The sequence below is a fragment of the Acinetobacter larvae genome (genome assembly GCF_001704115.1).
GTDB classification, from domain to species: Bacteria; Pseudomonadota; Gammaproteobacteria; order Pseudomonadales; family Moraxellaceae; genus Acinetobacter; species Acinetobacter larvae.
The window spans coordinates 2,825,906-2,883,576 of record NZ_CP016895.1 but is presented as its reverse complement, the minus strand read 5'-3'; the positions used below and the strand labels follow the sequence as shown (position 1 = coordinate 2,883,576).

Annotated in this window: 43 protein-coding genes, 2 tRNA genes, 3 rRNA genes and 1 pseudogene (2 of these 49 running past the window's edge); 24 read left to right on the top strand and 25 right to left on the bottom strand. The window is 43.0% G+C overall.

The features are described from left to right. The 3 genes in view from tilS to BFG52_RS12830 are tightly spaced (at most 32 nt apart) and all read left to right on the top strand, a layout consistent with a single transcriptional unit that may run on beyond the window. Positions 1–731, top strand: partial view of a tRNA lysidine(34) synthetase TilS gene (tilS, locus tag BFG52_RS12840; protein WP_071890138.1) — the 3' portion only. The gene continues 622 nt to the left of window position 1, outside the view; only the last 731 of its 1,353 coding nucleotides appear in the window; its start codon lies beyond the left edge, outside the window; it ends in the stop codon at positions 729–731. 28 nt (positions 732–759) lie between these two features. Continuing rightward, entirely contained in the window at positions 760–1,599 is an 840-nt protein-coding gene (gene proC / locus BFG52_RS12835) for a pyrroline-5-carboxylate reductase (protein WP_067556943.1), read from the top strand. A gap of 32 nt (positions 1,600–1,631) precedes the next feature. After that, entirely contained in the window at positions 1,632–2,207 is a 576-nt protein-coding gene (locus tag BFG52_RS12830; RefSeq protein ID WP_067556941.1) for a YggT family protein, read from the top strand. Positions 2,208–2,460: 253 nt separating this feature from the next. Here BFG52_RS12830 and polA read toward each other — a convergent pair whose 3' ends face one another. Then, the gene (polA, locus tag BFG52_RS12825; RefSeq protein WP_067556939.1) at positions 2,461–5,241 is read right to left on the bottom strand and encodes a DNA polymerase I; all 2,781 of its coding nucleotides are present in this window, start codon (positions 5,239–5,241) and stop codon (positions 2,461–2,463) included. Positions 5,242–5,413: 172 nt separating this feature from the next. Between polA and BFG52_RS12820 the strand changes: the two genes are divergently transcribed. Continuing rightward, on the top strand, positions 5,414–8,131 hold the full coding sequence (locus tag BFG52_RS12820; protein ID WP_067556937.1) for a DUF2339 domain-containing protein: 2,718 nt from the start codon (positions 5,414–5,416) through the stop codon (positions 8,129–8,131). A 229-nt stretch (positions 8,132–8,360) separates the two neighbouring features. On the opposite strand, the gene BFG52_RS12815 is transcribed toward BFG52_RS12820, so the two are convergent. Next, positions 8,361–9,290: a mechanosensitive ion channel family protein gene (locus BFG52_RS12815; protein ID WP_407639254.1), complete on the bottom strand. Its 930-nt coding sequence runs from the start codon at positions 9,288–9,290 to the stop codon at positions 8,361–8,363. Between the two features lie 21 nt (positions 9,291–9,311). Continuing rightward, positions 9,312–10,133 (bottom strand): hypothetical protein, encoded by an 822-nt coding sequence (locus tag BFG52_RS12810; RefSeq protein ID WP_067556931.1) that lies wholly within the window; start codon positions 10,131–10,133, stop codon positions 9,312–9,314. Positions 10,134–10,234: 101 nt separating this feature from the next. Here BFG52_RS12810 and gspE point away from each other — a divergent pair, with 101 nt between their 5' ends. Further along, positions 10,235–11,725 (top strand): type II secretion system ATPase GspE, encoded by a 1,491-nt coding sequence (gene gspE / locus BFG52_RS12805; RefSeq protein ID WP_067556928.1) that lies wholly within the window; start codon positions 10,235–10,237, stop codon positions 11,723–11,725. Between the two features lie 85 nt (positions 11,726–11,810). On the opposite strand, the gene BFG52_RS12800 is transcribed toward gspE, so the two are convergent. From BFG52_RS12800 to BFG52_RS12780, 5 genes are all read right to left on the bottom strand, one after another. Continuing rightward, the gene (locus BFG52_RS12800) at positions 11,811–12,428 is read right to left on the bottom strand and encodes a hypothetical protein (protein WP_067556926.1); all 618 of its coding nucleotides are present in this window, start codon (positions 12,426–12,428) and stop codon (positions 11,811–11,813) included. A 111-nt stretch (positions 12,429–12,539) separates the two neighbouring features. Next, positions 12,540–13,364 (bottom strand): carbon-nitrogen hydrolase family protein, encoded by an 825-nt coding sequence (locus tag BFG52_RS12795; RefSeq protein WP_067556923.1) that lies wholly within the window; start codon positions 13,362–13,364, stop codon positions 12,540–12,542. 21 nt (positions 13,365–13,385) lie between these two features. Then, positions 13,386–13,907, bottom strand: coding sequence for an anti-anti-sigma factor GigB (gene gigB, locus BFG52_RS12790; protein ID WP_067556920.1), 522 nt, complete (start codon positions 13,905–13,907; stop codon positions 13,386–13,388). Between the two features lie 113 nt (positions 13,908–14,020). Next, complete coding sequence (gene gigA, locus BFG52_RS12785) at positions 14,021–14,989, bottom strand: RsbU family protein phosphatase GigA (RefSeq protein WP_067556917.1); 969 nt, start codon at positions 14,987–14,989, stop codon at positions 14,021–14,023. A gap of 393 nt (positions 14,990–15,382) precedes the next feature. Then, positions 15,383–16,339, bottom strand: coding sequence for an MlaA family lipoprotein (locus tag BFG52_RS12780; protein ID WP_067556914.1), 957 nt, complete (start codon positions 16,337–16,339; stop codon positions 15,383–15,385). A 668-nt stretch (positions 16,340–17,007) separates the two neighbouring features. Between BFG52_RS12780 and BFG52_RS12775 the strand changes: the two genes are divergently transcribed. The 5 genes from BFG52_RS12775 (at position 17,008) to rrf (ending at position 22,377) form a co-directional block, all read left to right on the top strand. Then, a 16S ribosomal RNA gene (locus BFG52_RS12775) occupies positions 17,008–18,544 on the top strand. Between the two features lie 57 nt (positions 18,545–18,601). Further along, a tRNA-Ile gene (locus BFG52_RS12770) sits at positions 18,602–18,678 on the top strand. Positions 18,679–18,753: 75 nt separating this feature from the next. Continuing rightward, positions 18,754–18,829, top strand: a tRNA-Ala gene (locus tag BFG52_RS12765). Between the two features lie 355 nt (positions 18,830–19,184). Further along, positions 19,185–22,076: ribosomal RNA gene (locus BFG52_RS12760) — 23S ribosomal RNA — on the top strand. 186 nt (positions 22,077–22,262) lie between these two features. Next, positions 22,263–22,377: ribosomal RNA gene (gene rrf / locus BFG52_RS12755) — 5S ribosomal RNA — on the top strand. Together the 16S, 23S and 5S rRNA genes with 2 tRNA genes alongside form the textbook arrangement of a ribosomal RNA operon. A gap of 73 nt (positions 22,378–22,450) precedes the next feature. Here rrf and BFG52_RS12750 read toward each other — a convergent pair. Further along, positions 22,451–23,851 (bottom strand): dihydrolipoyl dehydrogenase, encoded by a 1,401-nt coding sequence (locus BFG52_RS12750; RefSeq protein ID WP_067556911.1) that lies wholly within the window; start codon positions 23,849–23,851, stop codon positions 22,451–22,453. Positions 23,852–24,109: 258 nt separating this feature from the next. Continuing rightward, on the bottom strand, positions 24,110–24,448 hold the full coding sequence (locus tag BFG52_RS12745) for a TIGR01244 family sulfur transferase (protein ID WP_067556908.1): 339 nt from the start codon (positions 24,446–24,448) through the stop codon (positions 24,110–24,112). A 402-nt stretch (positions 24,449–24,850) separates the two neighbouring features. Here BFG52_RS12745 and trxC point away from each other — a divergent pair, with 402 nt between their 5' ends. Both trxC and BFG52_RS12735 read left to right on the top strand, forming a co-directional pair. Continuing rightward, entirely contained in the window at positions 24,851–25,285 is a 435-nt protein-coding gene (trxC, locus tag BFG52_RS12740; RefSeq protein WP_067556905.1) for a thioredoxin TrxC, read from the top strand. Position 25,286: 1 nt separating this feature from the next. Then, complete coding sequence (locus BFG52_RS12735) at positions 25,287–25,712, top strand: acyl-CoA thioesterase (protein ID WP_067556902.1); 426 nt, start codon at positions 25,287–25,289, stop codon at positions 25,710–25,712. A gap of 117 nt (positions 25,713–25,829) precedes the next feature. Here BFG52_RS12735 and BFG52_RS12730 read toward each other — a convergent pair whose 3' ends face one another. Then, positions 25,830–26,330: a DUF4442 domain-containing protein gene (locus BFG52_RS12730; RefSeq protein WP_067556899.1), complete on the bottom strand. Its 501-nt coding sequence runs from the start codon at positions 26,328–26,330 to the stop codon at positions 25,830–25,832. Between the two features lie 79 nt (positions 26,331–26,409). Further along, on the bottom strand, positions 26,410–26,898 hold the full coding sequence (locus BFG52_RS12725) for a YajQ family cyclic di-GMP-binding protein (protein ID WP_067556897.1): 489 nt from the start codon (positions 26,896–26,898) through the stop codon (positions 26,410–26,412). A 92-nt stretch (positions 26,899–26,990) separates the two neighbouring features. Between BFG52_RS12725 and BFG52_RS12720 the strand changes: the two genes are divergently transcribed. Next, entirely contained in the window at positions 26,991–27,296 is a 306-nt protein-coding gene (locus tag BFG52_RS12720) for a rhodanese-like domain-containing protein (protein ID WP_067556894.1), read from the top strand. A gap of 1,035 nt (positions 27,297–28,331) precedes the next feature. Continuing rightward, positions 28,332–29,756, top strand: a complete 1,425-nt coding sequence (locus BFG52_RS12715; RefSeq protein ID WP_067556889.1) for an amino acid permease — start codon at positions 28,332–28,334, stop codon at positions 29,754–29,756. Between the two features lie 151 nt (positions 29,757–29,907). On the opposite strand, the gene pdxR is transcribed toward BFG52_RS12715, so the two are convergent. From pdxR to BFG52_RS12680, 7 genes are all read right to left on the bottom strand, one after another. Continuing rightward, positions 29,908–31,410 (bottom strand): MocR-like pyridoxine biosynthesis transcription factor PdxR, encoded by a 1,503-nt coding sequence (gene pdxR / locus BFG52_RS12710; protein ID WP_067556886.1) that lies wholly within the window; start codon positions 31,408–31,410, stop codon positions 29,908–29,910. A 207-nt stretch (positions 31,411–31,617) separates the two neighbouring features. Beyond that, a complete protein-coding gene (locus tag BFG52_RS12705; protein WP_067556883.1) occupies positions 31,618–33,039 on the bottom strand; it encodes an NAD(P)/FAD-dependent oxidoreductase in 1,422 nt (473 codons plus the stop codon). A 12-nt stretch (positions 33,040–33,051) separates the two neighbouring features. Then, on the bottom strand, positions 33,052–34,389 hold the full coding sequence (locus BFG52_RS12700) for an APC family permease (RefSeq protein WP_067556880.1): 1,338 nt from the start codon (positions 34,387–34,389) through the stop codon (positions 33,052–33,054). Between the two features lie 173 nt (positions 34,390–34,562). Beyond that, positions 34,563–35,273 (bottom strand): cache domain-containing protein, encoded by a 711-nt coding sequence (locus tag BFG52_RS12695; RefSeq protein WP_067556877.1) that lies wholly within the window; start codon positions 35,271–35,273, stop codon positions 34,563–34,565. Positions 35,274–35,366: 93 nt separating this feature from the next. Next, positions 35,367–36,089, bottom strand: a complete 723-nt coding sequence (locus tag BFG52_RS12690; RefSeq protein WP_067559545.1) for a FadR/GntR family transcriptional regulator — start codon at positions 36,087–36,089, stop codon at positions 35,367–35,369. A 121-nt stretch (positions 36,090–36,210) separates the two neighbouring features. Continuing rightward, positions 36,211–36,981: a nuclear transport factor 2 family protein gene (locus BFG52_RS12685; protein WP_067556874.1), complete on the bottom strand. Its 771-nt coding sequence runs from the start codon at positions 36,979–36,981 to the stop codon at positions 36,211–36,213. A gap of 28 nt (positions 36,982–37,009) precedes the next feature. Then, complete coding sequence (locus tag BFG52_RS12680; protein WP_067556871.1) at positions 37,010–38,440, bottom strand: gamma-aminobutyraldehyde dehydrogenase; 1,431 nt, start codon at positions 38,438–38,440, stop codon at positions 37,010–37,012. A gap of 430 nt (positions 38,441–38,870) precedes the next feature. Here BFG52_RS12680 and gabT point away from each other — a divergent pair, with 430 nt between their 5' ends. Then, positions 38,871–40,157: a 4-aminobutyrate--2-oxoglutarate transaminase gene (gene gabT / locus BFG52_RS12675; protein WP_067556866.1), complete on the top strand. Its 1,287-nt coding sequence runs from the start codon at positions 38,871–38,873 to the stop codon at positions 40,155–40,157. After that, on the top strand, positions 40,150–41,598 hold the full coding sequence (locus BFG52_RS12670) for an NAD-dependent succinate-semialdehyde dehydrogenase (RefSeq protein WP_067556864.1): 1,449 nt from the start codon (positions 40,150–40,152) through the stop codon (positions 41,596–41,598). The genes gabT and BFG52_RS12670 overlap by 8 nt, the downstream gene beginning before the upstream one ends. Positions 41,599–41,785: 187 nt before the next feature. Here the strand turns inward: BFG52_RS12670 and BFG52_RS12665 are convergent, their stop codons facing one another. Both BFG52_RS12665 and BFG52_RS12660 read right to left on the bottom strand, forming a co-directional pair. After that, the gene (locus BFG52_RS12665) at positions 41,786–42,409 is read right to left on the bottom strand and encodes a glutathione S-transferase family protein (protein WP_067556861.1); all 624 of its coding nucleotides are present in this window, start codon (positions 42,407–42,409) and stop codon (positions 41,786–41,788) included. Positions 42,410–42,529: 120 nt separating this feature from the next. Continuing rightward, a complete protein-coding gene (locus BFG52_RS12660; RefSeq protein ID WP_157758113.1) occupies positions 42,530–43,498 on the bottom strand; it encodes a porin in 969 nt (322 codons plus the stop codon). Positions 43,499–43,879: 381 nt separating this feature from the next. Here BFG52_RS12660 and BFG52_RS12655 point away from each other — a divergent pair, with 381 nt between their 5' ends. From BFG52_RS12655 to BFG52_RS12645, 3 genes are all read left to right on the top strand, one after another. Next, on the top strand, positions 43,880–44,893 hold the full coding sequence (locus BFG52_RS12655; protein WP_067556854.1) for an ABC transporter substrate-binding protein: 1,014 nt from the start codon (positions 43,880–43,882) through the stop codon (positions 44,891–44,893). A gap of 355 nt (positions 44,894–45,248) precedes the next feature. Next, positions 45,249–46,316, top strand: a complete 1,068-nt coding sequence (locus BFG52_RS12650) for an LLM class flavin-dependent oxidoreductase (RefSeq protein ID WP_067556851.1) — start codon at positions 45,249–45,251, stop codon at positions 46,314–46,316. Positions 46,317–46,493: 177 nt separating this feature from the next. Continuing rightward, complete coding sequence (locus tag BFG52_RS12645) at positions 46,494–47,300, top strand: thioesterase family protein (RefSeq protein WP_067556848.1); 807 nt, start codon at positions 46,494–46,496, stop codon at positions 47,298–47,300. A 210-nt stretch (positions 47,301–47,510) separates the two neighbouring features. On the opposite strand, the gene BFG52_RS17330 is transcribed toward BFG52_RS12645, so the two are convergent. Continuing rightward, a complete protein-coding gene (locus BFG52_RS17330; protein WP_067556846.1) occupies positions 47,511–48,998 on the bottom strand; it encodes a lytic polysaccharide monooxygenase in 1,488 nt (495 codons plus the stop codon). 677 nt (positions 48,999–49,675) lie between these two features. Between BFG52_RS17330 and BFG52_RS12635 the strand changes: the two genes are divergently transcribed. From BFG52_RS12635 to BFG52_RS17515, 5 genes and pseudogenes are all read left to right on the top strand, one after another. Next, positions 49,676–50,653, top strand: a complete 978-nt coding sequence (locus BFG52_RS12635) for a DUF1852 domain-containing protein (protein ID WP_067559543.1) — start codon at positions 49,676–49,678, stop codon at positions 50,651–50,653. Between the two features lie 35 nt (positions 50,654–50,688). Continuing rightward, positions 50,689–51,717, top strand: coding sequence for a methionine synthase (locus BFG52_RS12630; RefSeq protein WP_067556843.1), 1,029 nt, complete (start codon positions 50,689–50,691; stop codon positions 51,715–51,717). A gap of 198 nt (positions 51,718–51,915) precedes the next feature. Further along, positions 51,916–52,407 (top strand): flavin reductase family protein, encoded by a 492-nt coding sequence (locus tag BFG52_RS12625; protein WP_067556840.1) that lies wholly within the window; start codon positions 51,916–51,918, stop codon positions 52,405–52,407. Between the two features lie 264 nt (positions 52,408–52,671). Beyond that, complete coding sequence (locus BFG52_RS12620; RefSeq protein ID WP_067556838.1) at positions 52,672–53,202, top strand: hypothetical protein; 531 nt, start codon at positions 52,672–52,674, stop codon at positions 53,200–53,202. Positions 53,203–53,303: 101 nt separating this feature from the next. Then, positions 53,304–53,390: pseudogene (locus BFG52_RS17515) on the top strand (transposase); the annotation flags it as partial. A 221-nt stretch (positions 53,391–53,611) separates the two neighbouring features. Here the strand turns inward: BFG52_RS17515 and BFG52_RS12615 are convergent. The 3 genes from BFG52_RS12615 to BFG52_RS12610 form a co-directional block, all read right to left on the bottom strand. Continuing rightward, the gene (locus BFG52_RS12615; RefSeq protein ID WP_067556835.1) at positions 53,612–54,898 is read right to left on the bottom strand and encodes a ribonucleotide-diphosphate reductase subunit beta; all 1,287 of its coding nucleotides are present in this window, start codon (positions 54,896–54,898) and stop codon (positions 53,612–53,614) included. Between the two features lie 115 nt (positions 54,899–55,013). Then, positions 55,014–55,160: a preprotein translocase subunit YajC gene (locus BFG52_RS16675; RefSeq protein ID WP_071890163.1), complete on the bottom strand. Its 147-nt coding sequence runs from the start codon at positions 55,158–55,160 to the stop codon at positions 55,014–55,016. A 68-nt stretch (positions 55,161–55,228) separates the two neighbouring features. Continuing rightward, positions 55,229–57,671 carry the 3' portion of a ribonucleoside-diphosphate reductase subunit alpha gene (locus BFG52_RS12610; RefSeq protein ID WP_067556833.1) on the bottom strand. Its footprint extends 365 nt past the window's final position, so only the last 2,443 of its 2,808 coding nucleotides appear in the window; its start codon lies off the right edge, out of view; it ends in the stop codon at positions 55,229–55,231.

Below are 57,671 nucleotides of genomic sequence, written 5' to 3'. Positions count from 1 at the left end.
CAGTGCTGACGCAACGTTTTCCGCACATGCAAAATGCGCTCAGTCGCAGTAGTTATTTGATGCAAGACGCACAACAAATTCTGTTCGAGGTCTGTCAGCAAGATTTGACGCATTGTGGCAATGCCGAGTTGTTAAACTTAGATCGACTTGCTCAGCTGTCAGCAGCGCGGCAGCGGCAGTTATTGTCAACATGGATGCGTGGTGATGCTGTATATCGTCCGGCATTGGCGATGGTGCAACGCTTACAGACTGAAGTCATTGCCGCACGACCGGATGCCGAGGCGGCTTTGCATTGTCAGGGGTTTTATTATGTGCGTTTTCAAGCGCATTTATATCGACTAAGTGCGCGCAAGTATCTGGCGCAACGTGCAAAAAAACCGCTGACCGCACAGACCATACTTTGTCAGCTGGGTCAGGAACTACTGTTAGAAAGTGGATCATTTAAAATTGCTCATGCGCAGCAAGGCTTGAGCGCAAGCTTATTGGGTGAAACATTAACACTGCAGTATCGTCAAGGTGGAGAGAAGATTCATCTCTATGGGCGTGTCGGTCGTTGGCCGTTGAAGAAAGCACTGCAACAAGCAAATATTTTTCCGTGGATGCGTCACACTATACAAATTTTGTGGCGAGATAATGTTATGCTTGGGGTCTTTACACCCAACGGATTTTGGTTGGCGCAATCGGACTATTGTGTGGAGAACGGTTGGCTACCCAGTTTGATGTCAAAGTGAATAACAAATTCAAGGTTGAGTAACATTTATGAGTGCGGCTTTAGATTGTAATATTTGTTTTATCGGTGGCGGTAATATGGCGCAGGCACTGATTGGTGGTTTATTAAGCCGAGGTTTGCCTGCAAGTAAAATTACAGTTGCAGATCCTGTTGAAAAAATAAGAAAAATATTAGAACAGCAAGATGTAAATACCACGGATGATAATCTACAGGCGATTCAGGATGCTGATGTTGTGGTGTTGGCAGTAAAGCCACAAGTATTAGCCCAAGTTTTAAAACCATTTAAAGGCTTGTGTGACGGTAAGTTATTTATTTCCATTGTCGCTGGTGCAGAAATTGCAACCATTGCGGCACTCATTGGCAGTGAGCGCATTGTCCGTGTCATGCCCAATACCCCAGCTTTGGTACAAACGGGTGCACATGGTTTGTATGCTACCGAAGATATTGTTGCCGAAGATCGTCAATTGGCGAGTCAGGTGCTTGCAGCAACGGGTTTAACCGTTTGGGTCAATGAAGAAGCGCAATTAGATGCAGTGACCGCGGTTTCTGGTTCTGGTCCAGCTTACTTTTTCTATATGATGGAAAGCATGATTCGTGCAGGCAAAAACCTTGGTCTGGATGAAAAAGTTGCCACCACCTTGACGTTGCAAACCGCATTGGGAGCAGCACAAATGGCGATTACCAGTGCCAGTAGTCCGGCTGAGTTACGAAAAAATGTAACCTCTCCCAATGGCACAACACAGGCTGCCATTGATGTTTTTGATCGTGAGCAAATTTCACAAAGCATTCAAGCTGCGTTGGCGGCTGCACAAAAACGTAGCCATGCCCTCGCACAAGAATTAAGTGATCAAGCCAAGCAACTGGGTTAATTCATCGTTATTTAGAGTAGGAATAGTTAAGTATGGGTGCGAATCCTGCTGTGATTGTTATTTTTGAAATCATTATGAACGTAGCAATTTTGCTCGTCTTTTTTCGGTTTTTAATGCAGCTTGCCGCGGTAAGCCCATATAATCCTGTGGTGCTTTCGACCAATAAAGCGACCCGTATTGTCGATATGTTTGGCAGAATATTACCAACCTTAGCCAAAGGTCGGTTTAATCTCGCTGCATTGATTCTTTTATTGGTGCTGTGTTTGCTGAAAAAATTCGGCATGATGCATTTGAATGGTATTCCCCCGACCAGTGCGGTCTTCTTATTGCTGTCGACTTTTATTGAAAGTATGCAAGCCTTGATTAGCATTTTAAAATTGCTCATTTTTGCCAGCATTATTCTCAGTTGGGTGGTGGTATTTACCCAGTCTCGCTCACCTTATATCGAGGTAGTACAAGAGCTCGCAGAACCATTATTGGCACCATTTCGCCGTATCCTGCCCAATATGGGCATGATTGATTTATCACCCATCGTGGCGTTCTTTGCTTTGTTTTTGGCGGAACGAATTATGAATGAAGTGGCATTAACCTTATTAAGTGGCTTATAAGGTTAAGACGCTTAGATAGATTGAAAAACATTTGAGCTGTGCAGATGTGAGAAGAATTATTTTCTAATTCTACATAGCCCAAAACACATCGCATTGTGTCTAGATACCGAAACAAATAAAGGAACGTTTATCGTTCCTTTATTTGTTTGTATTTGTTTGCAAACTATGCTGTTAACAAACATTCGCGCAGCTCCAAAACAGCGCGGTTTTTATGCACATTGCTACATATTACAATGTTGTTTTGCGTGCAATGTTAATGCGCTTCATCCCAGTTCTGTCCTTGACCGACTTCAACCACGAGCGGAACAGAAATTTCAATCACATTTTCCATGATCTCGGTAATTTGCTGTGCCAATCGCGGGGCAATCTCGCGATCAGCTTCGAGGACTAATTCATCATGGACCTGTAAGAGTAATTTAGCTTGCTCTGCTGGCAAGTGTTTTTGCACCGAGATCATGGCCAATTTAATAATCTCTGCGGCACTGCCTTGTAATGGTGCATTAATCGCTGCACGTTCCGCAGCTTTACGGACCATGACATTACGCGCATCGATATCTGGCGTATACAGACGACGTCCTAAAATGGTTTGGACATATCCTTGTTCTAAGGCCAGTTGTCGTGTGCGTTGCATATATTCATAAATACCCGGATAACGATTGAAGTATTTCTTGATATAGTTTTGCGATTCTTCACGACTAAAGCCAAGCTGACGAATTAGACCAAATTCAGACATACCATAGAGTAAGCCAAAGTTCACGGCTTTGGCTTGACGGCGTTGATCTGCAGTGACTTGATCTAAACTGATATTGAGGACTTCTGCCGCGGTACGACGGTGTACATCCTGACCATGATGGAATGCATCGAGTAAGGCTTCATCTTGCGAGAAATGTGCCATTAAACGTAATTCGATTTGTGAATAGTCTGCTGCCAAAAGAACTCGACCTTCTGGTGCAACAAAAGCACGGCGAATTTGTCGACCGATATCTTGGCGTATTGGAATATTTTGTAAGTTTGGATCGGTTGATGACAAGCGTCCAGTTGCCGTCAGGGCTTGATGGTAACTGGTATGTACGCGATGCGTGTCTGCATTGGCTTGTTTTTGCAGACCATCGGTATAGGTGCTTTTGAGTTTGGATAAACCCCGATATTCCAAGATTAAAGCCGCAATCGGGTGCTCTAACTTTTCTAAAATACTTTCGCTGGTACTGTATTGGCCAGTACTGGTTTTTTTCCCACCTTTGAGCCCAAGCTTATCAAATAAGATCTCGCCCACTTGTTTGGGGGAGCTGACATTGAAGGGTTGCTCAGCAAGATCAATAATTTGTTGTTCACAGTTTTGAATTGTTTGTGCAAACTCAACGCTGAGTTGATCGAGAAAAGTGACATCGAGCTGAATACCATTTTCTTCCATCTGGGTCAGTACGCTGGCAACCGGCATTTCAATCTGGTGAAAAATTTCTGTTAACGGCGGTGTTTCTGCCAGTTTGGCTGCCAACACTTCATATAAACGATAGGTGACATGGGCATCTTCGGCAGCATAATGTGCAGCGACCGCAATTTCGATTTGATTAAAAGTCTTTTGCTTGACACCTTTGCCTGCGATTTGTTCAAAACTTGTGGTCAAATGACTCAAATACAAACGGGCAACATCATCCATACCATGTCGCGTAGCTGATGCATTCAATACATAGGATGCGAGCATGGTATCGAAGTACCAGCCTCGTAGATGAATCCCATGATTGGCAAAAATATGAGCATCATATTTAAGATGATGACCGATTTTTTCTACTTGAGGGTCTTCAATGATGTCTTTGATTTCTGCCAGAATCCGTTCGCGATTGAGCTGTTGTGGCGCGCCCTCATAGTCATGTGCCAAGGCAATGTAATAGGCATCTTGGGCATCGAAGGCCACCGAAAAACCGACCATTTCGGCAATACGATAATCAATACTGGTGGTTTCGGTGTCTATGGCAAAGCGTTTGGCTTGTTTGAGTTTGGCATAAAACTGTTGCCAATCTTGCTCTGTTAATACCGTATGATATTGCGCCTGCCCAAGTTGGTCATCACTGCTACTTTGTGTGGCTTGATCAAGCACTGACGACGACTCAGATGTCGTGGGATCTGTCTGTGGTGCTGTCGATTGTAGACTGCTGGCTGCATGTTTATAGATGCTGTTATGCGGGTTATTGGGATGATCTAAAGACTGTAATTGGTTACGGAATTCTAATTCGGTATAGAGATGGCGTAATTCGCTGGTATTGGGATCGGTGAGTTTTAAGTCATCATAGCTAAATGTTAGATCGAGATCACAAACGATACTGGCTAGTTGATGGTCGATTTTTATATTGTCTTGATTGTCTTTGAGGCTTTGCCCAACTTTGCCTTTGATGTCGTCAACATGGGCTAAAATACCGCTTAAATCTTGGTATTGGTTGAGTAATTTGGCAGCAGTCTTGGCACCAACACCCGGTACCCCCATAATGCCATCTGAGCTATCGCCCATGAGGGTCAGATAGTCAATGATTTGATTGGGCCATACCCCAAATTTCTCAAAAACGCCATCGCGATCGAGTGGTTTGTCTTTAAAACTATCCTCAAGGGTGATTTTATCACTGACCAATTGCGCCATGTCTTTATCGCCGGTTGAGATGAGTACCTGATGACCGAGCTTTTCTGCACGACGCGCGAGTGTACCAATAATATCATCGGCTTCAGCGCCTGGTAGTTTGTGTAATGGAATACCGAGTGCTTCAATGAGTTGATGTAAATAAGGAATCTGCTCTGCCAATTCATCTGGCATGCTGGGGCGATCGCCTTTATAAATCGGTGATAAAGTGTGACGAAAAGTCGGTTCTGGCGTATCAAAAATAACAGCCATATGCGTAGGTTGAATGCGGCGCATCAGTTTTTGAATGGCTGAGATCGCACCGCGTATTGCATTGGTGTGTAAACCGGTTGACGTGGTGAGCGGCGGTAAAGCGTGATAGGCACGAAATAAAAAATATGACCCGTCAACCAAGACAAATGGTGGCATCGATAACATCCTAATTCAAACTAATTCAAATAACCCGCGTATTGTACGTGATTTTTAGTTTATGCGCAGAAGCGAATGCATGCTGGTTACGCTTTAAAACTGACAATGACTATTTAAATAGAGATGGCTTCGGTTATGATCAAAACCCTCTATTGTAATACTGTTGTGTTATATGCAAAAAAATCATGACATTCAATTTATATGGCTCATGGGGCTTAGCCTGATTACAGGTGGAGCATGGTTTTTTGAGCTACACGCAATCAGTTATTTATGTATTTTGGCACTGGTTTGTAGTGTGATGCATTATGTCTCTCAGTTACAGCAACAGAGTATATGGGCAGCGCAGCGTCTGCAACAAGGCATACAGCCGACAGCAAAATGGCCACTCTATTTGAGTATTATGACGGCATTATGTGCCGGCTTGCTGGATTGGTATTGGTTGCTGAGTTTGAGTTTAAGTATTTGGTTGTTCTTATTCTTTCGTTGGTTACGATTGATTGAACATACGCTAACACAGATTCAACAACGCCTTGCAGAACTGCCGCCTAGCGAACAAGATCCGATACAAGCGAGTCTTCAGCCCACGCAGCTGGTAGCGCAAACACCCGCACCACCCGAGACTTTAGGCTTTTGGGCGCAGTGCAAACAATGGTTGTGGCAGGGCAATCCCGTGTTAAAAGCCGCGATTGTGGTACTGGTGATCGGGATTATTTTATTACTCCGCTTTGCCAGTGAACATTGGCAATTAGATTTAGCCTGGCAGCTCATAGTTTTTTCTGCTGTGTGTTTGCTGGTTTTATTTGTTGGTTATAGATTAGGTCAGCAAAATCGTGGTTTTGCTTTGGGCTTACAGGGATTGGCCATTGCGGGTTTATGTTTGGCTTTATTCTTTGCCTATTATAATCAGCTGCTGCTGAGCTTATGGAGTTGCAGTTTATTATTTTGCTTGATTATGCTGCTAGCAATAGCCCTAAGCCTTAAACAACAAGCTTTAGAATTGGCTTTAATGGCAATGGTGGTGGCTTATCTTGCTCCCTTTAGTTTACCGTTACGAGATGGCATCACAACACAGCAGTTAGTGGCGTATTATGCGTTGGTTTTGGCAATTGTCGCGCTATTGACCAGTATTCGACCTTGGAAAATTCTTAATCAATTAGCCTTTATGATTAGCCTCACGATCGCTGTAGGCTATGCGTGGCAGCATCAAGATTTTAGTGCATCGACACTCAGTTTGCTGATCTTATTACACAGTGCAATTTATATCTGGCTCAGTTTCCGTTATAGCCAATTATTGATGCGAGAGGATTTTCAAGGCTTTCAATTGCGCCCAATTTTAGATGTGGCCATGTTGTTTGCTGCCCCGATTAGTGCATTTATTCTGATTTATCTGTTGTATTTTCAGCAAAGCTTTTGGCAGGTCAGCTGTAGCTTAGTATTTGCTGGGGTACATGCAGGGTTGGCATATTATTGTCGCTCACGCCAGCAGTTTGTTTTTATTGCCGATAGCTATTTGAGTCTGAGTTTAATTTTCTTGTTGTTTATTCCAGCAATACTGGCGCCAGAAGCATGGAGTATCAGTGTTTGGGGCTTGGCGGCTTTATTGGTTTGGATTTTGGCATTACAGCGTCAATCTATCGTGGCACGTTATGTTGCACTGGGTCTATTTTTTGCCGCAGCTCTGTCTTGTTTATATTATGACCAACAGCAACCCGAGTTAAATCTCTGGATTCAGCTGAGTCTTGCCGTTATTTATATCGTAGCGGTACTATGGGCGAACCATCGACCTGCTTTTAGACGCCAACTTGGCGAAGCACTGAGTGTGTTTTTGGCTTTAATGATGTTGGCTGCATTTCTAATTTTATTGCGGCTCATCCCCTTATTTTATGCCAGTGCAATGGATGAAATCTGGGCATTATTGCTATGTAGTGCATTATTTATGCTGTGTCAGCAATATATGCGTGCGTGTCAGGCACGTTGGACGTGGTATCCAGCCAAATGTTTGCTGTTACTTGTATTGAGTATTTACGCACTGATGGTCTTATTTGACTATCATTTCCCACATGCATTGCAGTGGCCAAACCTGAGTGCTGCTTTATTATTTTCTGCGAGTTGTTTATTTTTGGCATGGTCTGCATTACAACAGCAAGCTGAGCAAACAATTTTTGCGCGCGAATGTTGTATGGGCGTTGGTGTATTTTGCTTAAGTATGTTGGGTATTGCAATCTGGCCACAACATCTCATTCTTGCTAGTAGTGTTGGTCCTATGGCGTATTGGCTGTATAGCGTCGCTTTGCTGTTTAAGAATGGAAAAGGTCAGGCCTTAGACTGTTATGCCATGCTTTTATTTTTTCTGATTTGGTTGGTTTATGCACAGTTAAATTTCTCTTTTTCGGCATCACATTTTTATCTACCGCTCTGCAATAGTTTTGACTTGATGAGTATATTGATGCTGACGGCTTTATTATATTTACTCAATCATCAGCGACATCTTCGTTCCGATCACGGGTTGTTGGCAATGATAGCGGTATTTAGTTTGTTATGGACTTGCAGCTATATTTTACTACGTGCCTTGCATGTATATGCCGAGACACCGTATAACCAGACAGCATTATGGTTTGATGCCACGGTGCAATTAAGTTTAACGGTCTTATGGAGCAGTATTGCTTTTATTATGATGACGCTTGCCACAGCCAAGTCGATACGGGGGCTATGGTATTTGGGTGCCAGTATTTTGGTGATGATGAATTTTAAATTGGTGTTATTGGATTTAGCCAATATCGGCACCTTGATGCGCGTTTGTTCTTTCTTGATTGCAGGTGGTTTAATGTTATTGATTGCCTATTTGGCACCGATTCCAGATTCAGTCGCAAAGGATTCAAGCCCGCATTAAATTTTAGTGGGTTGGATTGAGGCAATATCTATTTGGATCGAGACAGTATTAAATCCTTAGCTAATAGTTGGATTTGATCTGCTGATATGCGCCGATAGCACCCATACCATTGATAAATAGTCTGACTATTTAGGTGCAATGGGTGCTATATAAAATGATTCATCTCATGCTTAATATAACAGAGGTTTAATCTAATACGCTGCATAAAATAGCTGTTGAATATGAAGAATTAACGCTCATATTTATCGCTGTGATCGTATTGGTGTTGACCTTTATTACTATATTGATCAATCTCATCTGCAGCAAGTGCGCTATGTGGCGTAATCGGGCGATCGACAAAGCCAATTTTCGGTACAGGAATCTCAATATGATGTTCCAAAAAGCCATTGCGAATCAGTTCATGCATTTCATCTTTGACTTGAATAAAATTTTCTTGTCTACACCAAAGCGCAAATAAGATCTCAATAGAAGACTCACCAAAGGCAGTGACACTGACCTGTGGTTTCGGGTCGGCAAGCACCAAGGGATAATTATCTGCGACTTTTAAGAGGACTTCTCGTACTTTAATAATGTCTTCATTAAAATTAATTGCTAAGGGAATGGGAATACGCCGAATTGGAAATTTAGACAGATTATGTACGGGGGCACGAATCAATTGTTCATTGGGTAGACGTACATAGACATTATCCCAAGTGAGCAATTTAACCGAGAGTAAATCGATTGAAATCACTTCTCCCTCAATGGTATGCCCACGGATCAAAGTGATTTGAATGGTATCGCCAATTTCAAAAGAACCTTCACCAATCAGAAAAAGACCGCTGATTAAGTTGGAGGCAGAGGTTTGTGAGGCAAAACCCAAGGCAACAGTTAAAATACCCGCCGCACCGAGAAAGACACTGAGTTTAAAGCCTGCTTCTTTTAGGCTGGTCACAACAAACAGCATAAAAATAAAATAGAAAATACCACGCCGCCAAACCAGTTGTTGGTGGGCATTAAAGCGTGTGCCAATGGTGCGGATAAAGGTATTAGAAATAATGCGCGCTAAAAAGAAACCAATAAAGGTTAAAATCAATGCCACTAATATTTCACTAATACGATCTGCTTTAAAACTGCCCAGCACACTGGTTAAGGTTTTGACCAGGTCTTGGGAAACATTCATTTCAGGCATTCTGTCTCCCTGTTAAAAAAATGAATCAAACATATTAAATAATGCACCACCTGGATTACGTGGTGGGTGTACATAAATCACTTCACCTGCCAAAGGGGGCGTGCGGTTTTCGATACGAATACGTGGCTGACGCTCAGAGGATTCGTGAAATACTTTGATTTGTGAGGTCCATAATCGCCCTGTGCTTTCACTATAAAATAAAGGCAACGCCGTCACCGGCACATTCATTTTGTCAAAACGTAATTGGTGAATACTGGTGTTTTGAAAATGAATTGGCGTTACTGCACGAAAGGCACGTGTTCTGAGTTGGTTGAGATCGGTACGACCGTCAATGGTGGTGGCATAACACATTTCACCATTACGCTTGTCGGGACCAAACCACGTATCCTTAGGTAAAATAACGGGTAAATCAAATAAAGGCTCTTTTTGCCCATGCACAAAGCCCGAAATCCACAGTGGCGTACTAATATAGAGTGTGCCACGTTGCCCAGCAGGAATATAAATCGGATCGGCGGGCTTAATCACCACAGAGCGATCAGCCAAACGCGGCATCAACTGAAACTCACGATGGGTTTCTTTGAACATATAGCGTTCAACATGTACCGGCTTGGGAAAAGCCAGATCATTTTCTTTGATTTGATGCCATTGTTGTTGATAGTCGTGTTGAATCGCTGGACGATGATATTCCAGACGCCATTCTTGTAAGCCGCGGGTGAGACGGAATAATAACGAGCCAAATTGCCAAGTCTTGGTTTGGTAGAGCTCAAATTCTTGCTCTCCCCACCAGCGGCGTGTGGGTCGTTCTATCTCAATATCTTCATCATGATTTGACAAGGTCGTTGTATTCCTCTGCTCAATATTATTTGAAACGATCTTCACGGTGTCATATGCTTAGAGTACACTCAAAACAATTTTATTTATCATAATAAGTTACGATGCAAATTTTGAAACAATTACAAATTCCCTATAGTTTTGCTAAGAGACACACCGTGATCCTGCGCTATGAGGGCGATCAAGTTTATATTGTGTATTGTGCGAATACCAGTGCGATTGCGATACAAGAGGCAAGGCGTTTCCTTGGTATTGCTGCGCCTTATCAATTATGCTCACAACAAGAATTTAATCAATTACTCAGCTCGAGCTACGCCGGTGAAACAGGAGAGTCACAACAAGTGGCTGCCGGTTTGGAAGATCATCCAGACTTATTAAGCTTGGCAGATCAAGTGCCGGAAACCGAAGACTTGATGGATCAACAAGACGATGCACCGATCGTCCGTTTGATTAATGCCTTGTTATCTGAAGCGATTCGTGTGAATGCCTCAGATATACATATCGAAAGTTTTGAAAAGAAACTCTCTGTGCGTTTACGGGTTGATGGTCAGTTGCGGGAAATTGTACAACCTCGCCGTGAGTTAGCTCCACTTCTGGTGTCTAGGATTAAAGTCATGGCAAAGCTAGACATTGCCGAAAAACGTATTCCTCAAGATGGTCGTATTTCTTTGCGTTTGGCAGGGCGTGAGGTTGATGTGCGGGTATCAACTTTGCCTTCATCACATGGTGAACGGGTGGTGATGCGTTTACTCGACAAACAAGCCGGTCGTCTGAATATGACGCATTTAGGTTTGGCACAGGCAGACTATGAACGATTAAAATTATTGGTCCATCGACCTCATGGCATTATTTTGGTGACAGGGCCAACCGGCTCAGGGAAAACCACCACACTCTATGCGGCATTGTCTGATCTGAATGATGGTTCTAAAAATATACTGACAGCAGAAGACCCTATCGAATACCAACTTGAGGGGATTGGTCAAACCCAAGTTAATCCCAAAGTCGATATGTCGTTTGCCCGCGCGCTCAAGGCGATGCTGCGACAAGATCCAGATGTGGTCATGGTCGGGGAGATTCGAGATTTAGAAACAGCTGAAATCGCGGTACAAGCATCATTAACTGGACACTTGGTTTTATCAACTTTACATACCAATACCGCAATTGGTGCGGTAACACGTCTACAAGATATGGGCATTGAACCCTTTTTGTTATCGAGTTCTTTGATTGGCGTGATTGCGCAGCGTTTGGTGCGGACGTTATGTCAGCATTGTCATACTTGGTATGAGGCCGATGCAACAGCAGTGGCAATGTTCCAAGCGATTCAACATGAGGGCAATTTAAAACTTCCGCAACCACAAGGTTGTGAACACTGTTCACATACTGGCTTTAGTGGACGTACCGCAATTTATGAAATTATTGCCATTGATGATGCTTTACGTCGTTTGATTCATTCGAAAGCAGCAGAGTATGAGTTGGAACAACATGTGCGTCAGCACAGTGCTTCTATACGAGATGACGGTTTGCGTAAAGTATTGGCCGGTAAGACCACCATTGAAGAAGTCTTACGTGTTACCAATAAATCTGCCGAGGTATAGTTTGTGCTGGTTTGGACGTGATTGCTTAGGCATGGTTGTGGGGACGATTGTCTCGGCATGGTCGGCGGGCTTTATCTCGATGTGATTAAAGCGGACCAATACTATTGCTGAATTCAATCCAATATTGACCATTCGCTTGTTTTTGAATTTGTTTAAACTGAACAAGCTGCGGCATATCTTCTGTCTCATTGAGTTGATAACCGATACCGACTTCAAATGCATGGCGTTGTTTCAGCTGTTGTTCTAAGATTTCGATGCCGGCAAGATAAAACTCACGCTCTTCTATTTGAAAATATTGTGCTAAATTTTTCAATTCAGCCACTAGGCAGGTTTGGCAGAGTTGCTGCTTTTGTTCGATTTTTTCAGCATTTAAATGCAGTTGAATGTTTAAAGTATAGAATTCACAGCCGCTGTTTTCGATACGAATGTTTTGTTGCTGTCCAAGCTCAGCACTCTCGATGGCATAAGCAATGGGCAAATCACCCTGCGTACTTTTGAGTTGAAAGCGGTGTTGTTGCACATTTGTTTTCAGGAGTACTGCTGTTGGGAGCGCGCGTACACAAGACTGCTCAAAATTCTGACTCGCGACTAAAAGTTGTTGCTCATGTTGTGCCGTTTTTGATTGGGCTATAGCAGATTGAATCAAACTGCTACAGGCAATCAGGCAGATGAAAGATGTGGTAATGATGAAAGGTTTAGCCATAGTAAGCTCATGGTTCAGATCATTTCGCGATAGAGCCAATGATCGGGTTGAGTGGGAAATGACCAGTACAAAGCGTGCTCAGGGCTAGTATTTTAAGATAAGGATGATGCTTTAAAAATGGATGAGACGACGGTGCTGCATTAGCGGCATATTATTGCGAATTTTCTGTTGTTCGAGCAAATCAAAATCGACCTGTATGAGTTGATTGCCTTCTTTTTCACAGATCTGTTGCAATTGCCCTAAGCTATTGGCTGCAGCAGAATGCCCCCAAGTTTGTCGTTTTGGACCATGCCAGCCTTGTTGTGCGGCGCCCAAGACTTGACATTGGCTGTCCATCGCGCGGGCTTGAATGAGTAACTGCCAATGCAACTGTCCGGTGCTATAGGTAAATGCGGCTGGTGCTGTGAGAATATTGGCACCTAAATGACGCAGTTGTAAGGCGAGCTCTGGAAAACGTAGGTCATAACACACCATCAGTCCGATTTGACCAAACGGTGTATTTACAACAACGGGGCTATCACCAGCTTCAAAGAATTTAGATTCTTGGTAGCCACCGACAGCATCACCAACTTGCACGTCAAACAAATGAATTTTGTCATAACGTGCCTCCGTGGCTTCAGGGCTAATACAAAGACTGACCGTTCTGACACGACCATCTCGAATCACACTGCCATCAGGACGAAAAGGGCAGGGAATGGTGCCAGCAATTATCCAGCTGTTATAGCGATGTGCTAACTGCTGTAAACGCTGTTGAATACTTTCAAATTGCGCAGCAATTTCCAGTTGTTTCCCGCCAGCAAAGCAAATAAAGTTTTCTGGAAACACAATCAGCTGAGAACCCTGCGCCTGACTTTGTTGTAACAATGCTTCAATGTCTTGAAAGTTTTTTTCAAGATCATCTTGAGCGTTCATTTGAGCAACAGAAAATAAAGTCATCGCAGGCATCCTAGATTGTGCTTATACGTTTTGTTGGTTAGATACAGCATCCATTGTATCTTGTTGTTTTTCTAATTTTTTAACTAAAGGTTCAAACATGTTTTGGTTGTTCTCATTTAAACGCATCAGCGTTTTATGGGCATCCAAAACAGTATTTAACATCGCTTGATGGGTAATGTGCTCATCAAGTAGGGTTTTGGTGCAGATATTGGGATCACCACAATAGTTGAGGATCACAAAAACTTGTCCGAGCCCCATACTGTTGGCAAGTGTCGAGATATCTGGATTGGTAGATAGCATGACAGCTTGAATTTGATGTGCTTGTTTGAGCTTGAGCCCCAGTTTGGCAAGTACACCTAATACCGTACTATCTATAAATGTGGTTTGGGTTAAATCAACAATAGCGCCAACGACGTTATCTTGTTGTTCAATCCTTGCCAAAAGTTTGTCTAAACTAATACAAGACTGCGCACGCACTTCCCCAATAAGCTTGAAAATATGCGTTCCATCTAATCTTGCATATTCAACATGACCTGTTGACATATAAATGCCATTTGCAAAGAAGGATAGGAAAATTATCACATAGCGCAAGTCTATACTCAAGTCTTTGCGTAGCGATGTCGCAAGATATCTTGCTTAAGTAATTGAATTTAAATCTAATTCATTCTTCTTAAACTGAGTATTGCCACGTCATCTGCAACGTGTTCAGGTACTTTAAATGAATGATTTTGCAAATGTTGCACCAATTGTGTGAACTGTTCGTTTAAGCCACCTTCAAAAGGTTCAAGTGCACCATCTGAACAAATAATGAAACGTGCATGTTTGGGAAGTGTACAGTGGAACTCTTCAACCTCTAAGTCTCCAGTGAGACCCAAAGGGAAGCTACTGGTATTGAGTACTTTGGGAGCCGTATGTGGCTCAAAGATAATTGCGGGCGGATAGTGACCGGCGCTGGACCAGCGTAATTCGTGGCTTTTAAAATCTAAAATCCCCGCAATCATGGTGATGTGCTTTTCGATATTTTCTTGTACCAGCATGCCATTGAGTTTTTTGATGAGTTCACGCGGTGTTTTTGAGCGACCATGAAAGGCTGCCATCCACGAGGTCAGTAATGAACTGGTCACACCATGACCTGAGACATCGGCAAGATAAAACAACAGCTCATGATCGTTGAGTTTCCAATAGTCATACCAGTCTCCAGATAAATAGGCGGAAGGCTGAAAAAAAGTTTCAATCTGGTAGTTTGGTAGTTCAATCGGATTGGGGAGGAGTCTTTGTTGTAAATCAGCTGCGGACGGTAAGTCACGGCTATCTTGGTTGCGCTTATATTGCGCATCGATTTTTTGTAAGGATTTTTCAGGATGCGCTGGGAGTTTGTTCCAGATCCATCCTGCTAGCGCGCCCAATTCCCATGATTGTGATAAAGCAGCACCTTCGTTTTCATGTGCCAGTACGATGGTTGGTAACGGCCATTGATAGAGTAAAAAATCTTCAACATCCGCAATGGCAATGATCGTTGGATCATATAGATGTAGATCTTCTATGTCGATGATTTGCAAATTGGGCAAGGTTGCGAGGACTTGCTCTAAATTTGTAATCTTCCTTGTCGGTTTAATAAAGTACATAGAAGTATCAAATTATCCTTGGCGTGGTGAGTTTGGTCGTCACGATGACATTCATAATATGCGTCAAAACAATATACTATGCTATGAAAAGTGTAGGATGATAGCGCTATCATATGCAAGTTGTTACTATTTTTGTGGCATTTATGCTGGTATTTTCAATTAAAATACTAGCCGAACTTTGTGGGATTTAAAACCACTAATTTTATTTTAATCAATGCTTTGTGCTTATTTTTTATCAATAAATTATTGTGAAATTTTAAGGTCTTTCTCAAATCGATGTGCAAAAAACATCAATATATGCGATGTGATTTTGGTGTTTTTACATAAAATTAAAGCATGTTCTGCCGAGTTTTGACATGAAAACTCGGCAGACAGAGGGACTCGCATAACCACTTATGGCGTGGTTTCATCATCAAATTCATCATCGATAAAGCTGATGCCATCGGTATCATCACCTTTCTTCTCGGCAATGCTAAAGTTAATGCGTTGTAAATAGATATCACGCATTGCTGCATAGCGATCACCTTGTAATACACTTTCGATATCAAGGAATTGAGAGCGCGAATCAACACCGGCTAAGACTGCATTAGACCAAGCCAAACCGGTTTGGTGATGGTTCAACATCGCAATATTGGTTGGTTTGGCATAGCCATCGCTTAGTGCGTCTAAGGAATGACGCAAAGTGCTTGGTCCCAAAACTGGAAGCATTAAATAAGGTCCAGTTGGAACACCATAATATCCTAAGGTTGTGCCTAGACTATCTTCTTCTGCTGTTAAGCCTAAACGACGTGCTGGGTCGGCAAAGCCTAAAGACGTTAGGGTGTTAATTGTAAAGCGACCTAAGGTTTTTAAGGCACGTTTGCCGCGACCTTGGGCGGTTTGGTTGACTGCATTCCACGGTTCACCCATGTTTTTACGAAAAGAACGATATGCGCCGCGGACATCTTCAGGTACTTTTTCGGCATATTGTACTGCCAATGGTCGGGCAACATTACGGTCTAACATGTCATTAAATTTAAAAATTTCTCTATTGAGACTTTGTAGGGGATCTTTCACTTGATCCTCTTGTGCAGCATTGGCATTTACTTTTAAGTCTTGGAATTTAATGTGCGTTAATTCTTTTAATGCTGCAAAACGTTTTTTCTCAGGATCTGAGCTATCTTGATCATTGTTATCTTCAGTATTTGCAGAGATCGTTTGCAATGCGACAGACTCGGTTGTGCTTTGGGTATTGCTGGAAGTGGCTACAGTCGTCGGCGGTTGCTCAACTGTATCTGTCACTTGTGCAAAGGCGCTTGTCGTTAAGCCTATACTGAGTGCGCTTGCCCATAAAAGATGATAATGATGCATATAAGTTTCTCAACCTATTGAACTTCTAGTCTATGATAAGGTCTTTTATAGTTAGCGCAACAGATTGCTTATTGGAAAAAGCATAATGCAAAATGAAATGGCTATATATAAAAGCTATGCTGTCTGTAAAATACCTGTGCAGGACGTAAACACTACAATAGATATATCTGATTTTATGTATTGAAAGCTATTCTAACAAGATGTATTTAGAATAGCGTTGTACATATTTTAACTTAATTTTTTAAAAACCAATCGACTGCTCAAGGAATACTCGTTTGTCGTGAAAAAAGGGTTGCGCCAGAAAATAAATAGCCTATAATGCACATCCATCGGCGGTGATGTTGATTAAAAGCTTTTTAAAATCAGATGCTTAGCAAATCCAGAGTGATAAGTTAAGTTGAGTGAATTAGAAAGTAATTCAATAAACATTAAATTTTGCTTGACTTATCTGAGATAAGGCGTAGAATAGCCGACCTAGCTTACTCCTGACGAAGTAGTAAGAAGATCATTAAGAGATTATGAAGAACAACTTGTGTGGATTTTTACTGGTTGATTGATCGAAAATATTATCATTGATTGATTGGTAGGAATTACTCGAAGTTTATTTGAGCAAATTTTTTGTCAGTAATTGATGAGCCAGAATTGTGACCTTAAGTCACTAATGATTTTAACTGAAGAGTTTGATCATGGCTCAGATTGAACGCTGGCGGCAGGCTTAACACATGCAAGTCGAGCGGGGGAAGGTGCTTCGGTACTGGACCTAGCGGCGGACGGGTGAGTAAAGCTTAGGAATCTGCCCATTAATGGGGGATAACGTTTCGAAAGGAGCGCTAATACCGCATACGCCCTACGGGGGAAAGCAGGGGATCGTAAGACCTTGCGTTAATGGATGAGCCTAAGTCGGATTAGCTAGTTGGTGGGGTAAAGGCCTACCAAGGCGACGATCTGTAGCGGGTCTGAGAGGATGATCCGCCACACTGGGACTGAGACACGGCCCAGACTCCTACGGGAGGCAGCAGTGGGGAATATTGGACAATGGGGGGAACCCTGATCCAGCCATGCCGCGTGTGTGAAGAAGGCCTTATGGTTGTAAAGCACTTTAAGCGAGGAGGAGAGTACCTTAGATAATACCTAAGTGTATTGGACGTTACTCGCAGAATAAGCACCGGCTAACTCTGTGCCAGCAGCCGCGGTAATACAGAGGGTGCGAGCGTTAATCGGATTTACTGGGCGTAAAGCGTGCGTAGGCGGCCATTTAAGTCAAATGTGAAATCCCCGAGCTTAACTTGGGAATTGCATTCGATACTGGGTGGCTAGAGTATGGGAGAGGAAGGTAGAATTCCAGGTGTAGCGGTGAAATGCGTAGAGATCTGGAGGAATACCGATGGCGAAGGCAGCCTTCTGGCCTAATACTGACGCTGAGGTACGAAAGCATGGGGAGCAAACAGGATTAGATACCCTGGTAGTCCATGCTGTAAACGATGTCTACTAGCCGTTGGGGCCTTTGAGGCTTTAGTGGCGCAGCTAACGCGATAAGTAGACCGCCTGGGGAGTACGGTCGCAAGACTAAAACTCAAATGAATTGACGGGGGCCCGCACAAGCGGTGGAGCATGTGGTTTAATTCGATGCAACGCGAAGAACCTTACCTGGCCTTGACATAGTGAGAACGATCTAGAGATAGATTGGTGCCTTCGGGAATTCACATACAGGTGCTGCATGGCTGTCGTCAGCTCGTGTCGTGAGATGTTGGGTTAAGTCCCGCAACGAGCGCAACCCTTTTCCTTACTTGCCAGCATTTCGGATGGGAACTTTAAGGATACTGCCAGTGACAAACTGGAGGAAGGCGGGGACGACGTCAAGTCATCATGGCCCTTACGGCCAGGGCTACACACGTGCTACAATGGTCGGTACAAAGGGTTGCTACCTAGCGATAGGATGCTAATCTCAAAAAGCCGATCGTAGTCCGGATTGGAGTCTGCAACTCGACTCCATGAAGTCGGAATCGCTAGTAATCGCGGATCAGAATGCCGCGGTGAATACGTTCCCGGGCCTTGTACACACCGCCCGTCACACCATGGGAGTTTGTTGCACCAGAAGTAGGTAGGATAACCGTAAGGAGTCCGCTTACCACGGTGTGGCCAATGACTGGGGTGAAGTCGTAACAAGGTAGCCGTAGGGGAACCTGCGGCTGGATCACCTCCTTAACGAAAGATTAGTGATTGGTAAGAATCCACAACAAGTTGTTCTTCAGTGTCTACGATGGGTCTGTAGCTCAGTTGGTTAGAGCACACGCTTGATAAGCGTGGGGTCACAAGTTCAAGTCTTGTCAGACCCACCACTAACTATGCTTGCAAGGTATCTTGTGAGAGGGTGACGGAAAAGTAGATACGAAATAATCTCGTAGATTTAAGCTGGGGACTTAGCTTAGTTGGTAGAGCGCCTGCTTTGCACGCAGGAGGTCAGGAGTTCGACTCTCCTAGTCTCCACCACTCATTATGATGAGTAAGGCTAAGAAAGAAGCTTAAAGCTAAAATGAAAGATCGATTATAGAGTTTAAATAAGAATTGGCATGAGCTGATTATATTTAACCTCTGTGATTTATCACAGTATCTTGACCTGACGAAGGCAAGATAAATCATTAACAGATTAGAAATTGAGTCTGAAATAAATTGTTCAACTTGATTTGTTTGAAAAGACAAATTGAGAACTAGTAAATGAACACTGAATCAAGCGTTTTGGTATGTGAATTTAGATTGAAGCTGTACAGTGTTTAAGTACACGAAACTTCGAACTGCGATGTTGTTAGTGCTCCTTGTAGGTGCTTGCGACTGTTTGGGGTTGTATAGTCAAGTAATTAAGTGCATGTGGTGGATGCCTTGGCAGTCAGAGGCGAAGAAAGACGTGATAGCCTGCGAAAAGCGTCGGGGAGGCGGCAAATATCCTGTGATCCGGCGATGTCTGAATGGGGAAACCCACCTACTTTAAGGTAGGTATCAATAACTGAATACATAGGTTATTGAGGCGAACGAGGGGAAGTGAAACATCTCAGTACCCTTAGGAAAAGAAATCAATTGAGATTCCCTGAGTAGCGGCGAGCGAACGGGGAACAGCCCATTAAGTCATATTTGTTTTAGTGGAATGCACTGGGAAGTGCAAACGTAGAGGGTGATATTCCCGTACACGAAAGAGCAAATATGATGATGTCGAGTAGGGCGAGGCACGTGAAACCTTGTCTGAATATGGGGGGACCATCCTCCAAGGCTAAATACTCCTGACTGACCGATAGTGAACCAGTACCGTGAGGGAAAGGCGAAAAGAACCCCTGTGAGGGGAGTGAAATAGATCCTGAAACCGCATGCATACAAGCAGTGGGAGCTCCATTTTGGAGTGACTGCGTACCTTTTGTATAATGGGTCAGCGACTTATATTCAGTAGCGAGGTTAACCGTATAGGGGAGCCGTAGAGAAATCGAGTCTTAATAGGGCGTCTAGTTGCTGGGTATAGACCCGAAACCGGGTGATCTATCCATGAGCAGGTTGAAGGTTGGGTAACACTAACTGGAGGACCGAACCCACCGTCGTTGAAAAGCCGGGGGATGACTTGTGGATAGGGGTGAAAGGCTAATCAAACTCGGTGATAGCTGGTTCTCCCCGAAAGCTATTTAGGTAGCGCCTCGGACGAATACCATTGGGGGTAGAGCACTGTTTCGGCTAGGGGGTCATCCCGACTTACCAAACCGATGCAAACTCCGAATACCAATGAGTACTATCCGGGAGACAGACTGCGGGTGCTAACGTCCGTAGTCAAGAGGAAAACAATCCAGACCGCCAGCTAAGGCCCCAAAATCATAGTTAAGTGGGAAACGATGTGGGAAGGCATAGACAGCTAGGAGGTTGGCTTAGAAGCAGCCACCCTTTAAAGAAAGCGTAATAGCTCACTAGTCGAGTCGGCCTGCGCGGAAGATGTAACGGGGCTAAAACTATGTGCCGAAGCTGCGGATGTATACTTATGTATACGTGGTAGGGGAGCGTTCTGTAAGCCGAAGAAGGTGGATTGAGAAGTCTGCTGGAGGTATCAGAAGTGCGAATGCTGACGTGAGTAACGATAAAACGGGTGAAAAACCCGTTCGCTGAAAGACCAAGGGTTCCAGTCCAACGTTAATCGGGGCTGGGTGAGTCGACCCCTAAGGCGAGGCCGAGAGGCGTAGTCGATGGGAAATTGGTTAATATTCCAATACTTCTGTGTAATGCGATGAGAGGACGGAGAAGGTTAAGTCAGCCTGGCGTTGGTTGTCCAGGTGGAAGACAGTAGGCATGCATCTTAGGCAAATCCGGGGTGCTCTATGCTGAGAGTCGATAGCAAGCTAGTTTACTAGCGAAGTGGCTGATACCCTGCTTCCAGGAAAAGTCTCTAAGCTACAGTTACACAGGAATCGTACCCGAAACCGACACAGGTGGTCAGGTCGAGTAGACCAAAGCGCTTGAGAGAACTCTGCTGAAGGAACTAGGCAAAATGGTACCGTAACTTCGGGAGAAGGTACGCTGCTGACGGTGATTCCCCTCGCGGGATGAGCGGTTGGCAGCCTCAGAAACCAGGCCGCTGCAACTGTTTATTAAAAACATAGCACTCTGCAAACACGAAAGTGGACGTATAGGGTGTGATGCCTGCCCGGTGCTGGAAGGTTAATTGATGGGGTTAGCGTAAGCGAAGCTCTTGATCGAAGCCCCAGTAAACGGCGGCCGTAACTATAACGGTCCTAAGGTAGCGAAATTCCTTGTCGGGTAAGTTCCGACCTGCACGAATGGCATAATGATGGCGGCGCTGTCTCCAGCAGAGGCTCAGTGAAATCGAAATCGCTGTGAAGATGCAGTGTACCCGCGGCTAGACGGAAAGACCCCGTGAACCTTTACTGCAGCTTGACATTGAACTTTGACCTTACTTGTGTAGGATAGGTGGGAGGCTTAGAAGTGGTGACGCTAGTTACCATGGAGCCATCCTTGAAATACCACCCTGGTAATGTTGAGGTTCTAACTCTGGTCCCTAATCGGGATCGAGGACCATGTCTGGTGGGTAGTTTGACTGGGGCGGTCTCCTCCTAAAGAGTAACGGAGGAGTACGAAGGTGCGCTCAGCGTGGTCGGAAATCACGCGTAGAGTATAAAGGCAAAAGCGCGCTTAACTGCGAGACCAACAAGTCGAGCAGGTACGAAAGTAGGTCTTAGTGATCCGGTGGTTCTGTATGGAAGGGCCATCGCTCAACGGATAAAAGGTACTCTGGGGATAACAGGCTGATACCGCCCAAGAGTTCATATCGACGGCGGTGTTTGGCACCTCGATGTCGGCTCATCTCATCCTGGGGCTGAAGCAGGTCCCAAGGGTATGGCTGTTCGCCATTTAAAGAGGTACGCGAGCTGGGTTTAGAACGTCGTGAGACAGTTCGGTCCCTATCTACCGTGGGCGTTGGAAATTTGAGAGGATCTGCTCCTAGTACGAGAGGACCAGAGTGGACGAACCTCTGGTGTACCGGTTGTGACGCCAGTCGCATCGCCGGGTAGCTATGTTCGGAAGGGATAACCGCTGAAAGCATCTAAGCGGGAAGCCTACCTCAAGATTAGATTTCCCTTGGAGTTTATCTCCACTAAAGAGCCGTTGAAGACTACGACGTTGATAGGTTGGATGTGGAAGCATGGCGACATGTGAAGCTGACCAATACTAATTGCTCGTGAGGCTTGACTATACAACACCCAAACAGTTGTTGTATAAAGCTCATTCGATTCATTTAAAATCAAATCTACTTGATTCATGTGAAATTCTAGTTACAATACAGACCCAGTTCTAATCCGTTAATAACTCATTTGGTTAAGAAAGTATGGCACTGAATAAAAATGTTCAGATCAGACCAGAAATCACCATAAACAGTTGTGCTGGCGACAATAGCAAGAGTGAACCACCTGATCCCTTCCCGAACTCAGAAGTGAAACCTCTTCGCGCTGATGGTAGTGTGGGGTTACCCATGTGAGAGTAAGTCATCGCCAGCTCATTATTCTAAAATCCCCCAAATTAAACTTGGGGGATTTTTTTTTGGCTTGAATTTTATGCTAGTGTTGAATTTTAGTGTTGATTTAACTGGCGTGCAGCATCTCGTAAAGCAGTCCGTAAGCCTTCTTCTAAGGTTGGGTGATAAAAAGGTTTATTTAATACATCCGTGACTGTACGTTTGTCACTTATACACCAGCATAATAAATGAGCAAAGTGCTCTGCGGCTTCAACAAAGAGTTCTGCACCTAAAATAATACCGCTATGCCGGTCGACATAAATCTCTACCGCGCCGATATTTTTAGCCAGTACCAATGCGCGACCTTGGCGTTGATAAGATACTTTCCCAATAATAAAATCAATATCTTGTTGTTTTAATGCGCGATAGCTTTGTCCTACGGTTGCCATTTCTGGTGAGGTAAAAACGATAGCAAGAGGGGTGTGTACATCAATATTTTTTAAGTGTGGATAATTAAAGCAATTTTCAACTACAGCACGTCCATCAAGTGCTGCTTCATGTTGGATAGGGCGTGCACTATATGCATCACCGACCACAAAAATCGGATAATGTCCGAGCTGTTTGGTTTGTAAATTAATGGGAAGATTTTTTAGGTCATTAAATGCAGGATTAATCTTATATAAATCTAGATGATCTAAATTGCTTTTACGTCCTGCAGCAGCCAGTACATAATCGACATCTAAGCTCTTTTGTTGACCATGTTCGGTGTAATCGAGTTGCACATGATCAGCGACACGCTGTAAATGATCGGGTTGCGTATGCAACTTGATATTGAGTGTTGTGACAAAATATTCACGGACTAATTTTTCTAAATCTGGGCTGCTGAGTGCACCGACTTTGTTACTACGTGCAAATACCGTGATTTCAACACCTAGACGTTGCATGGCTTGTGCTAATTCTAAAGCGATGACACCACTGCCAATAACCGCCAAGCGCTGCGGTAATTGTTTTAACTCAAAAATTTGATCTGAAGTAATGAGTTTATCTTGTAGTTGTTGTTTCCATTCTGCTTCAACAAAAGGACTAGAACCAACGGCTAAGATAAAGCTTTTGGCTTGAAATTGTTTTCGTGCTCCATGCGCTTGTTGTACTTCTACGGTTTGTGCATCGATAAAACGTGCAAAACCAGAAACTTTGCTATGTTCTTCCCATGCGAGAACATCTTGCACTGTCGCTTGGGTAAAACGATCTCTTAACTGCTGGACGCGTTGCATGACTTTGGAGCGATCTAAGTGTATTGGTTGCTCTGGGTATAATGCCAATTCTTCCGCATGTAGAATGTCATGCATGCGGTTGGCAGTTGAGATCAGGACTTTACTGGGCATACAACCAACTCGTGCGCAGGTGGTATCCCATGGTCCGTGGTTAATAATCAGGATATTAGAACTGTGTTGAATTGCGGCTTTATATGCGCTGATACCGGCAGAGCCAGCACCAATAATAATGATGTCGTACATAAGTAATTGATCTTTTTGTTAATCATACGACTTAATATAGGCAAAAGCCTGTATGCATACAGGCTTTATTGCAATTTTTTACATATTCTCTGCTTGTGGTATTGCGCAATTGCGACATGAAGCTTTTAGATTGCTGTCCCAATAGAGGTACTCAGTGTCGGTCGTACTGAATTTGACTGGCAAGCAGCCATGAGGCAGGCAGTACAGAGTACAACAAAGATTAATTTTTTCATCATGCGTATTCAGATCAATAAAAAGTTATTCATCATCGAGTAAATCCATTTGTTTGGCAAGCTGATAAAGGTTACTACAACGGTTACCTGTACGACAGAACATCAGGATAGGCTTTGAGAGTTGGTTATAATGTTCCGCAAAATCATGAACATCTTGCTCAGTGATTTGTCCTGAAACCACCGGTTGAAATACATAACTGAGCCCAGCTGCTGAAGCGGCTTGTTCAATTGCTGCACTCGTTGGTTGGTTGCTACCGCCTTCAAAGTCTGGACGATTATTAATGATCGACTTAAAACCTTTTTCGACAACTTGGCTAATGTGTTCTGGTCCAATTTGTCCTGCGAATCCAACAAGTTCAGTCATTTGTTACTCCGTGATGCAGTTAAATTTTAAAAATATGTTTGAGGAATTGTTCTATTCACTCTGGCGCGTGCATGTTTATGACAGCATGGCTCCATACGGATTCATCATAAGATAATCTGACCAGATCGGCTACTGTATTTGTAAATTAAGCTGTTGATCGGTTTTGAGTTGATTATTTTGTACTACATGATATTACTTGTGAGCGTTGAGCTGTTAAAATATAGCAAAGTTATCATTTTCCTTATACTTTATAATTGCATATCTCAACTATATGCTGAAGATCATAGCTTCTCAGCTGTACCATATGCGCACAGATATTCTGTCGATCCTTGACGCGATGCAATGGCTAGGTGCAGTGATGTCAGTGGCACTGAGACCGCATCACACAGTTTGGAGTTCATTATGTTTATTGTATGCCCATCTTGTTTAGCGAAAAATCGTGTACCCGAAGAAAAAATGAGCCAACAGCCCAGTTGTGGTCGTTGTCAGCACGCATTATTGCCACAAGCACTGATCGAATTAAACGAAGCAAATTTTAGTAACTTCATTCAAAACAGTGATTTGCCTATCTTAATTGACTTGTGGGCAGCGTGGTGTGGTCCTTGTAAAATGATGGCACCTTATTTCGCCGAATGTGCGCGACAAAACCCGCAAGTGATCTTTGCCAAGATCGATACTGAGGCAAACCCAAGATTAAACCAAGCTTTTCATATTCGAAGTATTCCAACCTTGGTACTGATGAACAAGAGTACCGAAATCGCGCGAATCAGTGGTGTATTACGCAGCGCTGAATTGCAACAATGGCTTAACCAACAACTATCTTCCCAATGGAGTTAATGTGTCCGAATCTCTCTCAAAACCCGAAGGAACTTTATCGCTACAAACCATCGCGATGCCAGCAGATACCAACTGGAGTGGTGATGTTTTTGGTGGTTGGATTGTGTCACAAATGGACTTGGCTGGTGCTATACACGCAGAACGTTTTAGTAAAGGGCGTTGTGCAACCATTTCGATTAATCAAATGACTTTTTTGGTTCCAGTGAAAGTTGGCGATGTAATTAGTTGCTATACCAAAATTTTAAAAGTAGGGAATACCTCAATTCAAATGCAAATTGAAGTCTGGGACAGTCATGATGACTCTCGTTTGCCGAAACGTGTTACTGAAGGTGTCTTCACTTTTGTGGCAGTTGATGCCCAAGGTGCCAAACGGCAAATTCCTGAACAATCTAAACAACGCTTTTTGGCGCAAGTATCACAAGTATAATGTTATGACATCCAATTAAAATCTTTGGTGTCTTGTGCCAGCAGCAATAAGATATTTTCAGGGGCTAATGTGCAGGACCGTACTGCAAAATCTTAGCCCCTTTTTTGCTGGCATTTATTATTGTTCTTTTTTCTGTTTTGGTAACCATGCCCAAATCATTTGACATTGAATGGGCTCTTGTCCTGCATCATCAAGCACTGTGACGGGAATCAGTAGCTCCCCCTTCGGGTTATCTAAAATAAAACGTTGTTGTTCGGCAGATAAGCTGGCTGTGGCGGTGAGACCACCTTTGGCAACTTTTAAGTAATCTACATGTAGAGATTTGATTAATAAAATACGGTCATCTGGAATATGTAAACCAGTGAGGAAACCTGTGGCGGTTTCGGCTAGCAGTGCCATAGCCGCCGCATGTACACCTTTGATATGGTTTTGCATATTACGTTGATTTTCAATGCGAACCTTGACCTGATTGGCATTCACATCTAAATAACGAATATTGGCAGTACCGACCATGGGCACAACACGACCAAATGCTTTGGACCACAAGGTGCTGCGTATAGCTTTTGGGAATCTTGATGTCGCTTTGACCAATTTAGATAAGCGATTAGTTTGAGTCATGCTAAATAACCTATAGATGAATTCAAGGCAATGGTACGACCGTACATTGAGCATACTGGCGATCGCACCATTGTTGTTTTTAGTCTTTAAAATTATTGAACTGTAAAGGCAGCCCAAATTGCTCTTGTTTTAAGAATGCCATCACTTGTTGTAAGGTATCGCGCTTCTTATCGGTGACACGGATTTTATCGCCTTGGATAGAAGATTGCACCTTAATCCCACTGTCTTTAATGGCTTTATTAATTTTTTTAGCAGTGTCGCTATCGAGTCCATCTTTGAGTTTGATCACTTGGACGATATGTTTACCTGATGCACTCATTTTTTGTGGATCAAGTGCTTGAATATCAATTTTCCGTTTGAAAAAGTGGTTTTCAAGCATGTTATAGACTTGCTCGCATTGGAAATCACTTTCAGTGGAGATCTTGATTTCTTTTGCTTTTTCATTGAGCTCAATTGAAACGTCTTGACCACGGAAATCAAAGCGGGTGGCAATCTCTTTTTGCGTGTTTTGTACCGCATGATTAACTTCAAAAATTTCTAATTCAGATACAATATCAAAAGAAGGCATAGTTTAGACCTTTACAAATGGAAAGAATATCTGAGATGCTAGGGATGTTTTCTTCTTTTGCCAAGTGTTTGTTTACATCAAAGGAGTACGCAATGATCCGTAAACAAGAAATTACGACTTTCGACTTCCCAGAAAATGCTGTGATTTGGGATGTTCGCGATGCCAATTCTTTTTCTGAAGGTCACATTCAAGGTGCGGTCAATCGCCCCATAGATGGTTTAACTGCGGAAAGTCTTGCCGAAGTCGCTGCGGATCAAACCATTTATATCTTATGTGGAGGCGGCAGCAAAGCACCGCGCGCTGCCGAGAAGCTAGAAGGTTTGGATGATACACGTGATTATGTTGTATTAATGGGAGGAACGCGGGCTGCGCGTGCTGCGGGTATGGACATCATCTAATGATTTAAAATTAGAATTTTGCTCGCACAGGATTGAACAGAACTCCAATATCTGACTTAAAACAAGGTGTAGGAAAGCATGCTCATACTGTGTTAGACCAAAGGAGCAAAGCATTTGCGCTTTGCTCCCAAAAAAAATGATCATAGTGATCAACGTCATAAAAGATTTTCATCGACCATCTAAATAGCACCGCAATGTTGCAATGGCATCGCTTTCAGGGTTTATTCGCACTATAGCGAAATACTATAGTGAAATATCGTAGTGAACTATTGTGATGATCAGGCAACGACTCTTTGAATGCAAAAGCTAAAATAAAAACCAATCCTGAGCAAAAGAAAAAATTGACTCTAGAAAATACAATTTAAAAATAATTGCTTACATTATTTTTGATCTGCTCTGTACACTGTTCTCAAAATTTATTGCGATAGATTCATGCCGCTTTTGAGCATTCTGGCAAGACATCATCTGTGATCAATGATTGATATCGGCAGCTTGAAATTGGCTCCCTGTTAAGGGGTAAAAGTGGTACTCGTCAAAGAACAATAAACGCGCGACATTAGTTGCAATCAAAACTAAGGCTGAAAAGGATTAGCCAGAAATAGTAATGTTTTTACTGAGAAATTTGCCAATAAATTTTCAATCATAGTGTTTTAAACAGTTGGGATGTTTGAACGCTTAACCCTAAAAACCGCAACAGTATTTTGACAAGGCCAAACTTTAGTAGCTCAAAGCATCGCCAGCGATGTGCTGTCTCATTTGGCGTTTGCGTTGTGATCGCTCTGTTTTTATCTGGCTCAAGTGTTTTATCGACCCATTGCTATCATGCAAAAGTCATTGCGCCATAACGCTATAGATCCGCACAAGACAGGAGAAGACATTCGAACTTTATGAACACCTACTGATACCACGACGTGATTTGCTTTGCACATGATGTGCTTGACCTTAAATTTAAATACCTGACCTTAAATTTAAATAGAGGTGAGTAACTGGCGTGGTGTATGCAGTCATTGAAACTATTCATGGAATGAATTGAATATGCAAAACAACACAAAACAAACTTCGAATCAATTAAGTAGCGCGTTAAAAACACGACATCTCACTATGATGTCGATAGCCGGTGTAATTGGTGCCGCTTTATTTGTCGGTTCTGGCAGTATTATTGCTGAAGCTGGTCCAGCTGCCATATTGGCGTATTTGGCTGGCGGGGCATTGGTGGTCTTTATTATGCGTATGTTGGGAGAAATGGCAGCGACCTCACCCGATACTGGCTCATTTTCAACTTATGCAGACCGTGCTATTGGTCGTTGGGCTGGATTTACCATTGGTTGGTTATACTGGTGGTTCTGGGTACTGCTGATGGCGTGGGAAGCCTATGTGGCAGGCTTAATTTTACATGAATGGTTTCCCGTGCTGAGTGTTAATGTATTTACGCTGTTGATGACCTTGATCTTGATCGCAATTAACTTTATGAAAGTCAGTAAATACGGTGAGGTTGAGTTTTGGTTTGCCTTGATTAAGGTGGTTGCCATCGTGATTTTTATCGTGGTGGGACTGTTGGCGATTAGCAAACTGTGGCCTTTGGCATCGACCACAGGCATGAGCAATCTGACCCGTCATGGTGGGTTTATGCCGAATGGGGTGGGACCCGTGTTGATTGCTTTGTTAGGAGTAATGTTCTCATTCCTAGGTGCTGAAATTGTCACCATTGCCGCGTCCGAATCTAAAAATCCTGTCGCGCAAACACGTAAAGCCATTAAGTCGGTGGTGTGGCGGATTTGCCTTTTTTATATTGGTTCAATTTTCTTAATCGTCTGCATTGTGCCTTGGAATGATCCATTATTAAGTCAAACAGGCTATGGTGCGTATCGGCGTACTTTTGAAATACTCGGCATTCCAGGGGCACAATGGGTGATGAATTTTGTGGTGCTGACTTCAGTGAGCAGCTGTTTTGTTTCGGGGCACTATACTGCGTCACGGATGCTGTATTCCTTGTCTAAACGTGGTGATGCACCGGCGTTATTTCAAAAAACACAAGCCAATGGGACACCGATCTTTGCGGTTTTGGCATCCTGTGCGGTTGCATTGTTTATTGCTTGCTTAAACTTCTTCGATGCTTTGAAACCACGTGAAATTTTGGATATTTTGATGAATACCACAGGCATGATCGCCATGCTGGTGTATTTGGTGATAGCTATATCTCAAGTCCGTTTGCGACGTAAAATGGAGTTGCAGCAGCAAGATATCAAACTCAAAATGTGGCTCTTTCCTGGGCTGAGTTATGTGGTAATTGCTTTTATTAGTTTGTCTTTGTTGGCAATGGCGTTTATTGAACAATATCGCTTATTGGTGCTTTCGACTGGTGTGGCAGCTGGGTTGGTGATGTTGATCGGGCTATATGTACAATTTCGTGCGCAGCGTAAAAAGAATGCTGCTGTGGTATACCGACACCGTTATCGTTAAGTTGCTTGCAAGGTCATGCTGCACGCTGATCAAAATACTGGCTTGTGGCTTGTGGCTTGTGGCTTGTGGCTTGTGGCTTGTGGCTTGTGGCATTGCGGCGATGGGCGGGCAATAATGCTTGACAACCTGAGCATTTGCTACGCCCTAAAGCTTAGTTTGAACCCGTCTGTGGTGGAACAATATGATGTTCTTTGAGGCATTGTCTGAGGACGCTAAAAGCCACTAGCATTTCTTTTTCTGCCACACAAGCAAAGCCGAGTAACAAGCCCTTTTCTGCATGGCGGCGAATATAATAAGCCGACAGGGCTTTGACTTTTACCCCGCGTACAAAAGCCAACTGGGCGATGGCAAGATCATCGGCATGTTCTGGGAGTTTGAGTACCAAATGTAAGCCAGCTTCATGGCTATATTCATGCACAAAGTCCGTGCCTAAATAGCGCTCAATGAGCTCGATTAAAAAGCCACGACGTTTACTGTATAACAAGCGCATCCGTCGAATATGGTCGGCATAATGTCCCTCTTGAATAAACTCAGCCAAGGCGCGTTGCATCAGTGTATGCCCACCGCGATAGAGCTCTGTTGCGATAATACTTAAGGTCGCTACCAGATTTTTCGGCACCACCATATAACCGACACGTAACGCTGGATAAATCGTCTTACTAAAAGTACCCATATAAATCACGGGGGTATTTTCTTCTAAGCCTTGCAAAGAGGGAAAAGGTTGTCCTGAAAAACGGAACTCACTGTCATAGTCATCTTCAATGATCCAGCTTTTATGTACGCGGGCTAATTCTAATAATTGCTTACGTCGCGCCACACTCAGATGCGAGCCCAACGGATATTGATGCGAAGGGGTGACAAAAATCAATTTTGGAATAGGTGCCTGACTATCTGGCACGATGCCTTCATGGTCGACTGCCATTGGATGAATATTTAAACCATTCATTCGTAAAATATTACGAGCCCCCCAATAGCCTGGATCTTCAATCCAAACATGGTCTTGGTTATCACATAAGACCCGTGAAATAAAATCGACCGCTTGATGTATGCCATCGGTAATCAGGATTTGATCGATATCACAGCGTACTGAACGGGCAATGCGTAAATATTCCGCCAACGCTTGTTTAAGGGCTAAGCTGCCGCCATCACTGCCATAAATTAGGCTTTCAATTTCGGGTTGGCGACTGAGTCGCATCTGAATTTTACTCAGTTCAGCATGTGGAAACTCCGTGACATCGGGTACGCCTGGGACAAAGGCACCCCATTGAATGGGAGCCGCAGCGGCATTGTTTAAAAAGACAGTACCGCGTTGTGATAGATCGGTGAGATTCATAGCAGTTTTTTGCGTTGGCAATGCTGTCTTGCCAGGAACATTAAGATAACTTTCTGGTAATACCTCGGCCACCCAGGTGCCGCTGCCAATTGCCGCTTGTACATAGCCTTGTGCTTGTAATTGTTCATAGGCATTGAGAATGGTATTGCGTGATACATTTAATTCTTGTGCTAAATCACGCGAAGCAGGTAAACGGGTACGCGGCGGTAGTACCCCATCCAGAATAGCATCACGCAGACAATTAAATACCCGTCGATATAGTACGCCTTGTTTTTGTTGTTGCAGTCGTTGTAACAGATGATCCGCCAATAAGCTCTGCACGTTATTTCTCCATATCCCTGATTTATAGATTATTGTTTTTTTGATGCTGCTGCATCAAGCACTTTCGTCAACAACAGCAGTAAGGCGCATATAATAGATGCCAGAAACTCTCAGCCTTACTGAAAGACTGAGAGAAAGGAGCGCAAATCGACCTCTGCTCACTGGTGCAGCCAGATGCTGAACCAGCGCTATGTGCTATGGGACAGATTAAAACGAGACCATTTTGGCTGGATTGAATAACGCGCCTAGACCATAGGCACTTTTTGCAATAGGAATCACCACGGGGGCAAGGGTGCGACCAAATAAAATATTTTGATGGTCGATGTTGCTCAGCATATTAAAGTCATCTGACTGACCGACAAAGTCGTCGGCAATGGCTTTACCAATGCGTACCGTTTGTGCCACACCATGACCACTCCAACCATGTACCGCATAGATTGGATAGTGTTGACCAAATTTACGACTATCTACCGCGCCATTGACCGTGAGATCGGTAGTACCACTCCAGACAAAATCCATTTCAACGTTTTTCAGTTGTGGGAATACCGCGGCAATACGTTGCTCTAAATAGTTTTTAGTCCGCTCAGGTGACCAGCAACTTCCTGTGCCTTGACCACCAAATAACAGACGGTTTTGCTGAGCAGGACGGTAATAGTCGATTTGGAACTGCGTATCATAGACTGGATGACCATAGGGGAGAATACGTTCAATGTCGACATCCAAGGGTGCGGTGGTACTGACATAGGTATAAAAAGGAATGGTGGTTTGATTGTGTTCAGCTAAAAGTTTAAATGAGGCATGGTGTACCGCAAGCACTACTGATTTTTTTGCTTTGACGACGGCATCGGCTGTTTTGACATAGATGCCATCTGGTTTTTCTTCGATTGCCAATACTTCGGTTTGCTCATATAGCCGACCACCATTTTGGCAGAAGCCATAGATTAAACCACGGTTTAACGCGAGGGGATGGATTTGCCCACCGAGTTCATCGATTAACCCACCGTGATAATAATCGGACTGGATATATTCCATCAGTTCGTGTTTGCCCGCGATACGGGTATGATCTTCGCCCAAATATTTACGCGCATCTGCACCTTGGGTTAGCCCGACCAAATGCCCCTCATGCACAGCCGCAGTAATATGCCCACGACCACGGCGCAATTGTAGTTGGTACTTGTCGGTGATTTCATCGATGAGTTGCATCGCTTCGGTCGAGGTAAAATGCCATAATTTTTTGGCATCTTCATAACTTAACCGGCTTGCCATTTCTTCAGCTTCCCAACGTGCTAGCCCAGGTGTGAGCTGACCACCGTTACGCCCCGATGCGGCATTGCCAACGCGATTTTTCTCAAGCACCACGGTATCGACACCTTGTTCCGCCAAATGCAAGGCACTGGACGAACCTAGTAGACCAGCACCGATGACCACGACATCACATTCGAGGTCTGCTGTTAAACTGTCAAAATGATGCCAATCCGCCAATGAGCTTTCATAATAGTTGGCCGGATTGGTGATCTCTGCGGAGATGCGCTTGGGATTGACCCAGCTCCATTCTTTGCCCATTTGCGTGGCTTGACTGGCTTTAAATTCAACATCATCTAAAAATTGTGGTTTATTGATGTTAGACATCATCGAACTCCTTTAAGATTCGAAAGCATTTGTGATAGCAATATTTTGTTTTCTAATAACTTTATAAATAAATAATCCAACCCCCATAGCAATCCAGAAACAACCAAAGCTGAGCGCAGCATGGTCGAGATTGAGCCACAATCCCATGATGCAAAACATGGAAAGAATCGGTAGAAATAGATTGAAGAATTTATTTTTGAAGCCTTTACGTTGTTTATCTCTGACATAGAAACGCACAAAAACAGAGAAATTGACCGCACTAAAGGCAACTAAGGCACCAAAACTGATCAAGCTAATCACTTGGGCGAGATTTAGAAATACCGCACTCAGGGAAATTAACCCGACAAAGAGTACCGAGAAGAAAGGAGTACCCAAGTTGAGGTGCAGGGTACCGAAGTATTTTTTGGGAAAGATATTGTCTTTGCCCATAATATATAGCAAACGCGAGGCACTGGCATGTGAGGCAAGCCCAGATGCAACGGTATTCATAATTTGACCGCATAGAAAAATCGATTGAAACAATGCACCACCCACGTAGAGCACAATCTCAGGCAACGCCTCCGAGGGGTTATGGAAGCGTGCATTATTGGGAAAATATAACTGTATAAACCATGATGCCGTAAAAAAGATAAAACCGCCAGACAAAGTGGTTAACATCACAGCACGTGGAATCGTTTTGGTGGGTTGCTTGGTTTCATGAGAAAGTGTGGTAACCGCATCAAAACCTAAAAAAGAGAAACATAATACCGAAGCACCTGCAATGAGGGGCAGCAGTTCCTGTTGACCTTGCCATAAGGGGGCCAAGGTCAGAACATGGGCATAACCTTGTTCAGAGCCAATGCCGTGTATGACCAGATAGACAAAGATCACCATTAAAATTACAGGTGCGAAAACGAATAATAGACTCAGGTTGGCCAAAAGCCGAATACGAAAACAATTGACCAAGGTCACCAGTCCAGCTGCTACCATGACCCAGAACCAATACGGTAAATGGGGAAATAATGCGGTTAAATAAATTGCTGCCAATAACACATTAATGAGGGGAAGCAGCAAGTAATCCAGTAGTGAACACCAACCGACAAAGAAGCCACTACGCGGTCCCAGACTTTCCGCCGTATAACTATAAGCTGAACCAGGACGTTCTGAGCTACGACTAAATCGGGCATAGCTCCATGCGGTGAGTAACATGGCCGAAAGTGCGAATAAATAGGCAAGTGGCACATGACCTTGGGTGATGCCTGAAACAATGCCGAAGGTATCAAAAACAGTCATCGGCGTCATATAGGCAATGCCAATAATCGTAACTTGCCATAGTGACAGTTTTTGAATGGAAGGTATCTGATTTTCCATGTTATTTAACCTATATTTTGTTGTTTTGTCGGGTGCAGAATCCATGCCAAGAACAGGTCAAATCAGTCGCACCAGCAAAATTTTAGCCACACCACGCCCTGAGGATTGATGCGAGTCAATCCAGCTTGTGACATATGGGAGCGTGCTAGATGCAGATAGAGCCTGTTTAGGGCTTAGCTAAGTACCACAAGTTGTAATGGCTTGGGAGGGCTCGGTATACATTGCTGGTGCGGATGATGCTTTAATAAAGTCCCTGTTTTGATACTGACGGCATTGGAGGTCACGACACGGTCGACGTCATTAATAATGACCGCAGTCTGGTGAATATTCTTTAGGCTTGGCATAAGCACTTTTTCTAAGGCTGATACCAAAATATCAATGGCAATGACCCCGATAAACTGATCTTGTAACATGACCGGATGGGCAACCGTAATGGTATAGGCACTATTGCAAATATAGTCGACATAAGGTCCATGAATATATGGACGTTTATTTTGAGCAGGCTGTTGAAACCACTCAAAGGAACGAAAATCTAAAAAACGCTGTGCATTTTGATAATTTTCTAGTTTGGCTTGTTGTAGTTGGCTCTCGGTTTTATACCACCATTCTAAAGTCCAATAGTCTTCACTGTCTAGGGTTTCTGGGCTATAACTGGCAAAGCCCATGCCATGACTATAATGGCTATCACTGAGCGTAGTTTTAATGGCCCCTTGTAAGTGACGACGTTCCTCCGCTGTGAGCTTAATGCCCTTGGTAATATCGTAGAGATGGTGTGACAGAATCTTCTTGGTATGCACGGCCAGGTGTTGCGCATGGGCCGTGGTTTCATCGAGCACTTGTTGGAGGAGTTGCTGCAGTTGTGCGATATATTGATTTTGGGTCATTCCGATAACTCCTAAAATTACAAATTCCTTTTATCGCTTAGCTATATGTTGTCGAGCAGATGAAATGTTGTCATGTTGTCGAGCAGATGAACATCATCCGGTCATAGATAACTTATATCGAAGCATTTGGTCCGTCAGCATGGCGATGATTTTTTTGCTTTGTACTACAGCATTATCCTCATTTCCTTGTTGAAATGAAGAAAAAATTTGTTGATATTGCTGGATTATCGTGCGGTGGAAAACATCACACTGATATAAGCTCGCAATCAGTGGTGCCCATTCCGCTTGAATCGATAATTCCTGTGTAGCTAAACGTGCCGATTGTGCCAAAGCACATAGTGCCAATAAACAACGTAAGTCAAGTTGTGCTCTGAGATCTGCCGTTGTGGCGGCAGCAAATTGGGCAATGGATAGCGCTAAACGATCTAGCTCAACCTGCGTGGTGCGCTGTGCTGCCAAATAGACGCTATGTGAGAGTACCGCAGCATGAAACTCACCAAGATCGCTAATAAATTCATTACTTGCTTGTTGTAAGGGATGCGCACTGAGTCGGATGTGTTCCGGCAGTTCACAAATAAAACTCCCGCCATGTCGTCCGCGCCGTGTATCAATAAACCCCTTACTGCGTAAAGTATTCAGTGCTTCTCGTATGGTAATTGGAGAAACCCCCATGAGACGTGCCAGTTCCGCTTCATTGGGAAGTTGTTGTCTGCTCTTGAGTAGACCGGAAATAATGGCATTTCCCAAACGTTCCACGACTTGTTCAGAACGTGTCGCTTGTGCGATTGGGGCAAAAATAATACGCAATGCAGACATCACAACACTCTCAGCAGTCACAAGACCATCATGGTCAAGTGACTGTATTTTGGTTAATGATTGCGATCAGTTAAAATCGAGCATTCGCGCAAAGCAAATACCCATTAAAACTGAACAATAGTTAAAAAACACCATAAGGGTGAATAGCTTGCTCATCTTCTGGTACCGCTAAGATTGCGTCCCAAAGTTCGGCAATCTTGCCGTGTTCTACACGCCATAACTCGAAATAAGCATGTCGTTCTGCGGCAATACTGCCTTCAGAATGTGTCAGCACAAATTGACCATCGGCAAGGGTACGGTGAGTCTTGTGATAGACCAACCCTTGCCCTTGTGCGCGAATCTCTGTCAAAAAGTCGATGACTGCATCGACACCATCGCCAATATCTGGGCTATGTTGTGCAAATTGATTGTCTTGGGTGTAGTCACGAAAAGCCTCGTAGTCGCCATCAATCAATGCGGTCTGAAAGAAACGGCTGACCAGTGCTTTATTGGTCGCTTCTTGACCCGTGTGTTCTACATGGCTTGGACCATCGAGTTGGCTACGACCACTGCGATTGAGCGGTGCTTCTTTGACCAGACCATCCCAATGCTCAACAATCAATCCATCTTTGACACGATAAATATCAAAGCCCACCAACGGGTCTGCATCCAGCCCTTCAAAACGCCCATGAATGGCAACCAAATCGCCATCGGCAAGGACGCGGTAGGCTTGATGTTGTAGATTGGGACAGTCTTTGACCAGTTGTGCCAAACCTGTTAGACCATCGGCAACCAAAGGTGAGTGTTCAATGAAGTCTGGTGCAAAATAGCGCTGTAATGCACTGAGATCATGCATGCTAAACAGTTCATGATGTGCAGTGCTAACCAAAGTTTTAAGCTGTTGCTTATCCATGCGGGTCTTCCTTTGATGATTTACTCGATTAGTCGTTAGCGCTCATGACATGTTTGATACGGGTATATTCTTCAAAGCCATAAGCCGATAAGTCTTTGCCATAACCAGACTTTTTAAAGCCGCCATGGGGCATTTCTGCGGTCAGTGGAATATGGGTATTGACCCAAACTGTACCGAAGTCGAGCTCACGTGATAGACGGGTAGCACGGGCATGGTCTTGTGTCCAGACACTTGATGCTAAGCCATAGTCGACATCATTGGCTTTCTCTATGGCATCGGCTTCATCACTAAATTTTTGTACAGTAATGACTGGACCAAAGATTTCATTTTGAATGGCATCATCATGTTGCTGTAAGCCTGTGATGACTGTTGGCTCAAAATAAAAACCAGCACGGTCTGCTTGTTTACCCCCGGTTTCTACTTTGGCATGCGGTGGAAGATTTTGAATAAACGCCGTGACATTTTTCAGTTGATTGGCATTGTTGAGTGGACCATATAACGCATCTTCATCATCGGGGCAACCAAAGCGAGTATTTTTCGCGGCTGTGATTAGTTTTTGCAAGAACTGATCATAAACCTGTTCAGAGACAACAACACGTGTCGCAGCAGTACAGTCCTGACCCGCATTAAAATACCCTGTCATGGCGATCATTTCTGCGGCTTTGTCTAAGTCGGCATCCTCAAACACCAAGACCGGTGCTTTACCCCCCAGCTCTAAGTGAGCTTTGGCCAGATTGGCTGCAGCAGACGCGGCGACTTGTAAGCCAGCACGAACTGAGCCAGTGATAGACACCAATGCTGGTGTTTTATGTGAAACCACTTTAGAGCCGACATCGGCATTGCCTAATACCACGTTAAAAGCACCTTTGGGGAAAAATGGCGCTGCGATTTCCGCCAGTAATAAGGTACTTTCAGGGGTGGTATCACTGGGTTTGAGCACCACGGTATTGCCTGCGGCCAAGGCGGGTGCAATTTTCCAGACTGCCATCATTAAGGGGTAGTTCCATGGCGTAACCTGACCCACCACGCCAATTGGTTCACGGCGAATGCTGGAGGTTAGACCATCCATATATTCAGCTGTGGCGGTGCCGTTAAGTAAACGTGCTGCGCCAGCAAAGAAGCGAATCTGATCTGCACATACCGCAACCTCTTCAGAGGCAATCAGGTGTTTTAATTGTCCAGTATTGCGACTTTGTGCTTCGACCAAACGATCTGAATGGGCAACGATGGCATCCGCCAAATTAAGTAATGCTTTTTGTCGTGCCGAAGGTGTGCTGCGCCCCCAAATTTTAAAGGCAGCTTTGGCCGCTGCATAAGCGGCATCAACATCTGCTGCTGTGGCATTGGGGGACTGTGCATAGACCTCGCCGGTAACAGGGCTAACCAAATCAAAATATTCAGTTCCTTGGCTTACGCTATAGTCGCCATTGATAAAATGTTTGAGTTGTTTCTTGTCCATTTGTGGAAATCCTTTTACTTGAGTTTTTACTTAAGATTTGACTGCAGTTTCAACTGCGCTATGTTTTAACATATAACACTATATGTATTATGTTTAAAAATGGCTGTCAACGTTTTTTTAATTGGGCATCCCAAAAAGGAAGTATTTAATTGCTAAGTTTTATTATTTTTAATTGATGTAATATATTGATTTATAATATAAAAAAATATTTCATTGGTACTATTGAAAAATAAAAAAATACTTTTGGGCTAAAGTTATTGCACAGCTTAGGAGATTTTAATAAACCGAGATAAAAATTGGCTCCTAATAATTTGAACTAATTGGCTCTAGTATGTGGGAGGCAAAGAGCACACATTAGGGGCAACCGTAATGGCTTCGGTCTGAAGGAGATCTAAGCCCTAAGCGTAAGAAGAACATGAGAGGAATGAAGATGGATACTCACAACGCAGCAATCAATGATAGAAAATTACAAGCCACGCCACGTGGCGTTGGTGTAATGTGCCAGTGGTATGTCGAGCGTGCTGAAAATGCCACCATCTGGGATCAGCAAGGCAATGCGTATATCGATTTTGCTGGCGGTATAGCCGTTTTAAATACCGGCCATTGCCATCCAAAAGTTACGGCAGCTGTGGCAGCACAATTAAATAAATTTAGTCATACTGCTTATCAAATCGTACCTTATGAAAGCTATATTGCTTTGGTAGAAAAAATTATTCAGCGCGCACCGATTGCAGGACCAGCCAAAGCTGCTTTATTTACAACTGGTGCAGAAGCTGTTGAAAATGCAATTAAAATTGCACGTGCTGCCACCAAACGTCATGGGGTGATTACTTTTGGGGGGGCTTTTCATGGTCGTACCTTTATGACCATGGCGATGACAGGAAAAACCGCACCGTATAAACGCGATTTTGGTGTGATGCCAAGTGGTGTGTACCATGCGCGCTATCCTGTTGCAGTCAATGGTGTGTCAGTTGCCGATGCCATTGAAAGCTTAGAAGAAATTTTTAGTACTGATATTGCCGCACATGATGTTGCCGCAATTGTGTTAGAACCTGTACAAGGTGAGGGGGGCTTCAATGTAGCCCCAGCAGAATTGATGATTCGTCTACGTGAAATCTGTGATGATCATGGTATCTTGTTGATTGCAGACGAAGTACAAACTGGTTTCGCACGAACTGGTAAACTTTTTGCAATGCAGCATCACCCACAGGTCCGTGCAGATTTGATTACCATGGCAAAAAGTCTAGGGGGTGGATTCCCGATTTCAGCTGTGGTTGGACGAGCTGATGTCATGGATGCACCCAATCCGGGTGGTTTGGGCGGTACATATGCCGGTAATCCATTGGCTGTTGCTGCAGCACATGCGGTCATTGACGTGATTGAAGAAGAACAGCTCTGTGAACGTGCCAATCTGCTTGGAGATCAATTGGTTGATGTATTAGAAGACCTCAAACAAACGCATCATTTTGTGCGCGACATACGTGGTCTTGGATCTATGATTGCGGTGGAGCTTGATACAGCCGAACAAGCCAAAGCAATTCAGGACAATGCGATGCGTCAACAGTTGATCTTATTAACCTGTGGCAGAAAGGCAAATGTCATCCGCTTCTTATATCCATTGACCATTCCTGATGCGCAATTTAAAACTGCTCTGGATATTCTTAAACAGAGTTTTGCGGCAGTTGCTGAAAAGAAAGCGGACTTAACTTATGATTGATCAAAAATTTCATGACTTACTTGCACATCCTGATATTTACTTTCAAGTACCGCAAGGAATAGAAAGCATTGAAGTACAGGATGCGGCAACGGGTGAAAGCTTAGCTTGGGTCAAAAAACATGATCGCGATTCGGTACATGCCGCAATCGCACGTTCAGAACAAGCACAAGCTGCTTTTAAAAAATTAACGGCTTTGCAACGTGCCGATATCCTCTGGGCATGGTATCAGCTGATTTTGCAACATCAAGAAAATTTAGCGCAGATTCTTACGGCAGAGCAAGGCAAGCCCTTAGCTGAAGCTCGTGGTGAAATTGCCTATGCGGCTTCTTTTATCCGCTGGTTTGCAGAACAAGCGCGGCGTATAGAAGGGGATATTTTACAGCCCACCCAAGCACAGCAACGGTTATTGGTCTTAAAACAACCGATTGGGGTAACGGCTGCGATTACGCCGTGGAATTTCCCAGCGGCGATGATTACCCGTAAAATTGCCCCAGCTTTGGCAGCGGGTTGCTCAATGCTGATTAAACCTGCTGAACAAACGCCATTGAGTGCTTATGCACTAGAAGTATTGGCTTTACAAGCTGGTTTACCTGTCGATGTGATGATCACCTTAAGTGGTGATTCAGTGGCGGTTGGGCAAGTGCTGTGTGCCAGTGATGTGGTGCGTAAGCTCAGCTTTACCGGCTCGACAGAGGTAGGGCGTATCTTAATGCAGCAATGTGCTCCGACCATTAAGAAACTGTCCTTAGAGTTGGGCGGCAATGCTCCTGTGATCGTGTTTGACGATGCCAATATCGAGCAGGCGGTCAAAGGCATCATTGCCAGTAAGTTCCGTAATAGTGGACAAACCTGTGTCTGTGCCAATCGTATTTATATTCATGAATCGATTTACGATGTGGTCAGTGAACGTGTGGTGGCTGAAGTCGAGAAACTGAAAGTTGGCGATGGTCGCTTAGCGGGAACGACCCAAGGACCCTTGATCGATGAAGAGGCGGTTGCCAAAGTTGAAGCGCATATTGCTGACGCGGTTAGTAAAGGTGCCAGTGTCAAAATAGGTGGGCAACGCCTTGCTGCCGACAATACCTTCTTTGCACCAACAGTATTGACCGGTGTTACAGCGGCAATGCGTGTGGCGCGTGAGGAAACTTTTGGACCCTTGGCTGCGTTATTTTCTTTTAAAACAGAAGAAGAAGTCATTCAAATGACCAATGATACCGAGTTTGGTTTGGCTGCCTATTTCTTTAGTCAAAGTACTGCACGGCAATGGCGCGTAGGAGAGGCTTTAGAATACGGCATGGTTGGGGTGAATACGGGATTAATTTCCAATGAAGTCTCACCCTTTGGTGGTGTTAAACAATCAGGTCTAGGTCGTGAAGGCTCGCAATACGGTATTGAGGACTATGTAGAAATTAAATATCTCTGTGTCGATTTATCTGAGTAAATTTCACCGTAAAACGCAAAACCTTGTGTTTGCCCATTCAAACACAAGGTGGTTTTGTTATGTTGAGGCAAGGACTCAGTCATTAGACCCATACACGGTGTCGATGGCTGAGTTTTTTATGCTTTGATTTTTTTGAATAATTTGTGGTTGGGTTCAGGCAGATAGCGATGACAGCACGATGATGTGATTAGTTCTGACCATTATTGCCCCATTTTAAATAGGCTGCGCGTTGGCTGAGTAAAGCATAATAATCGGCAATATATGGGAGTTCTGGTTTCTCAAAAGGCGTTAACATCCAACGTTGTACAGATAATCCGATGACAATATCAGCCAGACTAAAACAATCTCCTACAACATAGGCTTGGGTTTTTTCTAATTGTGCTTCTAAGATCGCCATGCTATTGCTCCACGCTTGGATGCTTTTTGCAACCAATTCAAGGTCTTGATGCAATGGAGAATGACGAACCAAATGCATGACAGCATAGCTCCAGCTGTTATTGAGTTCAATAGCTTGCCAATCAACCCATTGATCAATCCGTGCACGTTGTTGTGGCTGGGTTGGATAGAGTGCCTGTCCTTGGTATTGGTTGGCCAAATAACGAATGATGCTATTGGATTGCCATAAACTAAAATCACCATCTATGATGACAGGAATCGTTGCATTGGGGTTGAGTTGAATAAATTCTTCACCTTGTGTGGATTGGAAGCCTTTGCCCCAGTCCTCACGTTGAAACGGAATATTAAGCTCTTCGCATAGCCAGAGCACTTTACGGACATTAATTGAGTTTGAGCGACCTAAAATCCGAATCATGTAAAACAACTCCTTTGTTTGTGAGCTATTGCTGATCTTGGGAATAGCAATAGGACTTCGTGAATTGATTATTCGTGAATTGATTATATGTCGAGATTTGATTTGACGCTGATGATTTCTTTACCAATCATAACGCAGCCTAAATAAGCTTACATCGGGCGTATGTTGAGAATCTTGGGTAAAAAAATGTTCAAAGTCGAAGCCAAATTTATATTTAAATTTTAAGGCAAAACCAAAACCATAGTCATTGCGGTCGTAATGCATGGCTTTTTTAAAAGTCGCGCCATAGCCCATGATATACGGGCGTATGGACTGTAGGAATGGATGCTCTAGGTTAAATTTATAGCCCACATAATACTGATAGCCATAGGCCTCAATATCTTTTTGAGGAAAACTTTCTTTGAGTAAGTAGTTTGGAACAATATTTTTATACCATCCACCTCCCACACCGATTAACCAGCGATCGTTATTGTAAAATAAGGCTGAGCCAAACATTTCTTGATTAAACTTTTTTTCGAGATGATTGTTTTTATCTCGTAAATTGGCATCTACATGATGCCAAACACTACTCAGGGAGAGATTGGGTTGCAGGCGTAGATCTAGACCTAAAGATAATCCTTGCTTTTTTTGGTATAAAAAATTCTGCTGCGTATCGGTATCATGATTATTCAATAAATATGCCGCATATACATCAAATGATTGAAATTTTTTTTCATAACGTAGAGTATTTTTAGTCGATGCACTGCCGTCATAATGTGCAAATGAACTCCATGCCGCAGGTTGCCCAATGACTGCATAGTCATAAAGATCAAGTCTTTGACCGATTAAATCATAATATAAGCTCTGGATTTGACCGTATTTCACTGTGCCATATGTTGTACTGGATAAACCCAAATAAGATTGTTCTCGTGTGAATGCTTGTTCACCATTCTGATAATGTCCTTGCCAATTTAAAGTTTTGAGAGGATTAAAAAAAGCTTGATAGCCATAGAGCAATGCCAAGTCATCATTGAATTTATATTCGGCATCAATATAAAATTTACTAGCAGCATTATAACCATCCCTGCGGTATTTTTGTTTTTCATTCATCTCATTGTACTCATCAAATAATAGGGCTTGAAGCCTATAACTTCCATGCGTGGATATTTTAAGTTGATCTTCATTATGTAATGGTTGATCAATATTTATAATATCAACATTTGCATATGCGTGTTGTTGTAGTAAATATAAAGTGAAGATGCTTGTAATTAGGTATTTCATTTCATTGGTTTTTTGGGATAAGGTCGGATTTTTATACTTTTATTTTTAAGTGCAATAAAATAATTTTTAAAGATATGGTTATATTGCGCCTATAATCTAATTTAGAGATATGTTAATCATTTTAATGATATATTTTTTATTGTTTTTTACAGGTATTTTTATTTGCATCAAAGTTCATGACTGACATTACTCAGATGTATAGAGGTATAAATGCTTGTAATTTACCCTAAAATATTAAATGCTCATTTGATCACAATACTGTTGGGCTGTTGTTTTTTTCTCACAGCATGTGGCGAAAGTAGTGAAACTGGAGATGCTGTAGCATCGGCAACAGAATCGACAACAGCAGCACTGAGCAAGCAAACAGCACAAGAAAGTCAAATTATCAAACAGAATACTGTACCAATACATACCACAGCCAATGCTGCTGCCATGGCAAAAATTCCGTCCAATTACCACTTTTTAAACCCCGGTTATTTTACGGTGGCAGTACATGTCACAACACCGCCCTTAACCTCTTTGGCACTTGATAATCAGACTGTGATTGGTGCGGAGGTCGATATCGCACGCTTAATCGCAGATAGCTTGGGCTTGCAACTAAAATTAGTGCCTACGTCTTGGGAGGATTGGCCTTTAGGCATTCAGGCTGGGCGTTATGATGCAGCCATGATTAATATTGCGGTGACTAAAGCACGCAAAGAGAAATATGATTTTGCGACTTATCGGACCGATGTTTTAGCTTTTTATATTCAACCAGAACGACAAGATATACATGAGATCAAAAGCGCTAAAGATATTTCAGGCTTAAAAATTGTCGTAGGTGCTGGAACCAATCAAGAAAAGCTATTATTGCAATGGAATGAACAGCTTATAAAGCAAGGTCTCGCGCCAGCCCAACCGGTATATTTACAAGATACTTCTGCGGCACAATTGGCTTTACAGTCACAACGTGTTGATGCGCTACTGATTCCTGATTCTTTAGGATTATGGAATCTGCGTAACGGCTCCAATATTAAGCGAGTTGGTTATATTACCGCTACAGGAAAAGATAAAGCCGATGTTGCCGTGACTGTAAAAAAAGGCTCAGGATTAATCGATGCTGTTCAAGAGGCTTTACAAGGCACGATTCAAAATGGTCATTATGAAAAAGTCCTGACACGATGGGGCTTGGGGGATGTTGGTGTGACGACATCACAAATTAATCCCAAAGGCTTTGATGAATAAAATTCAAATTTTTATATTTAGCTTCTTTGGAAAATAAATCATTTACCTTTAAATATTAACTCTATTAATAGGCTAAAGATGAATAAGCTAAAGATGAATAAGCTAAAGATGAATAGGTTAATTATTAATAGATTAAGTATTAATAGATTAAGTGTTAATGAATTAAGCACGAATAGCTTAAATGTTAATAAATGAAAAGCTAATAGATTAAACATTGATAAATTATAAGTTAACAGATTAAATCTTGGGTATTTATGAAAGAAGTCTGCTTATTCATCTATGTGTTGTTTGATCTGTTGATGTCGCTGGAAATGTATTTACTGGTATTGGTTGTACGATGACTTGAGTTAATTTTATGTCCATTTTAAATATTAAGCATATTGCATTATTAATTGCTGGAAATTATTTAGATCATGATCCATATACAGGGCTCAATCATAGTCTGGATTTATTTTCCTATGCAGAAAGTCTCGGCTTTAATGGTGCTTGGATTCGACAACGCCATTTAGAATCAGGCGTTTCATCTGCGAGTACTTTTTTGGCTGCTGCCAGTCAAAGGACAAGCGCGATTGAATTGGGGGCTGCGGTTATTCAGATGGGCTATGAAAGTCCATTTCGTTTGGCTGAAGATTTGGCGACAGTGGATATTTTATCTCGGCAGCGTTTGAACATCGGTTTAAGTGCAGGACAGCCCGCGCATTTAGATTTAATTGGATCAGCCGTCTGGGGCACAGGCTGGCAGCAGCAAGATTTTTCATATCGGCGCATAGAACAACTGCGACATTATTTACAAGGTCAGTATTTTGGTGAGGCTGATGATCTAATTGAGTCTCCAGCCGCATTGCAACGCCCTCGTATACAACCTTATGCGGCAGGATTAAGTCAGCGCCTATGGTATGGTGGCGGTTCATTCCGATCAGTCACCTGGGCTGCTGAACAGGGATTCAACCTCTTATTAGGCAATCTTTGTTCTGGTGAGGGGCATAATGATTTTTATCAAGCACAATCGCATTTGTTGGCGCAATATCGCAGGGCGCTTGGCGCACAACAGCAAACGCGTATTGCAGCTGGGCGGGTGATTGTACCAACCGACAGTGCCGATCAACAAAGTCTTGAGCAATACCGAAAATTCGCGCAATCACGGCAGCAGCGAACTTTAGCGCCAGTTGGCGAACGAGGCACTGTGTATAGTCATGATCTGGTTGGTCGTAGTGAGGAAATTGTACATAGACTGATGCAAGATCCAGTGTTACAACAGGTACAAGAGCTGCGCATCGAATTACCTTATGCATTTAGCCATGCGCAATATCAACAAATTCTTTTTGATTTTAGTCAGAAAATTGCCCCTTATTTGGGATGGGAAAAGTGCAAAAAATCTGCAACATCCACAGCACCAACAGCAGAGCAGGTCCTAACAGAATAAGCACCTTGAGGCATTGAGTGGATTGCTTGACTGCATTTAAGCAGGCATCTGTGCGAATAAATGAAGATCAAGTCAAATAATAGGGTTTATGTTGCGTGATGATTCAGCGTATGCTGGCGTAATTGTTGTCTAATAGAATATTGAAAATAATAGATCGAAAAGGAGATTCAATCCATCATGAATGCATATTATCAACTCATCGAACGTAAGGTAGCAGCAGATGGTCGAGTGACGGCACGCTATTGTTCTACCATTCATGCACAAGGCGCATGGAATGCTCATGAACAGCATATGGCACCAGCGAGCGGTATTATCGCCGCTGAATTAGAACAGTTTGCTGTGCGTGATGATATGCGGATCGGCAGGATTAGTTTTGATATTTGGGGGTTAATTCATTTTGGTGAGTTTTCTATAGAGACTGAGATTGTTCGCCCAGGTCGTAGCATTGAATTGATTGAATCGACCCTGCAAGCTCAGGGCAAAACCTGTATTGTGGCGCGTGCTTGGCGTATGTGTACCAGTGATAGTCGTCAAATTGCAGGATTAGAAGATCAAGTCATTCATCAACCCGAAAGCTATGCGCCTTGGAGCGGTTTAGCTCGCTGGCCAGGTGGTTTTATACGATCATTGCATACGCGTGCAGATCCAGCACATCGTGCGGGCAAAGGAACAGTGTGGTTAAACAATGATTTGGCAATGGTTGAAGGGCAAGCCACCAGTGACTTTGTGCATTTAATCGGCATGATAGATGCTGCCAATGGCATCGTGGCACGGCAGGAGGGCGATTTTCAATGGGCATTTCCAAATTTAGATTTGCAAATTCATATGCATCGTTATCCACAAGGGCAGTGGCTCGGTTTACAGACTGTTCAACAATATGGTGCAGATGGCATTGGTTTAACCAGTTCTGTTTTACATGATATTTATGGTCCATTTGGACGAAGTGAGCAAATCCTGACTTTAAGGCAAATTTCCAAGGCTTAAATGATGATATGAAATACTTCCATATAATGTCTGTATATTGGTTTTAAAAGATTGGTTTTAAAAGATTGGTTTTAGAATATAGATTTTAAGATATTGGTTTTAGGAATTGTTTGGATGAGCCGCTCGTTATGAGCGGCTTATTTTTGATGTAGATATTTGTCCAGCATGTTGTAGGGCGATCAATAGCGTTCTATGCGCTATGCGATTTCCTTATTTCACTAAAATCCAAGCATCTTGCCAATGTGACCCTGTCGCAGGAACATATTGATGAGCTGGAATGGTACACCAACCACTATAAGGAAAGCGTTTACATTGGTACACCTGACCATCACTGCCTAATACTCTTGTTCCCGCTTTATACTTCGCAATATTCTCTGGATAAACATAATGATATGTACTTGAGGGTTGAGTTGGCGGTATCGGTACTTCAGTTGGTGGTTGTGGACTAACAGGTGGTTGAGTCGGCGGTGTTGGTACTTCAGTTGGTGGTTGCGGTGTAACAGGCGGTTGGGTTGGCGGTGTTGGTACTTCAGTCGGTGGTTGCGGTGTAACAGGCGGTTGAGTTGGTGGTGTTGGTATTTCCGTCGGTGGTTGTGGACTAACAGGTGGTTGGGTTGGCGGTATCGGTACTTCCGTCGGTGGTTGTGGACTAACAGGCGGTTGAGTTGGCGGTATCGGTACTTCCGTCGGTGGTTGTGGTGTAACAGGTGGTTGAGTTGGCGGTTGTGGACTAACAGGTGGCTCGGTTATATTCTCGATGGCACGTTCTAGTTTAATTTCCACGCGTCGAATACCACTTTGCGCGCTGGTAAAGACATCATTTTTACCATTGCTTGGGATAATCTGACCTTGGCTATTTTGAATGCCTGCTCGTAAAGCAGTATGTTGTTTATTAATGGCTTCCGCCAATAAACGTGGCCAAATCTGCCGTGCACCCTGTTCAATGGAACGAATAATAATTTCAGTGTGTAGACGACTATTTTCACCATTTTCATCAAAGACCCGTGTTTTGACGCGGTCATTGATATTGAGATCATCGATGGGATTGATATCACCGATATCTGTCCATATGGTGGGAACGGCCGTAGAGGGTGGTACAGATGTACTGCTACCAATATTGACATCAATGGTGTTATAGAATGCATTGACGGTATCGGCAACATCCCATATAGCTAAAATGACATGATGACCACTGCGGTCACCCGGAATCTGACAACGATGGGTGACTTGACTTGCAGGTTGACGACCATAGCCATTGACTAGACAAAATGGCGTAAGTTCAAATGCACTACGTGCCAATGGGACATTGGGGTTCCATCCATTCTTGGTGATAAAATAGCGCCAACTTTTGGTTGCATGCATGGTGGTGTTGTACCATACAAAATCATAACTGCCATTTGTAATATTACTCTTACTCCAGCGCGTTGGGCTTTGTTGATTGAGTTGCGCAAATTGGCTCAAACCGGCACTGGCAATTTTCCCATCTGCCGGACCTGCTTGAGGAAAATTATTGCCGCCTTCTAGGCTTTGTGGTTCATAAATAATCGTACCGCATTGAGCATTTTTATTGAGTTTACACGCATAACTGCGTGATTCGGGTTTCATAACATAGCCGTGCGCAAGGGTTTCTGACGGTATGAGTGCAAAGGCCAGCACGCCCATGATGAAGCCACGTTTTATACAAACGTCAACATTCATTAGATCCTTCCTTTTTCATTTTATGATGGCGTAGCAATCGCTATAAATACGCTTGTCAATGAAAATATCGACATGTGTGGCGCTGAACAATACTGGCTATGATGCGAGACTGTAAGCCTTGGTCGGTATTGCTGAGTGATTTAAAAACCACAAATCATCAAGAAAATGCGAGGATCTTGCAATATTAAAATAAAATTTAAAAAGATAGCGTAAATGATCAGGCGATATCACTGTTGAAAAATTGCGTAACTGTGTCGAGTTCAAGTAAAACTCAATCAAGCTTTGTTTCTATTATAGCTATGATGGTATGGGCTAATGTTCCCCAAAAATAATTCAACTTAACAGTAGAAAAGAATAGCAATTGGGGGAAGCACTTCTAGTGCATGTGGTGCGAGATCATGCGGAGAATTTGCGCACATAAATCATGCAATGGGCTATGCATGAATTTGGCTCATGTTTTTGTGAAATAAACTCATTTTTATTCACGCCGAGAATACGGTATAAACTACACATGCTCTGGCGATAGACAATATATAGTTAATTCTTGATTGGACCATGCGGTAAAAATCAGAAAAGACTGGGTAATTGACTGAGAGGATTCACAAAGCAATAGCAGAGTCCTTCAAGAGCAACATATGAATGCAGTTTTATCTCAGAAATTAGGGTATCAGATCAAAATGAGTCAAGTATTTACATATACGGTTAAGAGCATTAGTTTCGATGAGAACTATCTTCCTTCAGACAATACGCGTATCACGACTAACTTTGCCAATTTGGCAAGAGGTGAGAGCCGTCAAGAAAATTTGCGCAATACCTTAAGGATGATTAATAATCGTTTTAATAACTTGGCGCAGTGGGATAATCCGAAAGGCGACCGTTATTCTGTAGAAGTTGATATCGTTTCTTTTGATATGGATATTGAAGGCAATGGGACAAACTTCCCAATTATTGAAGTCTTAAAAACCACCATTGTCGATCATAAAAATAATCAGCGTATTGATGGGATTGTAGGAAATAGTTTCTCATCTTATGTACGTGATTATGATTTTAGCGTATTACTCCTCGACCATAATAAAAACCAAGAAAAATTTAGCTTGCCAGAAAATTTTGGTGATTTACACGGTAAACTATTTAAGTCCGTTGTAAACTCAGAAGTTTACAAAGCACACTTTGCGAAACAACCTGTGATTTGTTTGAGTGTTTCTAGTAGCCGAACCTATTATCGGACTGAAAACGAACATCCAGTATTGGGTGTAGAATATCGTCAAGATGAGTTTTCATTGACCGATCAATATTTTGAGAAAATGGGTTTACGTGTACGCTACTTTATGCCGAAAAACAGTGCTGCACCTTTGGCATTTTATTTTAGTGGTGACCTCTTGAGTGATTATACTGATCTTGAGTTAATCGCAACGATTAGTACCATGGAAACTTTCCAAAAGATTTATCGACCTGAGATTTATAATGCCAACTCAGCGGCAGCACAATGCTATCAACCGCGTTTGAATCATCAGGATCACTCATTGACGCAGATTGTTTATGATCGTGAAGAGCGTAGTCAGTTGGCTGTGAAGCAAGGCAAATTTACTGAAGAGCAGTTTATCAAGCCATATAAAGATACTCTTGATCAATGGGCTGCACACTACGCGCTTTAATTTACCAAGACCGAGACATAGAAAGATCGTTTATTATGAAAATATTATTACCTACATCAACCGCTGGTAGTTTACCAAAACCGTCTTGGCTGGCAGAGCCTGAGAAACTTTGGTCACCTTGGAAGTTACAAGGTGAGCAATTACTTGAAGCCAAACAAGATGCTTTACGTTTGTCTCTACAAGAACAACGTCATGCTGGCATTGATATCGTGAGTGATGGTGAGCAAACGCGTCAGCATTTTGTGACCACCTTTATTGAGCATTTGAGCGGCGTAGATTTCGAGAAGCGCGAAACAGTGCGAATTCGTAATCGTTATGATGCCAGTGTGCCAACTGTAGTGGGTGCTGTAGCACGACAAAAACCTGTTTTTGTTGAAGATGCAAAATTTTTGCGTCAGCAAACCACACAACCGATCAAATGGGCTTTACCGGGTCCTATGACCATGATCGATACTTTGTATGACAATCATTATAAAAGCCGTGAAAAACTGGCTTGGGAATTTGCCAAAATTCTCAATGAAGAAGCCAAAGAGTTAGAGGCAGCAGGTGTTGATATTATTCAATTTGATGAGCCTGCCTTTAATGTCTTCTTTGATGAAGTGAATGACTGGGGGGTCGCAACCTTAGAACGCGCCATCGAAGGGCTGAAATGTGAAACCGCAGTACATATCTGCTATGGCTACGGCATTAAAGCCAATACCGACTGGAAAAAAACTTTGGGTTCAGAGTGGCGCCAATATGAAGAAGCTTTTCCAAAGCTACAACAGTCGAATATCGATATCGTTTCATTAGAATGTCAGAACTCACACGTACCGATGGATTTGATTGAACTGATCCGTGGTAAAAAAGTTATGGTTGGTGCCATTGATGTTGCCAGCAATACTGTTGAAACACCGGAGCAAGTTGCGGATGTTTTGCGTAAAGCACTACAGTTTGTCGACGCCGATAAACTTTATCCATCGACCAACTGTGGTATGGCACCCTTAGCGCGTGATGTGGCAAGAGGCAAACTCAAAGCATTGAGCGCAGGTGCTGCAATCATTCGTAAAGAACTTTCAGCCTAAGCAGCATTGCTTGCAGGCATTCTAAAGGGGTATCCTTAGCAGTTGATTGGGTCTTATAGAACAACGGTCTCAATTGCGGATACGCCTTTCAGTCGCAATGCGTTCTATTTACAATCTATTCAAATTATATAGCAACGCGATGAAGTATCGCGTCGCTATAGCGCAGTGTCAAAGACAGTTCAAGTTAGGAACAACGTGATGGTTGAAGTAGTAGACTTTAAAAATGCAATGTCATTATTAACTGGTGCGGTAAATGTCATTACCACAGCAGGGACATCTGGTCGTTATGGATTTACTGCATCTTCTGTATGTAGCGTTACCGATACACCGCCGTCATTATTGGTCTGTATGAACAAGTCTGCGCGGTCACATGTACACTTTATCGAAAATAAAATTCTAAGCGTCAATGTACTTGGTCCGCAGCATCAGCATATTTCTGCAGCGTTTGCATCAAAGCTCAGTCCTGAAGAACGCTTTGCTTGTGGCACATGGACTGCATTAAAAACGGGTGCACCGGTTTTAGAAGATGCCTTGGTGAGTTTTGATTGTCAGATTGATCAAATCCAAGAAGTTGGCACACATACTATTTTTATTTGCCGTATTGTTGCTATCCAAAAGAGCCAGCATAATCAAGGTTTAGTTTATTTTAATCGCGCCTATCATCATGTAGGACAGAAAGAAATCGCTTAAAGTTATTATTAAAATAAAGATCAACCGAATATCTTTTGAGGAGGATATTCGGTTTTTGATTATAATGTTTTGGGGGGATGATCTTTCCTCATAAGAGTTTTTAATTCTGCTAAGGTTTAATCAATTGCTTGTTGTTTAAATTCAGGACTAAAACGTTTAGCCATATTTACATCTCCAAAGCTTAAAACTAAATTATCTTTAGAAGGGTGAATTGTCTACTATTTTGGTTAGGATCTGGACTGTATTTTAATAAGGGGTAAAATAATGCTATTTAATTTTTTTAACCGTGAAAATACGAAAATAGAGAAAGAAGAATCTAATCCTTATTTAACTAAAAAACTGACATGGGATAGTGAAAAATTAACAGCAATTCGACTAAACGGTACTCAAAGAAGTATGTACTATAAAGACATCATACGAGTTGATATTATTTTTATTAACTCTTACTTGCCAGTACCTAAATGGACGATACAAGATGATAATTTAGACGACATCACAACTATAGACTTTTACAATGATTTAGAGCCAAATCTTACTGAATTAGTTATTGATACCTTTAATAAAAAATTAAAAGACTATGATAATAATAATGTGCATAAAACAATAATAGAAGCTATGGGAGCTACTATCGGTTTTTTTCATGTATGGAGCAGAGCAGACCTTGATCAAGTATTAAAACAGATATGGGATTCTAATAAAGATAAAATAGAAGCAAATATTGAAAAGGCTATAAATGCAGGAAAACAAAAAAAAGAGCGTACATGGTGGAAAAATATTTTTAAATCAAATAGTTGAAACAATATTGATTATACAAAGTTAGGCAGTTGGAACTGTATCAATTAGATAGTCATTTAGAAGTTTTGGGATAAGAAACAGAGCGAGTGTCTACGAGAGAACAAGCAATTTATACAACCAATGCGATTGAATCACTCAACAGCGTTATCCGTCATGCGACGAAGAAAAGAAAGATATTTCCTACTGATTAATTCAATTAAAAATGGGGGTATTACCAGTGCCTTAAGCGTGGTATTTCACCGCTAAGTATTGACTCAGTTGAGTTTAGTTCCTTTAACCATTAAGTTGAAAAAAGGCTGCAAGTTGAGTTGCAGCCTTTTTACTGGGGTATCTATGACAACTTATGTGTCGTTCAATGACATTTTATGCGTCGCAAATGTCAACTTACGTGTCGCGTGACGGCAAACCCTTACCAGCTTAGTGCACCACCAGTTTGGTAGTCGGTTACACGGGTTTCAAAGAAGTTTTTCTCTTTACGCAAGTCCATCATTTCAGACATCCATTGGAATGGATTGTTGACGCCTTTATATTGCTCAGGTAAACCAAGCTGATTTAAACGACGGTTACAGATAAACTTGAGATATTCTTCCATCATCGCGGCATTCATGCCAAGTACGCCACGCGGCATAGTGTCACGTGCATATTCGATTTCTAGAATGGTACCTTCCAAGATCATTTGGGTAACTTCTTCTTGGAATGCTTCAGACCAAAGATGCGGGTTTTCGATTTTGATCTGGTTGATCATGTCGATCCCGAAGTTTACGTGCATAGACTCATCACGCAAGATATATTGGAATTGTTCAGCCACACCAGTCATCTTGTTACGACGACCCATACTCAAGATTTGGCTAAAGCCGCAGTAGAAGAAGATGCCTTCAAGCACACAGTAGAATGCAATCATATTCCGTAGCAATTCTTGGTCTTGCTCTGGCGTACCCGTTCTAAAGTTTGGATCACCCAAAGATTGCGTATATTTTAGACCCCAAGCCGCTTTACGTGCTACAGATGGAATTTCACGGTACATGTTGAAGATTTCACCTTCATCCATACCGAGTGATTCGATACAGTATTGGTATGCGTGGGTGTGAATCGCTTCTTCAAATGCTTGACGCAAGATATATTGGCGGCATTCTGGGTTGGTAATCAAACGATAAATCGCGAGTACCAAGTTGTTGGCAACCAATGAGTCAGCGGTAGAGAAGAACCCCAGTGAGCGCTTGATGATGACACGCTCATCATCGGTGAGACCATCTTCAGATTTCCACAAAGCAATATCATGTGTCATGTTGACTTCTTGTGGCATCCAGTGGTTGGCACACCCATCTAGGTATTTTTGCCAAGCCCATTCGTATTTAAATGGTACCAATTGGTTTAAGTCGGCACGGCAGTTGATCATACGTTTATCATCAACTTGTACACGACCTGCACCCATTTCAAGTTCTTCTAAACCTGGGGCAACATCCATTTTTTCTAGGGCAGCAGATGCTCTTGCCAATGTATCGGTTGAATTCGCTGTTCCACTGGAAGTGGCGGCTGGTGTGGGTTGTGCAGCAGCCACAGACGGCGATGGTGATTTTGCATCAGATACAGCTTGTGTATTAGGCGTTTCTTGCGTTTCGACGGTTTTAGGTTGCTGTTGAGGTGCAGCCGGTTTCTGCGAATCATCTTCAAATTCGTCCCAACTTAGGATAGACATAATCGTTCTCTCCGTTAATTATATATGTTTGGTTTGACATCGTCATGACGAAGATGTCAGTTCTTTTCTGCGTAATCGATGTAATCAAAATCAAGTGGAATCATGCAGCCCAAGTTTAGGGTGCTTTATTATTCGACTTATTTTGATTGCGGTGCTGTTGGCGAATTTTTAAAAAAGCATACGCAAACGGTGAGTAGAAAAATAAGAAGGCGATGATCAATACGGCAAGACCGAGTTGGTATTGGTGTGTCATATGCGGCATGATCATGCTCTCTCTGTGTTAGTGCTGACGATTTGCTCAGTTGGTCTGAGCAAATCGTGCAGTGGTGTTTATTGACAAGCTTCGCAATCTGGATTGTCAATTGAGCAGGCTTGTGGTACGGGTGCGGCTTGAGCAAAATCATCTTCAGCAGCATGTGTCTCAGCGACTGGCGTAGCCGTTGCAACAGTTGTTGCTTTGACTGCATTTAAGGCACCGGTATTGATGGTTGATTTCTCAGCAGAGGTTGCACCGAGTGCACGGAGGTAATACGTGGTTTTGAGACCGCGTAACCATGCCATTTTATAGGTAATGTCGAGTTTCTTACCATTTGCGCCAGCAATATAAAGGTTGAGTGATTGTGCTTGGTCGATCCATTTTTGACGACGTGATGCAGCATCAACAATCCAACGTGGCTCGACTTCAAAGGCTGTGGCGAAAATTGCTTTGAGCTCTTCTGGAATACGCGCAATCTTTTGTACAGAACCTTCATAGTGTTTCAAGTCATTGACCATCACAACATCCCATAAACCACGGTCTTTTAAGGCACGAACCAAGTAAGGGTTGATGACGGTAAATTCACCAGATAGGTTGGATTTCACGTAGAGGTTTTGGAAGGTTGGCTCAATAGATTGAGAGACACCACAGATATTAGAAATCGTTGCTGTTGGTGCAATCGCCATCACATTGGAGTTGCGCATACCATCTTTTTGCACTTTGTTCCGTAGACGATCCCAGTCTAAGCGTTGGCTGCGATCTACCTCAAACATGCGTTCAGGACGTGATTGGGCAACAAGTTCTAGTGAGTCAATCGGTAAAATACCTTGATCCCACAAAGAACCTTCAAAGCTAGAGTAGCTACCGCGTTCTAGTGCTAAGTCACTAGAGGTTTTAATGGCGTAGTAACTGATGACTTCCATTGATTCATCTGCAAATTCAACTGCTTCATCCGAACCATAGGCCAAGTTCATGGCATATAAAGCATCTTGGAAGCCCATGATGCCCATACCTACTGGACGGTGTTTCATGTTCGAGTTTTTCGCTTGTGGTACAGCATAGTAGTTAATGTCGATGACGTTATCGAGCATACGTACAGCTGTTTTAATGGTGCGTGCAAGTTTCTCACGATCCAATTGACCGTCTTTAATATGTTGTACTAGGTTAATCGAACCCAGGTTACATACTGCGATTTCATCTTGGCTGGTATTGAGGGTAATTTCAGTACATAAATTAGATGAATGCACCACACCCACGTGTTGTTGCGGTGAACGTAAGTTACAGACATCTTTAAAGGTAATCCACGGATGACCTGTTTCAAACAACATAGATAACATCTTACGCCATAAGTCTTTGGCACGAACTTTTTTATGCAGTAAGTTTTGATCTTTGGCAATCGCTTCATAATGGGTATAGCGTTCAGCAAAGGCCTGACCGGTCAAATCATGTAAGTCGGGTGTTTCCGATGGCGTAAAGAGTGTCCATTCAGCATCTTCAATCACGCGTTGCATAAACAAATCTGGAACCCAGTTGGCTGTGTTCATGTCATGGGTACGACGACGGTCATCACCAGTGTTTTTACGTAGCTCGAGGAATTCTTCGATGTCTAAGTGCCATGTTTCTAAGTAGGCACAGACAGCACCTTTACGTTTACCACCTTGGTTGACGGCAACAGCGGTGTCGTTGGCAACTTTTAAGAAGGGAACCACACCTTGTGATTTACCATTGGTGCCTTTGATATATGAGTTCAATGCACGTACAGGAGTCCAGTCATTGCCTAGACCACCTGCCCATTTAGAGAGCATGGCATTGTCACGCATGGCACCATAGATGTCATAAAGGTCATCACCAATGGTTGTGAGGTAACAACTGGATAACTGCGGACGTAATGTGCCTGAGTTAAAGAGTGTCGGTGTAGATGCCATGTAGTCGAAGCTAGAGAGTAGGTTATAGAACTCAATAGCACGTTGCTCTTTATCTTGTTCATTGAGCGAAAGACCCATTGCAACACGCATAAAGAATAATTGTGGTAGTTCGAAACGGATGCCATTGCTATGAATGAAATAACGGTCAAATAAAGTTTGTAGACCTAAATAGGTAAACTGATTGGAGCGTTCTGGCTGAATTGCAGCAGCAATTTTTTTCAAATCGAATTTTAATAGTTCTGGTGACAGCAGATCAAGCTCAACCCCTTTCTTTAAGAAGGTTTCTAAAGCATCATTTTCAGCAGTATCTGCAGCAAGACCTAAAAACTCTAGACCGGTTGCAACCAGTTCATCACGTAATAAGCGTGCAGTCACAAAGCTATAGTTTGGTTCTTGTTCAATACGGGTACGGGTTGCCATCATCATGGTGGTTGAAATGTCAGAGGCTTTCACACCGTTATATAAGTTCTTAACGGTTTCATCGATGATCGCCTGTACATCGATGCCCTCTAAGTCTACCGCTGCTTTTTCAACAGTCGCTTTGAGCGCACTTAGATCTAAAGGTTGTAATTGACCTTGATCATCTGTGATT

Excerpts from the sequence above, each read along its gene's own strand:
- proC (WP_067556943.1), top strand. The coding sequence starts at position 760 with ATGAGTGCGGCTTTAGATTGTAATATTTGTTTTATCGGTGGCGGTAAT.
- BFG52_RS12830 (WP_067556941.1), top strand. The coding sequence starts at position 1,632 with ATGGGTGCGAATCCTGCTGTGATTGTTATTTTTGAAATCATTATGAAC.
- polA (WP_067556939.1), bottom strand. The coding sequence starts at position 5,241 with ATGCCACCATTTGTCTTGGTTGACGGGTCATATTTTTTATTTCGTGCC.
- BFG52_RS12820 (WP_067556937.1), top strand. The coding sequence starts at position 5,414 with ATGCAAAAAAATCATGACATTCAATTTATATGGCTCATGGGGCTTAGC.
- BFG52_RS12815 (WP_407639254.1), bottom strand. The coding sequence starts at position 9,290 with ATGAATGTTTCCCAAGACCTGGTCAAAACCTTAACCAGTGTGCTGGGC.
- gspE (WP_067556928.1), top strand. The coding sequence starts at position 10,235 with ATGCAAATTTTGAAACAATTACAAATTCCCTATAGTTTTGCTAAGAGA.
- BFG52_RS12800 (WP_067556926.1), bottom strand. The coding sequence starts at position 12,428 with ATGGCTAAACCTTTCATCATTACCACATCTTTCATCTGCCTGATTGCC.
- BFG52_RS12795 (WP_067556923.1), bottom strand. The coding sequence starts at position 13,364 with ATGACTTTATTTTCTGTTGCTCAAATGAACGCTCAAGATGATCTTGAA.
- gigB (WP_067556920.1), bottom strand. The coding sequence starts at position 13,907 with ATGTCAACAGGTCATGTTGAATATGCAAGATTAGATGGAACGCATATT.
- gigA (WP_067556917.1), bottom strand. The coding sequence starts at position 14,989 with ATGTACTTTATTAAACCGACAAGGAAGATTACAAATTTAGAGCAAGTC.
- BFG52_RS12780 (WP_067556914.1), bottom strand. The coding sequence starts at position 16,339 with ATGCATCATTATCATCTTTTATGGGCAAGCGCACTCAGTATAGGCTTA.
- BFG52_RS12750 (WP_067556911.1), bottom strand. The coding sequence starts at position 23,851 with ATGTACGACATCATTATTATTGGTGCTGGCTCTGCCGGTATCAGCGCA.
- BFG52_RS12745 (WP_067556908.1), bottom strand. The coding sequence starts at position 24,448 with ATGACTGAACTTGTTGGATTCGCAGGACAAATTGGACCAGAACACATT.
- trxC (WP_067556905.1), top strand. The coding sequence starts at position 24,851 with ATGTTTATTGTATGCCCATCTTGTTTAGCGAAAAATCGTGTACCCGAA.
- BFG52_RS12730 (WP_067556899.1), bottom strand. The coding sequence starts at position 26,330 with ATGACTCAAACTAATCGCTTATCTAAATTGGTCAAAGCGACATCAAGA.
- BFG52_RS12725 (WP_067556897.1), bottom strand. The coding sequence starts at position 26,898 with ATGCCTTCTTTTGATATTGTATCTGAATTAGAAATTTTTGAAGTTAAT.
- BFG52_RS12720 (WP_067556894.1), top strand. The coding sequence starts at position 26,991 with ATGATCCGTAAACAAGAAATTACGACTTTCGACTTCCCAGAAAATGCT.
- BFG52_RS12715 (WP_067556889.1), top strand. The coding sequence starts at position 28,332 with ATGCAAAACAACACAAAACAAACTTCGAATCAATTAAGTAGCGCGTTA.
- BFG52_RS12705 (WP_067556883.1), bottom strand. The coding sequence starts at position 33,039 with ATGTCTAACATCAATAAACCACAATTTTTAGATGATGTTGAATTTAAA.
- BFG52_RS12700 (WP_067556880.1), bottom strand. The coding sequence starts at position 34,389 with ATGGAAAATCAGATACCTTCCATTCAAAAACTGTCACTATGGCAAGTT.
- BFG52_RS12695 (WP_067556877.1), bottom strand. The coding sequence starts at position 35,273 with ATGACCCAAAATCAATATATCGCACAACTGCAGCAACTCCTCCAACAA.
- BFG52_RS12690 (WP_067559545.1), bottom strand. The coding sequence starts at position 36,089 with ATGTCTGCATTGCGTATTATTTTTGCCCCAATCGCACAAGCGACACGT.
- BFG52_RS12685 (WP_067556874.1), bottom strand. The coding sequence starts at position 36,981 with ATGGATAAGCAACAGCTTAAAACTTTGGTTAGCACTGCACATCATGAA.
- BFG52_RS12680 (WP_067556871.1), bottom strand. The coding sequence starts at position 38,440 with ATGGACAAGAAACAACTCAAACATTTTATCAATGGCGACTATAGCGTA.
- gabT (WP_067556866.1), top strand. The coding sequence starts at position 38,871 with ATGGATACTCACAACGCAGCAATCAATGATAGAAAATTACAAGCCACG.
- BFG52_RS12670 (WP_067556864.1), top strand. The coding sequence starts at position 40,150 with ATGATTGATCAAAAATTTCATGACTTACTTGCACATCCTGATATTTAC.
- BFG52_RS12665 (WP_067556861.1), bottom strand. The coding sequence starts at position 42,409 with ATGATTCGGATTTTAGGTCGCTCAAACTCAATTAATGTCCGTAAAGTG.
- BFG52_RS12660 (WP_157758113.1), bottom strand. The coding sequence starts at position 43,498 with ATGAATGAAAAACAAAAATACCGCAGGGATGGTTATAATGCTGCTAGT.
- BFG52_RS12655 (WP_067556854.1), top strand. The coding sequence starts at position 43,880 with ATGCTTGTAATTTACCCTAAAATATTAAATGCTCATTTGATCACAATA.
- BFG52_RS12650 (WP_067556851.1), top strand. The coding sequence starts at position 45,249 with ATGTCCATTTTAAATATTAAGCATATTGCATTATTAATTGCTGGAAAT.
- BFG52_RS12645 (WP_067556848.1), top strand. The coding sequence starts at position 46,494 with ATGAATGCATATTATCAACTCATCGAACGTAAGGTAGCAGCAGATGGT.
- BFG52_RS17330 (WP_067556846.1), bottom strand. The coding sequence starts at position 48,998 with ATGAATGTTGACGTTTGTATAAAACGTGGCTTCATCATGGGCGTGCTG.
- BFG52_RS12635 (WP_067559543.1), top strand. The coding sequence starts at position 49,676 with ATGAGTCAAGTATTTACATATACGGTTAAGAGCATTAGTTTCGATGAG.
- BFG52_RS12630 (WP_067556843.1), top strand. The coding sequence starts at position 50,689 with ATGAAAATATTATTACCTACATCAACCGCTGGTAGTTTACCAAAACCG.
- BFG52_RS12625 (WP_067556840.1), top strand. The coding sequence starts at position 51,916 with ATGGTTGAAGTAGTAGACTTTAAAAATGCAATGTCATTATTAACTGGT.
- BFG52_RS12620 (WP_067556838.1), top strand. The coding sequence starts at position 52,672 with ATGCTATTTAATTTTTTTAACCGTGAAAATACGAAAATAGAGAAAGAA.
- BFG52_RS12615 (WP_067556835.1), bottom strand. The coding sequence starts at position 54,898 with ATGTCTATCCTAAGTTGGGACGAATTTGAAGATGATTCGCAGAAACCG.
- BFG52_RS16675 (WP_071890163.1), bottom strand. The coding sequence starts at position 55,160 with ATGCCGCATATGACACACCAATACCAACTCGGTCTTGCCGTATTGATC.